At 71.7% G+C, this 50,316-nt stretch carries 41 protein-coding genes, 3 pseudogenes and 1 riboswitch; of the genes and pseudogenes, 20 read left to right on the forward strand and 24 right to left on the reverse strand.

The window, feature by feature from the left end; translation table 11 throughout:
• Positions 1-39 precede the first annotated feature (39 nt).
• The 8 genes from ACIRP7_RS24875 to ACIRP7_RS24910 form a co-directional block, all read right to left on the reverse strand.
• Positions 40-1,536 carry an oligosaccharide flippase family protein gene (locus ACIRP7_RS24875; protein ID WP_403663476.1) on the reverse strand — a complete coding sequence of 499 codons (1,497 nt, stop codon included), beginning with the start codon at positions 1,534-1,536 and terminating at the stop codon, positions 40-42.
• Positions 1,499-2,353, reverse strand: coding sequence for a Wzz/FepE/Etk N-terminal domain-containing protein (locus ACIRP7_RS24880; protein WP_403663478.1), 855 nt, complete (start codon positions 2,351-2,353; stop codon positions 1,499-1,501). Before ACIRP7_RS24880 ends, ACIRP7_RS24875 begins: the two co-directional genes overlap by 38 nt.
• A gap of 51 nt (positions 2,354-2,404) precedes the next feature.
• Positions 2,405-3,520, reverse strand: coding sequence for a non-hydrolyzing UDP-N-acetylglucosamine 2-epimerase (wecB, locus tag ACIRP7_RS24885; protein WP_403663480.1), 1,116 nt, complete (start codon positions 3,518-3,520; stop codon positions 2,405-2,407).
• A 3-nt stretch (positions 3,521-3,523) separates the two neighbouring features.
• On the reverse strand, positions 3,524-4,783 hold the full coding sequence (locus tag ACIRP7_RS24890) for a nucleotide sugar dehydrogenase (protein WP_403663482.1): 1,260 nt from the start codon (positions 4,781-4,783) through the stop codon (positions 3,524-3,526).
• Complete coding sequence (locus ACIRP7_RS24895; RefSeq protein ID WP_403663484.1) at positions 4,783-5,553, reverse strand: WecB/TagA/CpsF family glycosyltransferase; 771 nt, start codon at positions 5,551-5,553, stop codon at positions 4,783-4,785. Before ACIRP7_RS24895 ends, ACIRP7_RS24890 begins: the two co-directional genes overlap by 1 nt.
• Positions 5,550-6,710 (reverse strand): hypothetical protein, encoded by a 1,161-nt coding sequence (locus ACIRP7_RS24900; protein ID WP_403663486.1) that lies wholly within the window; start codon positions 6,708-6,710, stop codon positions 5,550-5,552. The genes ACIRP7_RS24895 and ACIRP7_RS24900 overlap by 4 nt, the downstream gene beginning before the upstream one ends.
• Before the next feature lie 254 nt (positions 6,711-6,964).
• A complete protein-coding gene (locus tag ACIRP7_RS24905) occupies positions 6,965-7,564 on the reverse strand; it encodes an acyltransferase (RefSeq protein WP_403663489.1) in 600 nt (199 codons plus the stop codon).
• A gap of 136 nt (positions 7,565-7,700) precedes the next feature.
• Positions 7,701-8,717, reverse strand: coding sequence for a zinc-binding dehydrogenase (locus tag ACIRP7_RS24910; RefSeq protein WP_403663604.1), 1,017 nt, complete (start codon positions 8,715-8,717; stop codon positions 7,701-7,703).
• A 244-nt stretch (positions 8,718-8,961) separates the two neighbouring features.
• Between ACIRP7_RS24910 and ACIRP7_RS24915 the strand changes: the two genes are divergently transcribed.
• The 8 genes from ACIRP7_RS24915 to ACIRP7_RS24950 all read left to right on the forward strand — a co-directional run bounded on the left by ACIRP7_RS24915 (position 8,962) and on the right by ACIRP7_RS24950 (position 18,274).
• Positions 8,962-10,674, forward strand: coding sequence for an IlvD/Edd family dehydratase (locus tag ACIRP7_RS24915; RefSeq protein WP_403663492.1), 1,713 nt, complete (start codon positions 8,962-8,964; stop codon positions 10,672-10,674).
• Between the two features lie 112 nt (positions 10,675-10,786).
• Positions 10,787-10,909: a putative leader peptide gene (locus ACIRP7_RS24920; protein ID WP_352380456.1), complete on the forward strand. Its 123-nt coding sequence runs from the start codon at positions 10,787-10,789 to the stop codon at positions 10,907-10,909.
• Between the two features lie 105 nt (positions 10,910-11,014).
• Positions 11,015-11,881, forward strand: coding sequence for a glutathione S-transferase C-terminal domain-containing protein (locus tag ACIRP7_RS24925; RefSeq protein ID WP_403663494.1), 867 nt, complete (start codon positions 11,015-11,017; stop codon positions 11,879-11,881).
• Between the two features lie 65 nt (positions 11,882-11,946).
• Positions 11,947-12,056: riboswitch (SAM riboswitch) on the forward strand.
• A gap of 338 nt (positions 12,057-12,394) precedes the next feature.
• Positions 12,395-13,378, forward strand: a complete 984-nt coding sequence (locus tag ACIRP7_RS24930; protein WP_403663497.1) for an amino acid ABC transporter permease — start codon at positions 12,395-12,397, stop codon at positions 13,376-13,378.
• Positions 13,375-14,154, forward strand: coding sequence for an amino acid ABC transporter ATP-binding protein (locus ACIRP7_RS24935; protein WP_403663500.1), 780 nt, complete (start codon positions 13,375-13,377; stop codon positions 14,152-14,154). The genes ACIRP7_RS24930 and ACIRP7_RS24935 overlap by 4 nt, the downstream gene beginning before the upstream one ends.
• Positions 14,155-14,208: 54 nt before the next feature.
• On the forward strand, positions 14,209-15,231 hold the full coding sequence (locus ACIRP7_RS24940) for a transporter substrate-binding domain-containing protein (RefSeq protein WP_403663503.1): 1,023 nt from the start codon (positions 14,209-14,211) through the stop codon (positions 15,229-15,231).
• Between the two features lie 437 nt (positions 15,232-15,668).
• Positions 15,669-16,874: an LLM class flavin-dependent oxidoreductase gene (locus ACIRP7_RS24945; RefSeq protein WP_403663507.1), complete on the forward strand. Its 1,206-nt coding sequence runs from the start codon at positions 15,669-15,671 to the stop codon at positions 16,872-16,874.
• Positions 16,875-16,897: 23 nt separating this feature from the next.
• Positions 16,898-18,274 carry an NtaA/DmoA family FMN-dependent monooxygenase gene (locus ACIRP7_RS24950; RefSeq protein WP_403663510.1) on the forward strand — a complete coding sequence of 459 codons (1,377 nt, stop codon included), beginning with the start codon at positions 16,898-16,900 and terminating at the stop codon, positions 18,272-18,274.
• A gap of 7 nt (positions 18,275-18,281) precedes the next feature.
• Here ACIRP7_RS24950 and ACIRP7_RS24955 read toward each other — a convergent pair whose 3' ends face one another.
• Positions 18,282-18,650 carry a hypothetical protein gene (locus tag ACIRP7_RS24955; protein WP_403663513.1) on the reverse strand — a complete coding sequence of 123 codons (369 nt, stop codon included), beginning with the start codon at positions 18,648-18,650 and terminating at the stop codon, positions 18,282-18,284.
• A gap of 111 nt (positions 18,651-18,761) precedes the next feature.
• On the opposite strand from ACIRP7_RS24955, the gene ACIRP7_RS24960 reads away from it, so the two are divergent.
• Complete coding sequence (locus tag ACIRP7_RS24960; protein ID WP_403663515.1) at positions 18,762-19,739, forward strand: helix-turn-helix transcriptional regulator; 978 nt, start codon at positions 18,762-18,764, stop codon at positions 19,737-19,739.
• Here ACIRP7_RS24960 and ACIRP7_RS24965 read toward each other — a convergent pair.
• Positions 19,709-19,846 carry a hypothetical protein gene (locus ACIRP7_RS24965; RefSeq protein WP_403663616.1) on the reverse strand — a complete coding sequence of 46 codons (138 nt, stop codon included), beginning with the start codon at positions 19,844-19,846 and terminating at the stop codon, positions 19,709-19,711. The two genes, ACIRP7_RS24960 and ACIRP7_RS24965, sit on opposite strands and share 31 nt — an antisense overlap.
• Between ACIRP7_RS24965 and ACIRP7_RS24970 the strand changes: the two are divergent.
• A pseudogene (locus ACIRP7_RS24970) lies at positions 19,796-20,088 on the forward strand (hypothetical protein). The gene ACIRP7_RS24965 and the pseudogene ACIRP7_RS24970 sit on opposite strands and share 51 nt — an antisense overlap.
• On the opposite strand, the pseudogene ACIRP7_RS24975 reads toward ACIRP7_RS24970, so the two are convergent.
• A pseudogene (locus ACIRP7_RS24975) lies at positions 20,069-20,582 on the reverse strand (AAA family ATPase). The pseudogenes ACIRP7_RS24970 and ACIRP7_RS24975 sit on opposite strands and share 20 nt — an antisense overlap.
• A gap of 140 nt (positions 20,583-20,722) precedes the next feature.
• Positions 20,723-21,808 (reverse strand): M12 family metallopeptidase, encoded by a 1,086-nt coding sequence (locus ACIRP7_RS24980; protein WP_403663518.1) that lies wholly within the window; start codon positions 21,806-21,808, stop codon positions 20,723-20,725.
• Positions 21,809-21,903: 95 nt separating this feature from the next.
• On the opposite strand from ACIRP7_RS24980, the gene ACIRP7_RS24985 reads away from it, so the two are divergent.
• A complete protein-coding gene (locus ACIRP7_RS24985) occupies positions 21,904-23,781 on the forward strand; it encodes a LuxR C-terminal-related transcriptional regulator (protein WP_403663521.1) in 1,878 nt (625 codons plus the stop codon).
• A 133-nt stretch (positions 23,782-23,914) separates the two neighbouring features.
• Here the strand turns inward: ACIRP7_RS24985 and ACIRP7_RS24990 are convergent, their stop codons facing one another.
• A complete protein-coding gene (locus ACIRP7_RS24990; RefSeq protein WP_403663607.1) occupies positions 23,915-26,482 on the reverse strand; it encodes a CHAT domain-containing protein in 2,568 nt (855 codons plus the stop codon).
• A gap of 148 nt (positions 26,483-26,630) precedes the next feature.
• On the opposite strand from ACIRP7_RS24990, the gene ACIRP7_RS24995 reads away from it, so the two are divergent.
• Genes ACIRP7_RS24995 through ACIRP7_RS25005 form a run of 3 tightly spaced genes read left to right on the forward strand, consistent with a single transcriptional unit; the run spans position 26,631 to position 29,193 of the window.
• The gene (locus tag ACIRP7_RS24995) at positions 26,631-28,058 is read left to right on the forward strand and encodes a S8/S53 family peptidase (RefSeq protein ID WP_403663524.1); all 1,428 of its coding nucleotides are present in this window, start codon (positions 26,631-26,633) and stop codon (positions 28,056-28,058) included.
• Positions 28,059-28,117: 59 nt separating this feature from the next.
• Positions 28,118-28,693: an RNA polymerase sigma factor gene (locus ACIRP7_RS25000; protein ID WP_403663527.1), complete on the forward strand. Its 576-nt coding sequence runs from the start codon at positions 28,118-28,120 to the stop codon at positions 28,691-28,693.
• Positions 28,690-29,193: a hypothetical protein gene (locus ACIRP7_RS25005; protein WP_403663529.1), complete on the forward strand. Its 504-nt coding sequence runs from the start codon at positions 28,690-28,692 to the stop codon at positions 29,191-29,193. Before ACIRP7_RS25000 ends, ACIRP7_RS25005 begins: the two co-directional genes overlap by 4 nt.
• Position 29,194: 1 nt before the next feature.
• Here the strand turns inward: ACIRP7_RS25005 and ACIRP7_RS25010 are convergent, their stop codons facing one another.
• Positions 29,195-29,980 (reverse strand): N-formylglutamate amidohydrolase, encoded by a 786-nt coding sequence (locus ACIRP7_RS25010; protein WP_403663532.1) that lies wholly within the window; start codon positions 29,978-29,980, stop codon positions 29,195-29,197.
• Positions 29,981-30,027: 47 nt separating this feature from the next.
• On the opposite strand from ACIRP7_RS25010, the gene ACIRP7_RS25015 reads away from it, so the two are divergent.
• Positions 30,028-30,357 (forward strand): DUF5713 family protein, encoded by a 330-nt coding sequence (locus tag ACIRP7_RS25015; RefSeq protein ID WP_403663535.1) that lies wholly within the window; start codon positions 30,028-30,030, stop codon positions 30,355-30,357.
• A gap of 343 nt (positions 30,358-30,700) precedes the next feature.
• Here the strand turns inward: ACIRP7_RS25015 and ACIRP7_RS25020 are convergent, their stop codons facing one another.
• Entirely contained in the window at positions 30,701-32,920 is a 2,220-nt protein-coding gene (locus ACIRP7_RS25020; RefSeq protein WP_403663538.1) for an NADP-dependent isocitrate dehydrogenase, read from the reverse strand.
• Between the two features lie 206 nt (positions 32,921-33,126).
• On the opposite strand from ACIRP7_RS25020, the gene ACIRP7_RS25025 reads away from it, so the two are divergent.
• A complete protein-coding gene (locus tag ACIRP7_RS25025) occupies positions 33,127-34,659 on the forward strand; it encodes a M1 family metallopeptidase (protein ID WP_403663541.1) in 1,533 nt (510 codons plus the stop codon).
• A gap of 181 nt (positions 34,660-34,840) precedes the next feature.
• Here ACIRP7_RS25025 and ACIRP7_RS25030 read toward each other — a convergent pair whose 3' ends face one another.
• From ACIRP7_RS25030 to ACIRP7_RS25040, 3 genes are all read right to left on the reverse strand, one after another.
• Positions 34,841-35,926, reverse strand: a complete 1,086-nt coding sequence (locus tag ACIRP7_RS25030) for a mechanosensitive ion channel family protein (protein WP_403663610.1) — start codon at positions 35,924-35,926, stop codon at positions 34,841-34,843.
• A gap of 161 nt (positions 35,927-36,087) precedes the next feature.
• Entirely contained in the window at positions 36,088-37,611 is a 1,524-nt protein-coding gene (locus tag ACIRP7_RS25035) for an amino acid permease (protein WP_403663544.1), read from the reverse strand.
• Positions 37,612-37,650: 39 nt separating this feature from the next.
• On the reverse strand, positions 37,651-38,640 hold the full coding sequence (locus ACIRP7_RS25040; RefSeq protein ID WP_403663546.1) for a hypothetical protein: 990 nt from the start codon (positions 38,638-38,640) through the stop codon (positions 37,651-37,653).
• Positions 38,641-38,941: 301 nt separating this feature from the next.
• Between ACIRP7_RS25040 and ACIRP7_RS25045 the strand changes: the two genes are divergently transcribed.
• The 3 genes from ACIRP7_RS25045 (at position 38,942) to ACIRP7_RS25055 (ending at position 43,150) form a co-directional block, all read left to right on the forward strand.
• Entirely contained in the window at positions 38,942-40,381 is a 1,440-nt protein-coding gene (locus tag ACIRP7_RS25045; protein WP_403663549.1) for an FGGY family carbohydrate kinase, read from the forward strand.
• 97 nt (positions 40,382-40,478) lie between these two features.
• Positions 40,479-41,927: an FAD-dependent oxidoreductase gene (locus ACIRP7_RS25050; RefSeq protein WP_403663552.1), complete on the forward strand. Its 1,449-nt coding sequence runs from the start codon at positions 40,479-40,481 to the stop codon at positions 41,925-41,927.
• Positions 41,924-43,150, forward strand: a complete 1,227-nt coding sequence (locus tag ACIRP7_RS25055) for an NAD(P)/FAD-dependent oxidoreductase (protein WP_403663555.1) — start codon at positions 41,924-41,926, stop codon at positions 43,148-43,150. The genes ACIRP7_RS25050 and ACIRP7_RS25055 overlap by 4 nt, the downstream gene beginning before the upstream one ends.
• Before the next feature lie 25 nt (positions 43,151-43,175).
• Here ACIRP7_RS25055 and ACIRP7_RS25060 read toward each other — a convergent pair whose 3' ends face one another.
• On the reverse strand, positions 43,176-44,150 hold the full coding sequence (locus tag ACIRP7_RS25060; protein WP_403663558.1) for a YbhN family protein: 975 nt from the start codon (positions 44,148-44,150) through the stop codon (positions 43,176-43,178).
• A gap of 150 nt (positions 44,151-44,300) precedes the next feature.
• Here ACIRP7_RS25060 and ACIRP7_RS25065 point away from each other — a divergent pair, with 150 nt between their 5' ends.
• On the forward strand, positions 44,301-46,187 hold the full coding sequence (locus tag ACIRP7_RS25065) for an ABC transporter ATP-binding protein (protein ID WP_403663613.1): 1,887 nt from the start codon (positions 44,301-44,303) through the stop codon (positions 46,185-46,187).
• Positions 46,188-46,280: 93 nt separating this feature from the next.
• On the opposite strand, the gene ACIRP7_RS25070 is transcribed toward ACIRP7_RS25065, so the two are convergent.
• From ACIRP7_RS25070 to ACIRP7_RS25090, 5 genes and pseudogenes are all read right to left on the reverse strand, one after another.
• Positions 46,281-46,850: a hemerythrin domain-containing protein gene (locus tag ACIRP7_RS25070; protein ID WP_403663561.1), complete on the reverse strand. Its 570-nt coding sequence runs from the start codon at positions 46,848-46,850 to the stop codon at positions 46,281-46,283.
• Between the two features lies 1 nt (position 46,851).
• Positions 46,852-48,054 carry a hypothetical protein gene (locus ACIRP7_RS25075; RefSeq protein ID WP_403663564.1) on the reverse strand — a complete coding sequence of 401 codons (1,203 nt, stop codon included), beginning with the start codon at positions 48,052-48,054 and terminating at the stop codon, positions 46,852-46,854.
• Positions 48,055-48,200: 146 nt separating this feature from the next.
• Entirely contained in the window at positions 48,201-49,646 is a 1,446-nt protein-coding gene (locus tag ACIRP7_RS25080; protein ID WP_403663568.1) for a cytochrome c oxidase assembly protein, read from the reverse strand.
• Complete coding sequence (locus tag ACIRP7_RS25085) at positions 49,643-50,146, reverse strand: DUF2243 domain-containing protein (protein WP_403663571.1); 504 nt, start codon at positions 50,144-50,146, stop codon at positions 49,643-49,645. The genes ACIRP7_RS25080 and ACIRP7_RS25085 overlap by 4 nt, the downstream gene beginning before the upstream one ends.
• A gap of 14 nt (positions 50,147-50,160) precedes the next feature.
• Positions 50,161-50,316 (reverse strand): annotated as a pseudogene (locus ACIRP7_RS25090) (cytochrome c oxidase subunit I); the annotation flags it as partial.

Raw genomic sequence — 50,316 nt, forward strand, 5'->3', positions numbered from 1 at the left:
GGAGAAGCGCCAGGCCGACGAGGAGTCGGCGGAGCGTCGTCATGCGGTCTCCGGGGTCCGGGGGCCGAGCAGGAAACGGCGGCTGGGCAGCACGCACACCACGTAGCAGGCCAGGGCGGTCGCGGCGATGGCGAACAGGGCCAGGGTGCCGTCGCCCAGCAGCCGCTTGGCGCCGAGGAGGACCAGGGTCATCGCCGCGCCCCCGAGGAACGGCCAGGCACAGGCCCGCGCGACGGGGCCGAGGCCGATCCCGGCGCGGGCGAGCGCGTAGAGGAACACGGGGACGACCAGACCGGCGCCGACCAGGACATGGCCCTGGGAGACACCGATGATGCCGTTCATCCGGGAGCCGACGATCAGGACCGGGATCAGGGCGGCCACCCACAGACCCTGGACGAGGATGAGCGAGCGGCGCTGACCGACCGCGACGAGACAGTCGTAGGCCAGTTCACAGACGATGCGGATCAGGCCCAGGGCCATCAGCCACGGCAGCGCCTCTGCGGCGGGCAGCCACTTGCCGCCGTAGACGAGGTGGATGACCGGGGCCGCGAGGCCGCCCAGCAGGACGCACAGCGGCACGGTGCCGGTGACCAGGACGGCCAGGGCGCGGCTGAAGCCCTGTGCCAGGGCCTGCGGGGAGTCGGCCAGGCGGGAGAAGCCCGCGAAGGAGACCCTGCGGGCCGCCTCGGAGATGACGCGGACCGGCCAGCCGGACATGTTGAACGCCAGGACGTAGAAACCGAGCGAGATCTGTCCGAGGGAGGAGCCCACGACCATCGTGTCCACGTTGACGACGGCCAGGGCGAGCAGGCTCGCGCCGGCCAGCGGAAGCCCGAACTTCAGCAGGGCGCGGGCCTGTTCGCGGTCCCAGCCGAACCGCAGGGTCCCGGGGACGGCGATCGCGCAGCCGACGAGCGCGGCCACGTTGCCCACGACCGCGCCGCAGGCGAAGCTCATCGCGCCCCAGCCGTGGAAGGCCAGCAGCAGGGTCACGGCGGTGCTGAGGACGAAGTTGAGCGCGTCGATGACCATCCGCCTGCCCTGCGCGAACTCCCGGGTCAGGATGCCGGCGGGCACGTGTGCCACCGCGTCGATCACCAGGCACAGGCACATCACCCTGAGGACACCCGAGGCGTCGGGTGAGCCGAGCAGCCCGGCCACCGCGGGCGCCGAGACGAACAGGGCGATGTACAGCAGGCCGCTGGACAGGACGCTCAGGGTCAGCACGGTCGGCGCGAAGCGGCGCGGGTCGCCCTCCCAGCGGATGATGGCGAGGCTCACGCCCAGTTCGTTCGCGGAGAGCAGGACCAGGAGCACGGTCTGTGCGATGCCGTAGACGCCCCACTCCGCGGGCCCGAGCGCGAACCGCGCCAGCAGAATGCCGGTGGCGAAGTTGCCGAGGCGCATGACCAAGGTGTTGATCAGGCTCCAGCGGGCCGCGGAACGGACCTTGCTGCCGAGGGAGGCAGGGGCGGGAGACGACGGGCTGTCGCCCGTCTCAGCTCTCTCGCTGTCCGGTGTGCGAACGCTGTCCATGTGTCGGCTCCTCGTCGAGCGCCTCGGCTGCGGGCGCCACGGTCATGACGGACCGCCCGGCCCGCGGCCCGTCGGCGCGCCTCTTCTCGGCGGACCGCGACCAACTGGGCGGCGTCCGCAGGGCCATGGTCTGCTCGGCGACCGATTCCGCCGCTTCGGGCGCCGGCTCCCGGTCGGCGACCGGCTGCGCGGGCTCCTCCTGCGGTGCCGCCGGCGGGCGGGGGCGTCGGCGCGCCTCCACGTAGAAGGTGGCGACCAGGCTCAGAACCAGCCCCAGACCGCCCGCCATGACCATGTACTCGAGCCGGGTCTTGGTCTGCGCGGCCGGATTCTGCGGGGCCACGATCGTCATCATGCGGATCCTGGCGTTCTCGCTGACCGACTGCTGCTTCTGGAACTCCACCAGCCGCTCGTTCGCGTACTCGGTCAGGAGGCGGTCCGACTTCAGGACGGCCTTCTTGTCCGTGCCGGTCACCGTGAGCCACATGAGCGGCCCCTGCGCGTTGTCGGCGAGCTTGGCCTCGAACGTGCCGGTGGCGCCCCGGGACTTGAGCTCCCGGAGAGAGACGTCGGAGTTGAGGTTGCGGGCCAGGCTGTCGGCCATGCCGGTCAGCGAGGTCTGGCTGCTGAGGAAGGGGTTGCCGTCGTAGGCCTTGGTGGCCTTCTCGGAGTTCAGCAGGACCACCGTGCTCTGCGACTGATAGGTGACAGGGACCGTGATGGCCACGGCGACGGTCAGGCCGATGGTCAGCAGCAGTCCTGGCAGCAGGACGTACCAGCGCCTGCGCATCACCCGGAAGATCTCAGCGAGATCCATGGTGGTCCCCCCTCGCGCCCAAACGTTCGACGAGCATATGTTGCAAGCGGATCATATGGGGAACGTTCGATCGGTGGGCCTCGGTCGGGTGTGCGCCGTGCCTCCCTCCAGCAGGACCTCGGCGATCCGGTCACTGGCGTGGCCGTCCCACAGTTCCGGCCGACGCGGTGCGGGAGGCGCGTCGAGCACCTGGTTCACGACGGACACGATCCGGGCCGGGTCCCGGCCGGCCAGCACATTGGTGCCCTGTTCGACGGTGATGGGCCGCTCGGTGTTGTCCCGCAGGGTCACGCAGGGCACGCCGAGAGCGGTGGTCTCCTCCTGGATGCCGCCCGAGTCGGTCAGGACGACACGCGCGGCGTCCTGGAGGGCGATGAAGTCCAGGTACCCGGCGGGCGGCACCAGTCGGATGCCGCCGGGTACGCCGAGCTCGGCCAGCCGGCCGGCCGCGCGCGGATGCACGGGCAGCAGCAACGGCAGCCGGCCGGCGATCTCGCCCAGTGCCTTCAGCAGCCCGGCGAGAACCTCGGGGTCGTCCACGTTGGCCGGGCGGTGCAGGGTGACCAGCCCGAACTCGCCCCTGGTCAGGCCGTGCCGGTCCAGGACGTCCGAGGCCCTGGCCCGCTCCAGGTTGGTGAGGAGCGTGTCGATCATGACGTTGCCGACCAGGTGGATCTGGTCGTCCCGGTACCCCTCGGCGCGCAGGTTGTCGGCGGCGTCGGGGGAGGGGGCCAGCAGATAGTCGCTGACCCGGTCGGTGGCGACCCGGTTGACCTCCTCCGGCATGCTCCAGTCCCGGCTGCGCAGCCCGGACTCGACATGGGCGAGCAGCGGCCCGGCCTTGGCGGTGACCAGGGCGCAGGCCAGGGTGGAGTTGATGTCGCCGACCACGACGACGATGTCCGGGGTGAGCTCGGTGAGCAGCGGCTCGAACGCGGTCATCACGCGTCCGGTCTGCTCGGCGTGACTGCCCGAACCGACCCCGAGGAAGCGGTCGGGCGGGCGGATGCCGAGATCGGCGAAGAACACGTCGTTCATGGCCGGGTCGTAGTGCTGCCCGGTGTGGACGAGGATCACCTCGGCGCCCCGGCTCTCCAGGGCGTCCATCACCGGTTTGATCTTCATGTAGTTGGGGCGGGCCCCGGCGACGCAGACGATGCGCGGCATGGTTCAGAGCACCTCGATCGTGGGTCCGGACGGCAGCCGACGCCTGCAGTCGAGGACGAAGGGGGCGTGCGCGGCGACGAGGTCGTAGTCGAAGGCGTCGTGGTCGGTGAGCAGGACCACCACGTCGGCGGACTCCAGCTCCTCGGGCGTCGGTTCGACCCGCACCAGCCGGGTGTCCACCGGCAGGCTCTCGACGACGTGCGGGTCCGCCGCCCTGACCTGGGCGCCCATGTCGAGCAGCAGCTGCGAGATGCGCAGGGCGGGCGACTCACGCGCGTCACCGGTGTTCTTCTTGTACGCCAGGCCGAGCAGCAGGATGCGCGACCCGTTGACCGAGCGGCGTCGCTCGTTGAACAGGTCGCTGATGCGGCGCGTCACGTACTCGGGCATGTGGTTGTTGATGTCGTTGGCCAGCTCCACGAACCGGAAGCTCTGGCCGAGTTCGCGCTGCACCCGCCAGGACAGGTACGAGGGGTCGATCGGCAGGCAGTGGCCGCCGACGCCGGGGCCGGGGGTGAACCGCATGAAGCCGAAGGGCTTGGTGGAGGCCGCGTCGATGGACTGCCAGACGTCGATGTCCAGGTGGTGGGCGAACATCGCGATCTCGTTGACCAGCGCGATGTTCACATGCCGGAAGGTGTTCTCCAGGAGCTTGGCGAGCTCGGCCTCCTTCGGTGAGCCCACCGGCACCGTGGTGTCGACGAGTTCGTCGTAGAAGTCCTGGACGGCCTTGAGCGAGGCCTCGTTGACACCCGACACGACCTTCGGGGTCTCCTTGAAACCCCACACCGTGTTCCCGGGGTCGATCCGCTCGGGGCTGTAGCCGAGCTGGAAGTCGGTGCCCGCGGTCAGCCCCGAGCCGTCCTCCAGGATCGGGGCGAACATCTCCTGGGTCGTACCGGGATAGGTGGTCGACTCCAGGATGACGGTCGCCCCGGGTCTCAGATAGCGGGCCAGGGTGATGGCCGACTCGCGGATGTACCGCAGGTCGGGCGTGCCCTCGTGCAGCGGGGTGGGCACGGTGACGACGGCGACGTCGAAACCGCCGCAGTCCTTGGCCGACTCGCTCGGCCGGTAGGCACCGCTGTCCAGCGCCGCGCGGATCCGTTCGGAGGTGACGTCCTCGACGAAGGACTCACCGGCGGCGAGGCTCTTGACCCGTCGGGAGTCGACGTCGTAGCCGATCACCTCGTGGCCGACCTCGGCGGCTCGGATGGCCAGCGGCAGGCCGACGTATCCCTGTCCAACCACGACGACACGCATCAATGACTCCTGTTCGCGGGAGCGGCCTGCGGGATGAGCCGGATGAACTCCCGCGCCGTCATGAGAAGGAAGGCGGTGTTGGTGGTGACGTAGCGCCTGCCCAGCCGGCGCGGCTCCTGGAGCGCGCGGTAGAGCCACTCGACACCGAACCGCTGCCAGGACGCGGGGGCCCGCTTGGTGACCCCGGCGAGGATGTCGAAGGAGCCGCCGACCCCGTGCACCACCCGGGCGCCGGTCTGTGCGCCGTACGCGGCGGTGAAGATCTCCTTCTTCGGCGAGGTCATGCCGAGGAAGAGCATCTGGGCGCCGCTCCGGGCGATGTCGCCCGCGACGGCTTCCTGCTGGGAGTCGTCGAAGTAGCCGTTGCGGCTGCCGGCGACCTTCAGCGCCGGGAAGCGGTCGGCCACCCGGCGCAGCATCTCCTCCAGCACCTCCTCCTTGGCGCCCAGGAAGTACACGGAGATGCCCGCCGACTCGGCCTCGGCCAACAGCCGCAGGAACAGGTCGATACCGGCCACCCGCTCGGGCAGCGGGGCGCGCAGGACCTTGCCGGCCCACACCACCGCCTGGCCGTCGGCGAGGACCAGATCGCAGCCGGAGACGGCCTCGGCGAGCCGGGGGTCGCGCCGCATGTTGACCAGCTTCGCGGCGTTGACCACGCCGATCTCCAGCTGTCTGCCGTCCCGCACCGCCCCGAGGCAGCGCTCGACGGTCTCGTCCATGGTCAGCGGGTCCAGTTCGACCCCGAACAGGGTCTGGCGCTCGCTCATATTCGTCCCCCGTGCCAGGCGTAGAGCATCCAGCCGAACTCGTACGGCCGGCATTCGCGGTCCACGGAGAGCGGGCGGTACACCCGGTCCAGGCTCTTCAGGCGCAGGCCCGGAGCGACGCGGGTGGACAGCCCCCGGGCGGCGCGTACGGCCTTCTTCGGGTCGCCCCGGTAGACCTTGCGCCAGGTCACGCCGAGCTCGTCGAGGATCATCGGCTCGGGGTGTCCGGCCAGTTCGGGCACCTCCGTCATCCAGCGCAGGCCCTTGCGGATCGCCGCGCCGAAGTCGCTGCCGCCGGCGTCGGTGAGGTCGAACAGCGCGGTCGGCGCCATCGCGTGCTGGTGGACGCTGTAGACCGGGTAGCCCTCGATGACCTGGCCGGTGCGCGCGTCGTAGTGCCACCACCACTGCCCGCCGTCGCCCTGGAGTTCGCAGATGCGCGTGGCGCACGCCTCGGAGGCGGCCAGCGCCTCGGGATCGCCGGCCCCGTCGCTCGCGTGGGCGCGGGCCAGGGCCTGGAGCGGGTACGTCTGGTCGGCGAAGCAGGCCACATGAGCCCGGTACCAGGGCACCAGGCCGGGCCCGGTGGCGTGCGGAAAGAGCGGGTTGTCGCCGATGCGGGCCCGCAGCAGACGGTCGCGAGCTGAGGAGAAACGTCTCTCCACGTCGACCGTGTCGCGAGCGGCCGCCAGGGCGGACAGCACCCAGGCCGCCTCGACGGTGTACTGCGGCCGGTCCTCCTCGTCCAGGGCGTCGACCCGGGCCAGCGCGTCGGACAGCTTGGGGTGTCCGGTCTCGGCGGCGGCCCAGGCGATGAGCGCCGCGTCACCGAGGTTGGTGACGCCGGGCAGCGACTCGATCAGCAGGCCCGTGAACTCCTCGGCAGTGCGCCCGCCGAGGACCGCGCGCTGGCGGTCCTCCGGGAGGAACCGGACACCCAGTGCGGTGATGGCCGCGTACCGGGTGCTGGTCCCGCGCCGCTCCAGGGTCCAGGAACCGGCGGCCGTCTGGCGCCCGGCCATGGTGAAGGCGAAGGCCTCGCCGCCGGGCAGCAGCATCGACGGCAGCCCCGACTCGGCGACCGCGAGGAGTCGCCGGGCGAGTGGGAGCAGCGTCGGATCCTCCTGGCCGAGCGCGGCCAGACGTGTGATGCTCATCGGTTGGTCACACCAACCCCCCTGTTTTTGCGCAGACTTGTGAGCGCCGCGGCGCGGACGGCCGGGCGGTGGAAGGCAGGCGGACGTCAGACGTCGGAGCTGGTGCCGATCCCGATTTCAGGCATAGGTGTTTCCACCCGGTAACCCCCCCTGGGCACTACTGGTTCGTGCGCCCATTGTGCTTGGTCTGCACAGATCGCACACATGTTATGCCGGTGAATGTTCGAAGATTTGCGATTTGGCGGAAACGGGAGTCATGCGCGCTCGACGAGTCCGCCGTCCTTCTCGTCGTACAGCGCCCCCGTCTCGGGGCACTCCCACAGGCCCGGTTCGCCCTCCCGCTCGACCAGTCGTACGCCGGCCCGCCCCACCCAGCCGATGCGGCGCGCCGGAACGCCGGCCACGAGCGCGTGGTCGGGCACGTCCCGGGTCACCACGGCGCCCGCCGCGACCAGTGCCCAGCGGCCGATGCGGACCGGTGCCACACATACCGAGCGGGCCCCGAGGGACGCTCCTTCGGCCACCTCCACCGCCACGGCCTGCCAGTCGCCGCCGCGCTTCAGCTTGCCCTCCGGGTCCACCGACCTGGGGAAGTAGTCGTTGGTGAGGACCGCGGCCGGGCCGACGAACACCCCGTCGCCGAGTACGGCGGGCTCGTAGACCAGCGCGTAGTTCTGGAGTTTCACGTTGTCGCCGATGCGCACCCCGGGGCCGACGTAGGCGCCCCGGCCCACGATGCATCCGCTGCCCAGCCGGGCGTCCTCGCGGATCTGGGCCAGATCCCAGACGGTCGTCCCCTCGCCGATCGCCGCCGTCTCGTCGACCTGGGCGGTGGGCTGCACCTTGAAGTTCACGGGGCTGAATCCTTCGTCTCGTCGAGCATGTCTGGTCGTCGAACATGTCGACGGTGTCCTTGTCGGACCGAGTCTGATCAGCGCGTCGGCGGAATGCCAGCCTCCGTTCGTGACCGCGTCCGCTGCGAAGACGGTCTCAGACGAGGCCGGGATCGACGTGGATCTTCGGGCCGGCCCTGGCACCGGGTGGGCGTTCGCCCGCGAGTACGGCGCCGATCGCGTCCAGTGCGACGGTGGCGGCCACCAGCGGCCTCGGGTCGATGACCTTGTCGGCGTACGCCCTGATGGTGGCGTCCAGCCCGGGGGAGGCCGACAGGACGCCCACCGCCGTCACGTCCTTCAGGACGAGCGTGCGGGTGTCGATCCGGCTGGGCTCGCCGGCCAGCCCGATGTACACGAGCCGCCCGCCCGGTTCGACCAGTTCCTGGGCCAGGGCGGGCAGACGGACCGCGTTGGTGGCGTCGACGACCGCGTCGAACGGCAGGTCCGGCAGCGTGTCCTCGCGCCAGGCGTGCGGGAAGCCCAGTGAGCGCGCGAAGGCGAGGGAGCCCTCGGTGGCGCCCATCAGGTGCACCTCCGCCCCGGCAGCCCGGACGAACAGCGCGACCAACAGCCCGATGGTGCCCGGCCCCAGTACCAGGACCCGGTCGCCGGGCCCCGAACCGGTGGCCCGCGCGGCCCGCAGGGCGTTGCCGCCGGGCTCGACGAGCGCACCGAGCTGCGGGTCCACGGAGTCCGGCAGGACGTGCAACGAGTGTGCGGGTACCGCGAGTTGCTCGGCCAGGGCGCCCGCTCGGCCGCCCCGGATGCCCACCTCCTCCCGCTTCTCGCACACATGCCGGCGTCCCCGCCGGCAGCGGCGGCAGGTCCCGCAGCCGAGCATGGTGTCGCCCATGACCCGGCGCCCGACCCAGCCCGGATCGACCCCGGCGCCCACCGCACGCACCCGGCCGGCCCACTCGTGGCCCAGCCGCATCGGATAGCCGGCGTGCCCTTGGTGGAGGTAGGCCATGGCACCGGTGAAGAACTCCAGATCGGTACCGCACACGCCGACCCGCTCGACGTCGACGACGACCTCACCGGGAGCGGCGACGGGCGCGGGCACCTCCTGGACCGCGAACTCGCCGGGGGCCGTGAGGACGAAGGCCCGCATCGGCCGGCCCGCCGCGGAGGGGACGTTCAACGCAGAGGCTCCTTCAGGGGACCGTGGACGAGGTGCCGTACGGGGCCGGGAACGCCGTCTCGCCGCACCGGGCGGACAGCGTCGTCGCGTACCACGGGACGGTCGCCCTCGGCGCGGTCCGTGGCGGGGGCTGTCGAAGCGGAGAACGGCTGCGTATGCTGCATCGCGTTCCGGATGGTAGACCGCCGCACCGATCACCCGAAAGAGCCGAGCGATGGGCCTTCGCAGCGCGCAGTGGTACGCGGGACAGGACCGCAACGCCTACATCCACCGGGCCTGGATGCGCCGGGGCGTCCCGGCCGACGCGTTCACCGGCCGGCCCCAGATCGCCATCGCCAACACCGCCTCCGACCTCACGCCCTGCAATGCGCACCTGGACGAGGTGGCCAGATCCGTGCGCGACGGTGTGTACGAGGCGGGCGGCATCCCCCTCGACCTGCCCGTGGTGTCGCTGGGCGAGACCAACGTGCGGCCGACCGCGATGCTCTGGCGCAACATGGCGGCGATGGCCACGGAGGAGATGCTGCGGGCCAACCCCCTCGACGGAGTGGTCCTGCTGGGCGGCTGCGACAAGACGATCCCCTCCCTGCTGATGGCCGCCGCCTCGGTGGACCTGCCCGCCGTGGTCGTGCCCGGCGGCCCCATGCTCACCGGCACCTTCCGCGGCACCCCGCTGGGCTGCGGCACGGACGTGTGGCGGCTGTCGGAGGAGGTCCGCGCCGGGACCCTGTCCCAGGAGCAGTTCACCCGCTCCGAGTCGTCGATGATCCGCAGCCGCGGGCACTGCAACACCATGGGTACGGCCTCGACGATGGCGCTGGTCGCCGAGGCGCTGGGCACGGTCGTCCCCGGGGTGGCCGGAACGCCCGCGCCGGACAGCCGGCTGCTGGAGGCCGCGCACGGCACCGGACGCCTCGCGGTGGAGCTCGTGACGGCCGAGCGCCGCCCGAGCACCTTCCTGACCAAGGGGTCCTTCCACAACGCGATCGTGGCGCTGGCCGCGATCGGCGGCTCCACCAACGCCGTCGTCCATCTCCTCGCCATCGCGGGCCGACTGGGCATCGAGCTGACCCTGGACGACTTCGACCGCATCGGCTCCCGGGTCCCGGTCCTGGTGGACCTCCAGCCCGCCGGGCGCTTCCTCATGGAGGACTTCCACCGGGCCGGCGGACTGCTCGCCGTGCTGCGCGAGGTCGCCGACCTCCTGGACCCCGACGCGCTGACGGTGACCGGAAGGTCCCTGGTGGACCACCTCACCGACGCCCCGATCTGGGACCCCGAGGTGATCAGGACCCGGGCCCGGCCGCTCGTCGAGGAGGGCGGCATCGCTGTCCTGCGCGGCAGCCTCGCACCCGACGGGGCACTGATCAAACCTGCGGCGGCCTCGGCGCATCTGCTGCGCCACCGGGGCCGGGCGGTCGTCTTCGACAGCATCGAGGACTTCCACGCCCGCGTCGACGACCCGGACCTGGACGTCGACGCCGACTCCGTCCTGGTCCTGCGCGGCTGCGGCCCCAAGGGCTACCCGGGCATGCCCGAGGTGGCCAACATGCCGCTGCCCACCAAGCTGCTGGAGCAGGGGGTGCGGGACATGGTCCGCGTCTGCGACGGCCGGATGAGCGGCACCGCGTACGGCACCGTCGTGCTGCATGTCGCCCCGGAGGCGGCGGCGGGTGGCCCGCTCGCCCTCGTACGGACCGGCGACGTCATCAGCCTCGACGTCGCCGCCCGCCGCATCGACCTGGAGGTGCCCGCCGGCGAACTCGCCGCCCGCACCCCGAACACGGCCACCGTGGAGGGCTTCGCGAACCCGAGGCGCGGCTGGGAGCGGCTGTACGTCGACCACGTGCAACAGGCAGACCAGGGCGCCGACCTCGACTTCCTCGTCGGCTCCAGCGGCTCGGAGGTCAGCCGCGAGTCGCATTGACCAGGAGCGCTCCGCCCGCTCCGCGTTCGGCCACCTCGTGGACGCCCCCTTGACGTGCGCCCCGGCCCGATCGACACTCCCCATGGGAATCCTAGTGAACAGGTAGGGAAACATGGGGCGCCTTGAACCGGCCATCGGCCGAGTGAGCCGTACACCTCGGCCTTCGCCTCTCCTGACCTCCCGCCGGCACATCGACCTGCTGCGTGTCTGCAGCGCGATCAGGGCCCTGGGCTGAGCCCGGCCGTAGCCGCCCCGCCCCCTCCCTGTCCCGACCCCCACTTCCGGCCCGACGACGCTTCCGCCGCGCGTACGTCTGCGCACCGACACCCTGGGGAGACCTATGTCCGTCACACCGCTCGCCCATGTCCCTGCCACCCACCCGGCCCCCGCGTTCCGGGGCAGGATCGGACGGGACGCGCGCAGTGGGCACTACGCCGTGCCGCGCCGCTACCGGCTCCACCTGGCCGCCGCCTGTGCCGACGGCCTGCGCATCGCCGTCGTGCACAGCCTGCTCGGCCTCGACGACGTCTGTCCCGTGACCTTCCTGGACCCGGTCCCCGACTGTCCGGACGGGGGGCATTCCGCGCTGCGCCCGTTGTACGAGGCCAGCGCGCACCGGTACACCGGCGCGGCCGTCGCGCCGGTGCTCAGCGACGACTGGTCGGGGCGGATCGTCAGCACCCACGCCGCCGACATCACCCGTGACCTCGCCCGGCACTTCGGCGGCGGCCGTCCGGCGCTGTACCCGTGCGGAGCAGAGTCGGAGACCGACGCCGTCGAGCGGATGGGCAGGGCCATCGAGCAGGCCGCACAGCAGGCCGGGTCGGCGGGCGGCGACGACGCGGACCGCGCCGCCGCGCTGGAGCGACTGCTGGGCACCTTGGGCTCGTTGGAGCGCTGGCTGGAAGGCCGCGCGTATCTGATTCGGGATCACATCACGGCGGCCGACGTCGAGTTGTGGGTCACGCTGGTGCAACTCGACACCGTGCACCGCGACCACCTCGACGCCGCCGCGGTCCAGCGCATCGCCGACCACCCCACCGTGTGGGCCTACGCCCGCCGGCTGACCGCCCACCCGGCCTTCGGCACCCACCTCGACCTCGACGGCATCGCCCGCCGGCACCACGCCCATTGCCGGGGCCTGGAGGCCGCCGGGGCCGCCGTACAGATTCTGGACTGGGCCTCGCACACCGCCCGCACGTCCTGACCGTTCCAATTGCTGGACCAGGATTGACATTCGTTCGGGCATTTGTCTTAACTACGGCCCAGAACGGTCATGAGTGTCAGCGACAAGCCCTGGCTTGCTGACCGGCAACCCTCGCTCGGCGGTGGGGTGCCCCAGGTGACGACCGGACCGGACGACGTTTCGGTAAGCGCGAGGGCCCCAGGGGCCGGAAGAGCACGGTGACGGACATGTACGCAGTCTCCAGGACGGCCACGCGCCGCTCCCCGGGCTGCGTACAGCCGTACACAAACGTGCTCGTGGCCGACCGGAGCGTCGATCTGCTCCGCGTGAGCAGCGCACTGTGTACCGCACCGGGCCGCGCCCGCTGTCGGGGCTGACGTTCCGCCTCCGCAGCCCCCGCGTTCCTGACGAGCACCGCCTTCGCGGTGTGCCGTCGTCCGCCCAACCCCCGGTGCCCGAGCATCCCGTACTGCCGTCGAAGTACGCCGTGTTCGCCGTGCCCCAGGGGGAACCCGACTCCGCCGGAGCCCCCTCATGAGTGAACCCCCAGGCGCCGCAGTGTCCGTCACCGAGGCACCGCCGCAGCCCGACACCCCGTCAAAGCCGCTCGCGGCGCAGCGAGTTCTGCCCCTGCGGCGACCGGGTCGCTGGATCGCCACCGCCGTCGTCCTGGTCCTGACGGCCCAGTTCGTCCACGGCCTGGTGACCAACCCGTTCTACCAGTGGGACCGGTTCGCCTACTGGTTCCTGCGGCCGACCGTCCTCGACGGGCTGGTCATCACCCTGGAAGTCGCCGCCTACAGTGCGGTGCTGGGCCTGCTCGGCGGCATTCTGCTCGCCCTGGCCCGGCTCTCGAAGAGCCCGGTGCTGCGGGCGGTGAGCTGGACCTATGTGTGGGCTCTGCGCTCCATTCCCCTGATCGTCCTCCTGCTGTTCCTCTACAACTTCAGCGCCCTGTACAAGACGCTGAGCGTGGGCGTCCCCTTCGGGCCGGCCTTCTTCTCCTTCGACGAGTCCCGGCTCGCCACCGACATGGTCATCGCGGTGATCGGCCTCAGCCTCAACGAGGCCGCCTACGCCGCGGAAGTGGTCCGTGGCGGCATCCTCTCCGTCGACCAGGGACAGCACGAAGCGGCCTCGGCCCTCGGTCTGCCGAAGGGCTACCAGTTCCGCAGGATCGTCTTCCCGCAGGCGTTGCGCTCGATCACCCCGAACTACGTCAACCAGCTCATCGGCCTCATCAAGAGCACCTCGCTGGTCTTCTACGTCTCCCTGCTCGACCTGTTCGGCACCGTGCAGTCCATGGGCTCCACCTACCCCGGAGACATCGTGCCGCTGCTGCTGGTCGCCACCGTCTGGTACCTGATCCTCACCAGTGCCGTCTCCGTCGTGCAGTTCTATGTCGAGCGGTACTACGCCCGCGGCGCCACCCGCTCCCTGCCGCCGACACCGCTCCAGAAACTGCGCGCCGGTCTCACCGACCTCACGGCGCGTGTCCGCAGGGAGACCGCGATATGACCGTCACCGACATCACCCCCGTCGCGCTCGAAGTGCACGGCGTGCACAAGTGGTACGGCACCCACCGGGTCCTGGACGGGGTCGACCTGACCGTGCGGCCCGGCGAGGTCACCGTGATCCTCGGCCCGTCCGGCTCCGGGAAGTCCACTCTGCTGCGGGTCGTCAACCACCTGGAGAAGCCGGAGATCGGCTATGTCAGCGTCAACGACGAGCTGATCGGCGTCCGCCGGCAGGGCGACCGGCTGAAGGAGCTCAGCGAGCGCGCCATCCTGGCCCAGCGCAGCCGCATCGGGTTCGTCTTCCAGAACTTCAACCTCTTCCCGCACCTGACCGTCCTCGACAACGTGGCCGCCGCGCCGGTGGCGACCGGCAAGCTCGGCAGGGCGCAGGCGCGGGAACTGGCCCGCGAACTCCTCGGCCGGGTCGGGCTCGGCGACCGGACCGGCGCCTACCCCCGGCAGTTGTCGGGAGGCCAGCAACAGCGCGTGGCCATCGCCCGCGCCCTCGCCCTGCGACCGGGAGTGATCCTCTTCGACGAGCCGACCTCCGCCCTCGATCCCGAACTCGTCGGTGAGGTCCTGGCCGTCATCAAGGACCTGGCGACCAGCGGCACCACGCTCGTCATCGTCACCCATGAGATCGGTTTCGCCCGCGAGATCGCCGACCGGGTCGTCTTCATCGACGGTGGACGCATCGTCGAGCAGGGCCCGCCCTCCGAGGTCCTCGACCGGCCGCGCAACGAGCGGACCCGGGACTTCCTGAGCAAGGTCCTCTGAATCCCCTTCCCCACCTCCTGTTTCTCTCGACTCTCTCAACTCCTAAGGACAGCCATGCCCGTTCACCCCTCCCGACGCAGCCTGATACGCGGCATCACCGCGGCGACCACCGTCGCCACCCTTGCGGGCGGGCTCGCCGCCTGCGGCGGTGACAGCGACGCCGCCACCAGGACGACCGACAGCGCGGGCACGGTCACCGTGGGCCGCCTGTCCAACGGCGCCGCCAAGGAGACCACTCTCAAGGTCGCCGAAGTGAAGTCCATCAGCGCCGAACTGCCCGCCGCCGTGAAGAAGAGCGGCAAGCTGGTCATCGGTTCCGGCACCCTGCCCTCCGGTTCCCCGCCGCTGGGCTTCGTGGGCAGCGACCAGAAGACCCTCACCGGCTCCGAGAGCGACCTGGCCCGCCTGGTCGCCGCCGTCCTCGGCCTGAAGCCCGAGGTCAAGCGATTCACCTGGGAGAACCTCTTCGTCGGCATCGACAGCGGCAAGGTGAACGTCGGCTTCTCCAACATCACCGACACCGAGGAGCGCAAGCAGAAGTACGAGTTCGCCTCCTACCGCAAGGACGACCTCGCCTTCGAGACGCTCAAGACCTCGAAGTGGACCTTCGACGGCGACTACGAGGCCCTCGCGAGCAAGACGGTCTCGGTCGGCGCCGGCACCAACCAGGAGCGGATCCTGCTGGAGTGGCAGGCCAAGCTGAAGAAGGAGGGCAAGAAGCTCACCATCAAGTACTTCCAGGACAGCCCGAGCATCTACCTGGCCCTCGCCAGCGGCAAGATCGACGCCTACCTGGGTCCCAGCCCCAACTCCTCCTACCACGTCACCCAGACCGCGAGCACACCCAACGCGACCCGCATCGCGGGCCAGTACTCCGGTGCCGGCGAGACGCTCCAGGGCCTGATCGCCGCGACCGCCAAGAAGGGCAGTGGCCTCGCCAAGCCCCTCGCCGACGCGATCAACTACCTGATCGACAACGGTCAGTACGCCAAGTGGCTCGCCGCGTGGAACCTCTCCCACGACGCCGTCTCCAAGTCGGAGGTCAACCCGCCCGGGCTGCCGCTCGACAACTCCTGACCCACCGTCAGGAAGCCGCGCAGGACATCTTCCCGCCCGGCTCCCTCGCACGGGGACGCAGCACGGTCCGGCCCGGCCCCGGCCCACCGGGGCCGGGCCCGGCCACCCGGCTGGACCACTGCCCACCGCGCATGCGATGCCTCATTCCCGCATGCCGCCGCCTACCACACCCCCACGCTTGGGAACATCCCGCGAGCCCGGGGTGTTGTGACTCATGACGAGATCTGCCGGGCGCCGCCGCGCCGCCCAGAAGGAGGAGGTGACGGGCGTGACCAGCGCACTCCGCTCCGTCCACCTCCACTCCCGGGCTCATGTCGATCTCCTGCGCGTGTCCGCCGCGCTCTGTTGTTCCTGACCCGTTCAGCTGCCCCAGCCGCCGCGTCCCGCCCGCCCGTGGGCCGGCTTTCTCGTACGGATCTCCAGGAAGGCACCCACCCGTGTCCCCTTCTTCCCCCTTGCTGCATCTGGCCGTCGCTCTGGACGGCACCGGCTGGCACCCGGCTTCCTGGCGTGAGCCGGTGGCCCGGCCCCGTGAGCTGTTCACCGCCGGATACTGGGCCGACCTGGTCGCCGAGGCGGAGCGTGGCCTGCTCGACTTCGTCACCATCGAGGACGGACTGGGCCCGCAGTCCTCCCACTTCCTCGACCCGGACGAGCGCACCGACCAGGTCCGTGGCCGCCTCGACGCCGTGCTCGTCGCCTCCCGCATCGCCCCGCTGACCCGGCACATAGGTCTGGTGCCGACCGCGGTGGTCACCCATACCGAGCCGTTCCACCTTTCCAAGGCGATCGCGACCCTGGATTACGTCAGCAGCGGCCGGGCGGGCGTGCGCGTCCAGATCACCGCGCGCCCCAACGAGGCCGCGCACTTCGGGCGCCGCACCATCCCTTCGATCGAGGCCTACGACAGTCCCGGGGACCGGGAACTGGTCACCGATCTCTTCGACGAGGCCGCCGACTACGTGGAGGTGGTGCGCCGGCTGTGGGACAGCTGGGAGGACGACGCCGAGATCCGGGATGCGGCCACCGGCCGTTTCATCGACCGGGACAAGCTGCACTACATCGACTTCCAGGGGAAGCATTTCAGCGTCAAGGGCCCCTCCATCACACCGCGCCCGCCGCAGGGCCAGCCCCTGGTCACCGCCCTGGGTCACCAGACCGTCCCCTACCGGCTCATCGCCCGCCAGGCCGACGTCGGCTACGTCACTGCGCACGACAGCGGCCAGGCCCGCGCGATCGTCGCCGAGATCCGCGCCGAGCAGGAGAAGGCCGGGCGAGCGGGCGAACTCCTGCATGTCTTCGGCGACTTGGTGGCCTTCCTCGACGACGACCCGGCCGAGGCCGCCGCCCGCCGGGAGCGTCTCGATGGGCTCGCGGGAGAGCCGTATCAGAGCGATGCCCGTATCTTCACCGGCACCCCAGCCCAACTCGCCGACCTGTTGCAGGAGTTCGCTGAGCAGGGGCTCAGCGGTTTCAGGCTGCGGCCGGGCGTCCTGGGCCACGACCTGCCGGCCATCACCGGTGGCCTGGTTCCCGAGCTCCAGCGCCGGGGCGCCTTCCGCACCGCCTATGAGGCCGACACCCTGCGCGGCCTGCTGGGCCTGGCCCGCCCCGCCAACCGCTACGCCGCAGCGACCGCCTGACCTCGGAAGGAACCCCAGGACCGATGACCAAGCCCCTGAAGCAGATCCATCTGGCCGCGCATTTCCCGGGCGTCAACAACACCACCGTGTGGAGCGACCCGAAGGCCGGCAGCCATATCGAGTTCAGTTCCTTCGCCCACTTCGCGAAGACCGCCGAACGCGCCAAGTTCGACTTCCTGTTCCTGGCCGAGGGCCTGCGCCTGCGCGAACAGGGCGGGAAGATCTACGACTTGGACGTCGTCGGCCGCCCCGACACCTTCACGATCCTCGCCGCGCTGGCCGCCGTCACCGACCACCTCGGCCTGACCGGCACCATCAACTCCACCTTCAACGAGCCGTACGAGGTGGCCCGCCAGTTCGCCAGCCTCGACCACCTCTCCGGGGGCCGCTCGGCGTGGAACGTGGTCACCTCCTGGGACGCCTTCACCGGCGAGAACTTCCGCCGCGGCGGCTTCCTGCCGCAGGAAGAGCGCTACTCCCGCGCCAAGGAGTTCCTGGCCACCACCCAGGAGCTGTTCGATTCCTGGCACGGCGACGAGATCCTCGCCGACCAGGAGGCGGGCGCGTTCCTGCGCGAGGCGAAGGCCGGCTCCTTCGAGCACACCGGGCAGCACTTCGACATCCACGGGCAGTTCAACGTGCCGCGCTCCCCGCAGGGCCGCCCGGTCGTCTTCCAGGCCGGTGACTCCGAGGAGGGCCGCGAGTTCGCCGCCTCGTCCGCTGATGCGATCTTCAGCCGGTACGCCACCCTCACCGAGGGCCAGGCCTTCTACACCGACGTCAAGAACCGCCTGGCCAGGTACGGCCGCCGCCACGAACAGCTGCTGATCCTGCCCGCCGCCTCCTTCGCGCTCGCCGACACCGACGCCGAGGCCGAGGAACTCGCACGGACCGTGCGGCGCCAGCAGGTCAGCGGGGCCACAGCGCTCAGGCACCTGGAGTTCGTGTGGAACCGGGACCTGTCCGCCTACGACCCCGAAGGCCCGCTGCCCGACATCGACCCGGACGTCAGCGGCGAGCACATCTCCAAGGGGCGGGCCCAGGTGCGTATGTACCGGGACCCGCTGGCCACCGCCCGCGAATGGCGCGAACTGGCCGCCGCGAACAAGTGGTCCATCCGCGACCTGGTCATCAACACCGGCAACCGGCAGAACTTCATCGGCTCACCGCAGACCATCGCCCGCACCATCAACGAGTATGTGCAGGCCGACGCGAGCGACGGCTTCATCCTCGTCCCGCACATCACCCCGACGGGCCTGGACGACTTCGCCGACAAGGTCGTCCCGCTCCTGCAGGAACAGGGCGTCTTCCGCACCGACTACCAGGGCCCGACCCTGCGCCACCACCTCGGCCTCGCCCACCCCGACGACACCCACGACGAGCAGCGGGCGGCGTCGTGAAGCGAGGTCACTCCTCCCAGTCGAGCTGATGTCCGGGCGTACCCACCGACCGCCCGTACTCCACTGCTTCGGCGCGGCCCGCCTCGTCGCCGCGCCGATAGCGGAACACCTTCCCCGCGAAGACGACCACGCGCTCTTCCCCGGCGGTGAAGTCGGCGTACCAGCCGAGCTCCGGCTCCAGCGCCGCGGCCAAGGCGTCCGCGAGGGCACCCACGTCCTCGCTGTCGGTCTCCCACTCGACGAGCGTCCACACGGGCGGCTGCGCGTCGTCCGCCCCACCGATCTCGACCCTGCTGATCTTCCGCAACCGCAGTCCGCGAGGCTCGAACACCGCCCCGGACCGAAGGCTCTCGCCGATGACATATCCGTTGATCACGTGCTGTCTCCCTGCTGGTCGGGGGCTTCACGGACGACGCTACGGCCGTATGGCTGACACCCTTTGTCAGTCATACGGCCGTCAGTCATACGTCGAAGAGGTGATCGCCCGATGCGAGCGGACCGGCTGCTGTCCCTGCTGCTCAGACTCCAGTCCCGGGGGCAGGTGACGGCCCGTCAACTGGCTTCGGAGCTCGAGGTGTCCGTCCGTACCGTGTACCGGGACCTCCAGGCGCTGAGCGCGGCGGGCGTACCGGTGGTGGCGAGCGGTGGCCCTGGCGGCGGCTGCCGTCTCATGGAGGGCTGGCGCAGCCCGCTGCTCGGTATCAGCGCGGAGGAGGCGACCGGGCTGCTGGCGGTCGCCTCCGGGGGCGGTCCGCTGGAACGGATCGCGCTGGGCGACGTGCTGGCCCAGGCGCGCCTGAAGCTGCTGTCCGCCCTGCCGGCGGCGGGCCGCGAGCAGGTGAGCCTGGCGGCGAGCCGTTTCCACATCGACACCCAGGCCTGGTTCAAGCCACCGGAACCGGTCGCGCACCTCACGGTGCTGGTCGATGCCGTACGACGGGGCAGGCGCCTGCGGGTGCGGCACGTGCAGCGTGACGCCTGGTCCGACGTGGACCCCCTGGGGCTCGTCGTGAAGGCGGGCGTCTGGTACCTGGTCGTCCGGTCCGACACGGGCATCCGCGCACACCGGGCGTCGAGAATCACGGAGGCGGAACTCCTGCCGGAGACCTTCGCCCGCCCCGCCGACTTCGACCTGCCGGCGTACTGGGCCCGCTGGACCGCCGAGTTCGAGACGAGCCTGGACCAACTTCCGGTCACCGTACGCCTGTCGACGGCGGGGCTCGCCGCCCTTCCACAGGTGCTCGGCGACACGGAGGCGGCGGCACGGGCGATCCCCGATCCCGAGGAACCCGGCAGGCATCGACTGGTCCTCCACTTCGACGACCGGCACGCCGCCTGCCGCCGTCTGCTCGGCTTCGGCCCCGACGCCGAGGTCCTCGAACCGGCGGACGTCCGCGGGGAGGTGGCGGAGACCGCGCGCCGTACGGCCGCCCGCTACGGGATCGCGTCCGATCCCATGCCATGATCGATGCCGTGGCCGTCCGAATCGACCTCGCCGATGTCGGCGACCTCCACCAGATCCTGGCGGACCACGCCCGGCACTGGGGCGAGCGCGATCTCCGCGCACTCCATCTCACGGCAATGGTGCGGGAGTTCGGCTTCACCTGTCTGGTCGCCGTACTCTCTACGAGGCCTTCACCGAGACTGCCCGCCGTCAGGGAGCGGTCCGCCTCAAGGCGGTCACCGCGGTCACCGCGGTCAGCAACGAGGGTTCCATCGCCTTCCATCGCAGCCTCGGCTTCGACGACCGCGTGGTGGAGGACTACGCTGGCCCCGGCCGCGCCCGCGTCGTCCTCACCCGCGAGCTGCGGTGAGGATCGCCTCGAGAAGCGGGCCCAGCGACTCCTCGGGCTCCTGTCCCGCGGTGTCGATCACGACGCGGTCCCGGTGCCACGGCTCGTACTCCCCGTCGACGATCTGCTGCCGGCCGGGCAGCGGCAGGTCGGGGAGGTCCACCGTGCGGGAGTCCGCGCGGCGCCGGTGCTCCTCCGGATCGGAGCAGACGAACCTCCACCTCGACCACGGGCACCCCGGCCCTCGTCGCGGCGCCGTGCCAGGCATCGCGCGTGATCATCAGCGGGTTGACGGACTCCGCGATCACCGTGAGCCCCTGTCGCAACTGCTCCTCGACGAGGGCGTACCCCACGACATAGCCCACCGGGCCCACAGGGTGCCGGGCCAGTCCGGAGCGGACGATCGCCTGCTCGATGGTGTCGATCCGCAGATGGACCGCGCCCGTCCTGGTCGCCAGGAGCCGCGCGAGGGTGGTCTTGCCGGTGGCGGGCAGACCGCCGATGACGATCAGCATGCCCGCACTGTGTCACGGGGGACTCCCGCTGAACGCCGTGTGGCCGGCGCACGTCTCCCTCCCCCGAAGGTGACGTGCGCCGGCCATTCCCCCGGCGCCGGACAGCGGTCCAGCCTCGCCCGTGCGGCCTGTCTGTGCTGTCACCAGCACATGACCGCGGTTTCCCCCGAACCCCACGCGGAGTACAGGCGCACACGGACGAAGTAGCGGCGGCCCTTCACGAGACGGGCCCTGATCGTGGCGTTGTGCGGAGTGCCTCCGTCGTCCCGGCCGAAGAGGTAACGGGGTTCCCCGTCCCGCTCCTCGAAGACCACGACGACGGTGTCGCTGTCGCCGAAGGTGCCCACGGTGTACTCGCGGGTCTCCGGCGGTTCCACGGTGAAGTCGGCCTGCTCACCCGGGCCGAGCCCGAGCGGCGCGGACCGGAAGGGCACCAGCGCCGGCGCCCCCGTCGGCGCGGCCGGCGGGTACCAGCGCAGGACGTACTCCTTGTCGGCGGCCGACAGGGTGCCGGGCGGGTTCAGGCCCGCGCGGAACTGCTCCGGTTCCAGGACCAGCCCCGCCTCGAAGGGATACTCCATGATCGACTGCGGGTCCCAGACCGAGCCGTTGACCTCGTCCGGGTCCAGCTTGCGCACGATGTTGAAGAACGTCCGGTCCCGGCTCCAGAAGTTTGGCGGGCCCGCCAGATCGGCGTAGACGGCCTCGTCGTCCCAGTGGATCCCGGCGAACGGACTCTGGTGCTCGTGCAGCATGCCGAGCGCGTGCCCGATCTCGTGCAGGGCCGTTGCGCGCTCCCCGGGCGTGGTCAGGTCCCAGCCGAAGTTCATGGTGCGTTCGTTCTGACCGACGAGGAGCGCGTCCTTGCCCACGGTGGACCAGGAGCCGTCGCCGATCTGGAACCCGATCCGCAGTTCGGCCTCCGAACGGTCGCCGACCTCGGCGAAGCGCACCCCGATCCCGAGGTCCTGCCACTCCTGGAAGCACTCGCGCACCACGTCCCGCTGCTCCTTGGCGCCGACCCACGACACTCGACGGGACTGGCCCGTCCCCGGAACCGCGATGACCGAACCGTCGGTGTCGCCGTCGAAGAAGCAGTAGTGCAGGACCGTGCCGTTGACCCACATCCGGCTGCCGCCGATGAGCGCACTCAGCCGCTCGGCGGCCAGCCCCGGGACGAACGCCGGAGCCGACTGCTGCGCGAGGGAGCAGTAGCGTGCGGTCATGGGGTTCAGCGTGCCGTCGGGCGCCCCGGGGCGCCTGAGTCGGGGGCTACTCAAGTCCCCCTGTATCAGGACTGAGTAGCGGTGCTCTAGCTTCCGTGACGATATTCGAACGGGACGCGAAGACCCTGGAGCTGCCCTGGCCGTTCACCGGGCGGGAGGACGAACTCGAGCTGGTCCGCAGGTCCGTCGCCGGAGGGCGGCAGGGCATCGTGGTGACCGGTCCCGCGGGCCGCGGCAAGACCCGGCTCGTCACGGAGGCCGTGCGCGGCACGGACTGCGTCAGGGTGGCGGGCACCCCCGGGACCCGAGGTCTTCCGTTCGCCGCCTTCGCGCACCTCCTGCCGGAGTCGGTGTCCCTGCAGCGGGCGGTCCAACTCCTTTTGTCCGTAAGGCTGTTGCTCGTCGACGACGCCCATCTGCTGGACGACGCCTCGGCGGCCCTGGTCCACCAGCTCGCCGTGCACGGCCGGACCCGACTCCTGGTCGTCGCCACCGAGGGCACGCGGGCGCCGGACGCGATCTCCCGTCTGTGGACCGGAGAGCTCCTGCCGCGCCTCGCCCTGGAACCGCTGCCCCGCGAGGAGACCGCACACCTGCTCGCGGTCGGCGCCGGCGGCCCGGAAATCCTCACCGTCAACCGGCTGTACCGCCTGTGCCGGGGCGATCTGCGACTGCTGCGCGAGCTGGCGGACGCGGTGCGCGAACGGGGGCTGCCGCACCGGGTCCCGGACTCGGCCGAGTGGGAGTGGCGCGGCCCGGTTCCGGTCACCGCGGCCGTACGCGAGCGCACCACGCACCTCCTCGGCCGCACCGGCCCCGGCGAGCGGGAGACCCTGGACCGCCTGGCCTTCGGCGAGCCGCTCCCGATGGACACCGACACGCTCGACCTGGACGCCCTCGAAGCCCTGGAGGCCGACGGGCTGGTCCAGGTCGACGAGCAGGGCGCCGCCCGTCTCGCCCACCCCCTGCACGGCCCGGTGCTGCGAGCCGCCGCCGGACGCCTGAAGACGCGGCGCCTGGCCCGCACCCCGGTCGGCCGCGCGGCCGCCCTGGAGACCGAGACGACCGCACTGGTCCGGGCGATCGCCCTGGGGGACGTACGGGCCGTCTCCACGTCGGTGGGGGAGTGGCTGCTGGACGAGGGCACCGGCATACCGGCCCGGCACGCCGCGGTGCGCGCGCGGTTCGCACGCCTGCGGGGGGAACTGCGGGAGGCCGCGGCCTGGGCGAGGGAGGGACTGCGGGCCGCTTCCGACGACCCGGCCTGCCGTCTCGAACTCGCCCTGGCCGCGGCACAGTCGGGGCACCATGAGCTCGTGGCACCTCCGGGCGGCTCGGGCGGCCGGTTCACCGTGGCCTCGGGCCCGGCCTCGGCTCGTCCCGGCGACGCGGCCGACCCGTCGGAGATCGCGGGCGGTTCGGCGGCCACCTGGTGGGCCGCCGCCCACGGTGATCTCGACACGGCTCTCGGCACCGTCGGGGAGGAGCCGTACGACGCCGTCCGCCTCGGTGCGCCCGATCGGGCCGTAGGCCGGCTGACCGGTGTCTTCGCCGAGCACGCCGACGCGCTCGCCCGCGGTGACGGGCCCGCCCTCGACCGTGCCGCACAGGCCCTGGAGGACCGCGGCTTCCTGCTCTTCGCGGCGGAGGCGTACGCCCAGGCCGTACGAGCGCACCGCGACCCGAGCGCCGCCCGCACCTCCCGCACCCGAGCCGTCGCCCTGGCCCGGCGCTGCCAGGGTGCTCGCACCCCGGCCCTGTCCGGACTGGTCCTCGGCGAACTCACCGCCCGGCAGCGGCAGATCGTCACCCTCGCGGCCGCCGGCCTGAGCAACCGCCAGATCGCGGAGAAGCTCACCCTGTCCATCCGTACGGTCGGCAACCACCTCTACAGCGCGTACGCCCGCCTCGGCGCGAGCGACCGCGACGCCCTGCCGTGCCTGGTGGAGCTGGAGCAGGCACAGCCGGCCTGAGCCGTACACCGGACCGGGGCGGTCTGACCCCCAGTATTCGGGGGAGGGGTCAGGCCGCCCCGCACTTCGCGCACCCTCGCCCTCGCGCACCCTCGCCCTCGCGCACCCTCGCCCTTCGCGCACCCCTCGGCCGTCACGCCGCCCCGAACGCCGAGAACGCCCACCCCGTCGCCTGATGCACCGAGTCCCCCGGCAGCGAGGACCGTGCGTCCCGCAGCGCCTCCGCCATGGACGCGCCCGCACTCAGTCCCTTGTGCAGCGTCAGCATCAACGGCACCACCGCCTCGTCGTTGACCGGCGCACTGCACGCGGCCACCCCCGCCGTACCCAGCGGCAGCAGCGCGGTGACCAGGCCGAGCAGTTCGTCCGCGCCGACCGAGGCGAACCGGGCGGTGTCGCAGCAGGACAGGATGATCCGGTACGGGCTGCGGTCCAGGCGCTCGAAGTCGTGCACGATGAGCGGCCCGTCGGCCATCCGCAACGCCGAGAACAGCGGGCTGTCCGCACGGAACGTGCCGTGCGCGGCGATGTGCGCCAGCGCCGCCCCGTCCAGTTCCTCCAACACCCGCGGCACGCGCGCGTCGTCGTACTCCAGGACGGTGGCGGAGCCGTAGCGCCCGGCCAGTTCGGGCACCTCGGCGCCCTCGGTCGCGAGCCCGGGCCCGCGTACCAGCACCTGACGCCCGCCCGGCGGCGGCACGGTGTCCCGCGCCCGCAGCCAGCTGCTCGCCGACGGCGACACGCTGAACACCCGCTCCCGCAGCGAGGGCAGCAGCGCCCACGGCACCCGGTGCAGCCGCCCCGGCGGTACCACCACGACGGGTCCGGAGCCGAGCTGCGCCGCGGCCGGTCCGAGCAGCAGCTCCTCCAGCCGCCGCCCGGCCGCCTCCACCACCGGAAGCCGGGCCTCCGCGCCCGGGTGGGCCAGCCGTCGGAGCCCCGCCTGGACATGCTCGGCCTCGCGCTCGGCGTCGGCCAGCAGTCCGCCCTCGAACCGCCGCACCCGCCCCTGCGCGCACAACAGCACCTGAACACGGCCGTCGAGCACGGCGAGTTCGACCAGCCGTACGTCGTCACCGAGCCGTTCCAGCAGTCTGCCGGGGTCGAACCGGTAACCGTCACCGGGAGCGTCACCGCGCATGTGGAGAGTGCGGGAGCGGATCTCCCGTTCCAGGCGCCGTTGTTCGCGCTCCAGCGTCGGCACCGGCCGGCCCTCCATCCGGGCCTCCTCCGCGCGTGCCGCGATCTCCCGGAACGCGGTCAGGTCGCTGAGCAGCGCGGGGTCGGCCGGCGGACGGGTCGGTGGCGCGGACAGCACCGTGGCCCGCCAGCGCTCGCTCCACACCAGCAGCCGCCGCGGCCCGCCCGACGTGAGCGAGGCCCGCGCCGCGAGCCCGGCGAGCTCCGCGCCCTGCGCAGTGGCCCGGGCCCGCAGCTCCGAGGCGCCCAGGGTCGTACGGTGGTCGTCGAGCACGTCCAGGCCCCGGCGGCAGGCCTCCAGGACTCCCCGGTCGGAGCCCACGGCCCGCGCCCACAGCGCCCGCGCCGCCCACCCCGTCATCCGCGCCAGCGGCGGCCCGCCGTGCCGGCTGCGGGCGGCCACTTCCAGATGCCGTCGGGCATCCTCCCGCCACCCCAGGCCGAGCGCGATCCGGCCCGCGAGCAGCGAGGCCTCCGGGGCGGCCGGCGCACCGAAGGAGGCCAGCCGGTCCGCGACCGCCGCCGCGTCCGCGACCAGCCGGCCCGAGCCGCGCCCGGCGGCGACCCGCGCCTCGATCAGCACCAGCCGGGCATGCGTCTCCCACCAGGTGCGCCGCTGCCCCGCGAACAGTCGTACGGCCATGTCGGCGCGCGCGATCGCGGTGTGGGCGTCACCCGCGACCCGGGCCGCCCGCGCCGCGGCGAGCAACAGCTCCGCCTTGCGGGTGGACTGCCCGCCGATCCCGTCGAGCACCCCGATCGCCGCGTCCGCCTCCGCGAGCGCCTCCGGGGCGAGCCCCGCGGCCATCAGGACCTCGCAGCGCCGGATGGTGAGCATGAACGTCGGCGTGCCGAGCTTGGCGTACCGCTCCTGCGCCTCGTCGAGCAGCCGCAGCGCGGCGGGAATGTCCCCGGACCGGTACGCGGCAAGGCCCCGGCTCTCCACGACGTCGGCCTTGTCGTGCTCTTGGCCGGTCGTGTCCCACAGGGCCTCCGCCGCCGTGAAGTCGGCGTCCGCCCGCTCCACCGCCCCGAGCGCCAGATGCACGGTGGCCCGCAGGGTCAGCGCCCGCGCCGTCCAGATCACGTCGTCGGCCTGCCGCAGCACCGGAACCGCCCGCCGTACGTCCTCCAGCGCCGCCCGGTGATGCCCGAGGACCCAGGACGCGTAGGCCCGCCGGAACAGGACACGCGCGCGTGTGTGGCCGCTGCCGACCTCCACACCCCGCTCCAGCGCCGCGAGACCCTGCCGGGTGCGCCCCGCGTGCACCAGCGCCACCCCGAGCGCGGCCAGCACGTCCGCCTCCCGGTCGGCCGACTCCGCGCGCGCCGCGAGATCGCGGGCCCGGCGCAGATGGTCCAGGGCGATCCGCATGTCGCCCCAGTCCCGCTGCCAGATGCCGATGACCTGGTGGGCGACGGAGGCGTGCAGCGGTGAGGGATCCGAGCCGAGTACTTCCTCTGCCCTCGCCAGCGCCTGGTTGGGCGCGGCGAACACCATCGGCAGCAATTCGAGAACCGAGTCGCTTCCCGCTGTCACTCCATGGATGGTAGTGGCCCAGGTGGCAGGCCACACCGGTTTGGCGCTGTATCAATCACCGGCCCCGCGGCTCTGACTGACGACCGCCGCCTCAGTGGGAGGAAACGCCATGGCACCTCAGCGATTCCACGAGCAGTTCGACCAGATCCAGCGTTCCATGCCCGACGTCCCGCTGGCACTGGGGCCCGACGACGCCTCCGAGTTCATCTACGAGAAGGGCGTGGTCCTCGCCCGGGACGGCCGCGACGCGGCGCTGGTCGAGGAGACCGTGCGCACCCACTTCACCGAGGCGACCGGTCTGACCGGCGATCATGTGCGCCGGGACAGCCCCGAGACCAACCGCTCGGGCATCACCCGGATCAAGGTCGGCGACCCGGGCCACGGCGACCGGCGCGGCGACCGTGCCGTCACCCACGCCCTGCGCGCGATGAGCGAACGCGAGGGACGCGCCGGACACCGCCTGGTCAGCCGCAACCACGTCGTGTCGATCGCGGTCAACTCCTGCCCCGGCGACGAACCGGTTCCCGCCGCGCTCAGCCAGGGCACCAACCCGGCCCCCGCGGAGGCGGGTTACGACGCCGATACCGCCGTGGGCGTCCTGGTCGTCGACAACGGCCTCACCCACGACCACGCGCTCGTCCCGCTGCTCGCCCATGTCGAGGGCGACCTGCACGGCACCGAGACCGACGGCACCGGGAACCTCCTCCAGTACGTCGGCCACGGCACGTTCATCGCCGGTGTCCTCGCGGCCGTCGCGCCCAACACCGACATCACCGTCCGCAACACCCTCAACGACGCGGGTGCCATCCTGGAGTCCGAGCTAGGCGACAGGCTCTTCGAGGCGGTCGCCGACGGCTGGCCCGACATCATCAGCCTCTCCGCGGGCACCTCCAACGGCCGCACCGACGGCCTGCTCGGCATGGACGCCTTCATGCAGGAACTGCGCGCCCACGACACCCTGTTGGTCGCCGCGGCCGGCAACAACGCCAGCGCCAGCCCCTTCTGGCCCGCCGCCTACGCCGACCTGCCCGAGTACCAGGGAGTCGTCCTGTCGGTCGGGGCGCTGCGCGGCGACGGCGAGTTCGGCGCCTGCTTCAGCAACCACGGCCCCTGGGTGCAGGTCTACGCCCCCGGCGAGCGCCTCACCAGCACCCTCACCGGCTTCGACGCGCCGGTGCCGTACCTCTACCAGCACTCCACGTACGAGGCCTGCCGGTACGGCTTCACCTACGTGTGCACCTGCCAGTCCCCGTCCCACACGGGCGTGTTGAGCGAGGACGGCACCACGGCGAAGCCGGACCAGGTGATGTTCGAGGGGTACGCACACTGGAGCGGCACCTCCTTCGCGACGCCGGTCGTGGCAGGTCTGGTCGCCGCCCACATGACCGCGAACAAGGAGACCGACCCGCGCGCCGCCCGGCAACAACTCCTTGCCACCAACACGCAGTTCGCCGAAGTGCGCGGGGCGCACGTGCCGGCGCTGAGGCCGGCCGGGTGGCGTCCGGTGCCGGTCGTGCAGCGCCCGCTCGGCACATGACGGCCGGAGTGGTCCCTTCCACGGCGTACGATGACTTGCCGTACACGAGGGGTGGGACCGTGGACCGAGCTGATGTCGGTGCGCTGGTCCAGTCCGCCGTCGACGGTGACGCGGCGGCCTGGAAGGCGCTCGTGGAAGGGCTGAGCCCACTGGTGTGGGCCGTGGTGCGCGCGCACCGGCTCTCCGACGCGGACGCGCACGAGGTGTACCAGACCGTGTGGTTCCGCTTCGCCCAGCACCTCGGGCGGATCCGCGAACCCGACAAGGCCAAGTCCTGGCTCGCGAGCACCGCACGCCACGAGTGCCTGAAGGTGCTCAAGAGCATAAGGCGGCTGACCGTCACGGACGATCCGCAGCTCCTGGACCGGATCAGCGAGGACCGTACGCCCGAGCAGTCGTTCCTCGACTCCGAGGAGGCCGCCGCACAGAGCGAGCGCGTCCGGTACCTGTGGCAGGAGTTCGAGGAACTCGGCGAGCGCTGCCGGCAGTTGCTGCGCATCCTGATGGCCTCGCCGAAGCCCGGCTACCAGGAGGTGTCCGCCGCTCTGGGGATCGCGGTGGGCAGCATCGGACCACTGCGCCAGCGCTGCCTGCGGCGGTTGCGGGCGCGGCTCGAAGCCCGGGGGGCGGTATGAGCGACATGCACGACGATCTCGACGATCAGGACGCAGTCTTCGACGAAGAGGCGTCGCCGGACGAGGAGTTAGCCCTCGAACTGCTGGAGGAGGAGCTCCGGCAGGCGGCGGCCATCATGGACCCCGTGCCGCCCGCCCTGCGGCAGCTCGCCGTGGAGGCGTTCGCGCTGCACGACCTGGACAGCCGCATCGCCGAACTCTCCTTCGACTCGGTGGTGGACGCGCTCCCGGTGCGGGGAGCGACGGGCGCGCCGCGGATGCTGACCTTCCACGCGGGCGAAGTGACGGTGGACGTCGAACTCACCCCGCAGGGCCTGATGGGGCAGGTGCTGCCGCCCCGGTCGGCCCGGATCGAGGTCCTCAGCGGCCCGCAGGCAGGCGTACCGCTCACGACCGACGACATGGGCCGCTTCACCTGTGAGGCGTCCCCCGCCGGCCCCTTCGCGCTCCGGCTGCGGACCGACGAGGGAGTGATCGTCACCGACTGGCTGACGGTCTGAACTACGCGTCAGGAGGCTCCAGAGCATCCACGAGAGCGGCGAGTGCCTGTGCGAGCCGGTGGAGTCCCGGCCCAGCGGGTCCGCCCGGTTCCGTCATGTACGTGTCCCGCCGAATCTCCACCATCAGGGCACTCACCCGGGGATCGCGGCCGTAGAACTCCAGCGGCACGTACGTCCCACTGAACGGACTGTCCAGCCCGACCTCCCCGAACGCCTCCCGGGCCGCGGCGAGCAGCTCGGGCGGCGTGTGGAAGGGATCGGTGCCGAGACAGACCGGCGGCCGGGGGCCCTCGCCGTGCAGTTCGTAGGGCAGCGGCGCGCTGGGATAGGAGTGCACGTCGATGATGACGGCCCGCCCCGTGACGTCCAGCCGCCGCGCCACCGCTTCGGTCATGGCCCGGGCGTAGGGCCGGAAATAGCGCGCGACGAGCGGCTCGGGGTCGGTGTTCGCGGGCCGCAGTTCCTCCCGGTGCGTGGTCCGCGTGTACACGGCCCCCATCCCCACGGCGAGCATCTCCTCCCGCTCGTCCGGAAACCGCTCTGGATCGACGACCAGCCGCGACAGCCGGTTCACGAACCGCCAGGGAACCACCCGGGACCACCGCGCCGCATCCTCGGCGAGCTCCGCCGTGTGCGCGTCGACGATGTGATCGAGCTCCCGCTCCAACGCGAGGTCGTCCAGCACGATCCCGGCCCGCACCTCGGCCGGGATCTCCCGCGCGGAGTGCGGCACATGGAGGATCACCGGCGACCGCTCGGCGCCGGGCAACAGGTCGAACGAGTGCATAGGGCTGCTCCGGGGGCGTTGTCAGTGGCGTGGTGCACCATCTCAGCATGAACATCGGCGACCAGCGGGTGACCGCCCACTCGTTCCTCGATGCGCTCTACCGGGACGGCTACTACGCCGACCGCGCGGTGGACCGGGGCAAGGAGATCCTGCTGCGCCTGTGCGAGCGGATCGAGGCGGACCGGCCCGCCGACCTGGCCGCGCTGTACGTGCTGACCCAGGCGGCCACCGAGGAGTTCAACGACCTGCAGGACGACGACTTCGACATCGAGACCGTGGCCCGCGAGGAGGTAGCCGAGGAGTTCTGGTTCATCGCACGGACCTACGGCTTCGAGGACGCGGACGTGGAAGAACTGATCGGCACGCGAGACTGGTGAGCCGCCGCGCGCGGCCGCCCCTCCCGGTCCGCCGCGTACGGCCGGTTCCCCCGGTGTCCTGCGCGCACGGCCGGCCGCTCCGGGTCCGCCGCTCGCACGTCCGGCCCCCCCTCCTCCCCCCCCCCCCCGGGCAGACCCCTGCGGATCGACCGGCGGACCCCCGGCCGCAGGCCCGCCGCCTCAGCACCCGGCGGCCTCCAGCGGCCCACGCCGTCCCACTTCAGGCCGGCCGCCGCGCCCCTCGGCATTCCTCACGACGCGCCCCCGCGATACACCCCCCGGACACAACCCCGCCCCGGCCGGGCAGAAGCCGGCCGGGGCGGGGGCACCGAGAGAGCGGGTGTCAGCTCAGGGACGCCAGCGTCTCGTTCCACGTCGTGGACGGGCGCATGATCTTCGCGGCCTTGGCCGGGTCGGGCTGGTAGTAGCCGCCGATGTCGGCCGGCTTGCCCTGGACGGCGTTCAGCTCCTCGACGATCTTCTGCTCGTTCGCGGCGAGCGTCTCGGCGAGCGAGGCGAAGGCCTTGGCCAGGTCCGCGTCGTCGGTCTGCGCGGCCAGCTCCTGGGCCCAGTACAGGGACAGGTAGAAGTGGCTGCCGCGGTTGTCGATGCCGCCGACGCGACGGGTCGGGGACTTGTCCTCGTTGAGGAAGGTCGCCGTGGCGCGGTCGAGGGTGTCGGCGAGGACCTTCGCGCGGGCGTTGCCCGTGAAGTCGGCGTACTGCTCCAGGGAGGGGACCAGCGCGAAGAACTCACCGAGGGAGTCCCAGCGCAGGTAGTTCTCCTTGACCAGCTGCTGGACGTGCTTCGGGGCGGAACCGCCGGCGCCCGTCTCGAACAGACCGCCGCCCGCCATCAGCGGGACCACCGACAGCATCTTGGCGCTGGTGCCCAGCTCCAGGATGGGGAAGAGGTCGGTCAGGTAGTCACGCAGGACGTTGCCGGTCACCGAGATGGTGTCCTCGCCACGGCGGATGCGCTCCACCGACAGCTTGGTCGCCTCGACCGGGTTCAGGATGCGGATGTCCAGGCCCTCGGTGTCGTGCTCCGCCAGGTAGGCGGTGACCTTGGCGATCAGGTTGGCGTCGTGCGCGCGGGTTTCGTCCAGCCAGAACACGGCCGGGCTGCCGGTGGCGCGGGCGCGGGTGACGGCCAGCTTGACCCAGTCCCGGATCGGCGCGTCCTTGGTCTGGCAGGCGCGGAAGATGTCGCCGGCGGAGACCGTCTGCTCGATCACCACGTTGCCGGCCTGGTCGACGAGGCGGACCGTCCCGGTGGTCGGGATCTCGAAGGTCTTGTCGTGGGAGCCGTACTCCTCGGCCTTCTGCGCCATGAGGCCGACGTTCGGCACCGAGCCCATGGTCGACGGGTCGTAGGCGCCGTTGGCCCGGCAGTCGTCGATCACGGCCTGGTAGACACCGGCGTACGACGAGTCCGGCAGCACGGCGAGAGTGTCGGCCTCCTGGCCGTCCGGGCCCCACATGTGACCGGAGGTGCGGATCATGGCCGGCATCGAGGCGTCCACGATCACGTCGGACGGCACGTGCAGGTTGGTGATGCCCTTGTCGGAGTCGACCATCGCGAGGGCCGGGCCCTCGGCGAGCTCGGCGTCGAAGGACGCCTTGATCTCGGCGCCCTCGGGCAGGGACTCCAGGCCCTTGTAGATGCCGCCCAGACCGTCGTTCGGGGTCAGGCCGGCCGCGGCGAGCGTCTGGCCGTACTGCGCGAAGGTCTTCGGGAAGAACGCGCGCACCACGTGACCGAAGATGATCGGGTCGGAGACCTTCATCATCGTGGCCTTCAGGTGCACGGAGAACAGCACGTCCTCAGCCTTGGCGCGGGCGATCTGCGCGGTGAGGAACTCCCGCAGCTGGGCCACGTGCAGCACCGAGGCGTCGACGACCTCACCCTCGAGGACCGGTACGGACTCGCGCAGCACCGTGGTGGAGCCGTCGTCGCCGACCAGTTCGATCTTCAGCGAGCCGGCCTCGGAGATCACGACGGACTTCTCGGTGGAGCGGAAGTCGTCCACGCCCATGGTCGCCACGTTGGTCTTGGAGTCCGAGGACCAGGCGCCCATGCGGTGCGGGTGGTTCTTGGCGTAGTTCTTGACCGAGGCGGGGGCGCGGCGGTCGGAGTTGCCCTCACGCAGGACCGGGTTCACGGCGGAGCCCTTGATCTTGTCGTAGCGGGCCTGGATGTCCCGCTCCTCGTCGGTCTTCGGGTCGTCCGGGTAGTCCGGCAGCGCGTAGCCCTGCGCCTGCAGCTCGGCGACGGCGGCCTTGAGCTGCGGGATCGACGCCGAGATGTTCGGCAGCTTGATGATGTTGGCCTCGGGCGTCTTGGCCAGTTCGCCCAGCTCCTGCAGGGCGTCCGGGATCCGCTGGTCCTCGGTCAGGTACTCCGGGAACACGGCGATGATGCGCCCGGCCAGCGAGATGTCCCGCGTCTCCACGGAGACACCCGCCTGCGAGGCGTACGCCTGGACCACCGGCAGGAAGGAATACGTCGCCAGGGCCGGGGCCTCGTCAGTGTGCGTATAGATGATGGTCGAGTCAGTCACCGGGTGCTCCGCTCCACGTCTGCAACATTGCTCGACATCAAGATATCTCGTGACCGACCCGGGCTCGACAGCGGTCCTCGCCCAGTTCCGAAGATCTCGTGTCTCCTCCGGTGCAACCAAGGCGTCTGATCTTGTGGTCATGCACGGTGATCACACTCATCCGACGGCCGGACCCGACCAGCCGGCCGCCCGAGGGAAAGCAGACCATGAGATATCGCACCAGAGTGACGGCCCCGGCAGCGCTGTTCGGCACCGTGGCGGCCCTGTCCGTCGCCGCCCCGGCGTACGCCGACCCGGAGACCGCCACCCCTGGCCCGGAGACCCTCGGGGACCCGGTCTTCCCGAGCCTCGGCAACGACGGCTACCGCGTCTCGTCGTACCACCTCGACCTCGCGTACGACGCCACGACCCGGCTCGTCGACGCGACGGCGACCCTGACGCTCACCACCACCCAGGAGCTGAGCCGCCTCTCCCTGGACGCGCTCGGCCTCGACGTGCACGAGGTGCTGCTCGACGGTGTCCGGGCCGACCGGGAGCAGGCCGGCGAGAAGCTGCGGATCACCCCGGCCGCCCCGCTGGCCGCGCGCACCACGGCGACCGTCACCGTGACCTACACGGTGGACCCGCGCGCCGTCCTCGCCCCCACCGCCTGGGTGCCCACCCCGGACGGCTTCGCGATCTGCCCCCAGCCCAACGCGGCGCACACCGTCTTCCCGTGCAACGACCACCCCTCGGACAAGGCGGACTTCACCTTCCGCGTCACTGTCCCGGCCGGTCTCAGGGGCGTCGCCGGCGGCCGGCTGGTGAGCACCGAGGACCTCGGCGACGGCCGGACCGCGTACTGCTACCGCTCCCGGGAGCCGATGGCCACGGAGCTCGTGCAGATCACGGTCGGCGACTACGTGGTCAAGGAACGGCAGGGCCCGCACGGACTTCCGCTCAGGGACATAGTCCCGACGGCCCGGGCCAACGCCCTGGAGCCCGCGCTCGCCCTCACCCCGAACCTGGTGAGCTGGATCGAGCAGCGGCTCGGTGCCTTCCCGTTCGAGACGTACGGCCTGCTGCCGTGCAACAACGACGCCTCCAACGCCTTCGACTTCACCGGCCTGGAGACCCAGACCCTCACCCTGTACAAGCCGAACTTCCTGCTCCAGGCGGAGAAGAGCATCGGCTCGCACATGATGCACGAGCTGGTCCACTCCTACTTCGGCAACAGCGTGAGCCCCGCCACCTGGGCCGACCTGTGGCTCAACGAGGGCCACGCCGACTTCTACGGGCTGCTGTACCGCTACGAGCGCGGCTGGACCGACTCCCTCGGCCTGACCACCATGGAAGCCCGCATGAAGGACACGTACGCGCGAGGCGACCAGTGGCGCAAGTCCTCGGGCCCCGTCGCCGCCCCGAACGAGGCCAACCTCTTCGACAGCCAGCGCTACCTCGGCGGCGTCCTCGTCCTGTACGCGCTGCGCCAGCAGGTCGGCGAGGGCGTCTTCAGAGCGATCGAGTCGACGTTCCTGGAGCGCTTCCGCAACGCCTCGGCGTCGACCGAGGACTACATCGCCGTCGCCTCGGAGGTCTCCGGCGCCGACCAGTCCGGCTTCCTGCGGGACTGGCTGTACGGCACCAGGACCCCGAGGATGCCCGGTCACCCGGACTGGACGGTGACGCCGGTCAGCTCCGCGCTGCGGCAGCCGCAGAACCGGCCGAGCGCCCCGCACGACAACTCGGCCACCCTCTAGCCGGCCACGGCGGGGCCGGTGCTCCCGATCAGCCCGGAAAACGGGCCGCGCAGCCACGGCTGCGCGGTGCCGCGGTCGCGAGCCCGGCCCCGGCCGTGCGGGGGCACCCGATCGTCGCCCCGCACGAGCCGGGCCCGGGTGCGCCGTTCCTCAACGCCGGTCCGGTACGACGGGCATCGACCTAGTCGAGCCGCGCGGAGGACACCTCGCCCGGCTCGATCACGGTCTGTCCGCCCCTCTGGTGCGGAATCGACACCGAGCCCTGCTGGAGGGCCACGGTCCGCGTCGGCGCCGGGATCCGGATGCCCTCGGCGCGGTAGCGCTTGTGCAGCTGCTTGATGAACTCGTGCTTGATGCGGAACTGGTCGCTGAACTCGCCGACACCCAGGATGACCGTGAAGCCGATCCGGGAGTCGCCGAAGGTGTGGAAGCGGACCAGCGGTTCGTGCTCGGGGAGCGCGCCCTCGACCCGTGTCATGACCTCGGTGACGACCTCGCAGGTGACCCGCTCGACGTGGTCCAGATCGCTGTCGTACGCCACCCCGACCTGGACCAGGATCGTCAACTGCTGCTCGGGACGCATGAAGTTGGTCATGTTCGTCTTGGCGAGCTCGCCGTTGGGAACGACGATCAGGTTGTTGGAGAGCGCGCGGACCGTCGTCTGGCGCCAGTTGATGTCCTCGACATAGCCCTCCTCGCCGCTGGCCAGCCGGATGTAGTCGCCGGGCTGGACCGTCTTGGAGGCGAGGATGTGGATGCCCGCGAAGAGGTTGGCGAGGGTGTCCTGGAGGGCGAGCGCGACCGCGAGACCGCCGACGCCGAGGGCGGTGAGCATCGGCGCTATGGAGATGCCGAGGGTCTGCAGCACGACCAGGAAGCCGATCGCCAGGACCAGCACCCTGGTGATGTTGACGAAGATCGTGGCCGAACCGGCGACCCCGGAGCGGGACGTGGTGACCGTGCGCACGAGCCCCGCGACCAGCCGGGCCGCCGCCACCGTGACGACGAAGATCAGCAGCACGGTCAGCACCTGGTTGACCGTGCGCTGGACGCCCTTGGTCAGCGGCAGCGCCGCCGCGGCGACGGCGATGCCGCCCGCGATCGCCGCCGAGGGCACCACGGTCCGCAGCGCGGCCACGAGAACGTCGTCGCCGCCCCACTTGGTGCGGTCCGCGTGCTTGCCCAGCCACTTGAGCAGCATGCGCAGCAGGAAAGCCGCCACCAGGCCCGCGACCACGGCGATGCCGGCGCCGAGCATGTCGTCCATGGTGAGATCCCGTTGAAATGCCGTCACGTTGCCACCTGTTCGAAAATTGCGGGAAGTGCGATCGCGTCGGCCGTGTGAAGGTTCCGTGGCCGACGCGACCGCTCATCCTGCCGTATCCGGCACGGCAGTTCGTACCTGGCCCGACGCTGGATCGCCGGGTTTCAGACGATCCCCTCGGAGAGCTCGGCCTGCTCGCGGTCCGAGTACGCGGCCGTCGTGGGCGTTCCGTACGACCGCCGGGCCACGAACCACCACACCGTGGCGAGAAGCAGGACGACCGCCAGGGCCACGGAGGCGTAGTTCATCGTGTCCACCGTCACCGGCGAGGACTGCGGCAGGCAGAACAGCACCGTCACACAGGCCACCCACACCACGGCCGTCCATCCGATGGGCTTGCTCCACCTGCCCAGGCTCCACGGACCCGGCTGAAAACGGCTCCCCGCGCGCAGCCGCAGGAACACCGGGATGGCGTACGCGGGTGTGATGCCGATGACGTTGATCGCGGTCACCGCGCCGTACGCGGTCGCCGAGTACAGCGAGGGCAGCGCGAGCACCCCGGCGACCACGACCGACAGCCACACGGCCGCGACCGGCGTCTGGGTGCGGGCGCTCACCTTGCGCCAGAGCGCCGAGCCCGGCAGGGCCTTGTCGCGGCTGAACGCGAACACCATCCGGCTGGCCGCGGCCACCTCGGCGTTTCCGCAGAACAACTGCGCCACGACCACCACGACGAGCAGCGCGCTCGCCCCGTCCGTGCCGAGACCGTCGAGCAGGATCTGGGCCGGCGGCACGCCGGTCGCGCTGGTCCGCGTGGCGTCGTAGTCCTGGATCGCGAAGGTGAGCCCCGCGAGCAGCACGAACCCGGCGATCCACGACACCCAGATCGCCCGCACGATGCCCTTGGCCGCCGACACCGAGGCGTTGGAGGTTTCCTCGGACAGATGGGCCGAGGCGTCGTAGCCGGAGAACGTGTACTGCGCGAGCAGCAGGCCGATCGCGGCCACGTAGACGGGGTTGTGCCAGCCGGTGTCGTTGACGAACTCCGTGAACACGAAGGACGGCGACCGGTGGCTGTCCGGGACGATCCACAGGGCGCCGACGATCACCGCCACACCCGCCAGGTGCCACCACACGCTGATCGAGTTGAGCACGGAGACCAGGCGCACGCCGAACAGGTTCAGTACGGCGTGCAGTAAGAGGATCGCCGTGAAGATCAGCATGGTCCTGCCCGGCGTCGGCTCGAAACCCCACTGGAGGTTGGCGAACGCGCCCGCGAACAGGGCGGCGCCGTAGTCGATCCCGGCGATCGCGCCGAGCAGCCCGAGCAGGTTCAGCCAGCCCGTGTACCAGCCCCAGCGGCGTCCGCCGAGCCGGTCCGCCATGTAGTACAGGGCGCCGGACGTCGGATACGCGCTGGTGACCTCGGCCAGTGCGAGTCCCACGCACAGCACGAACAGCCCGACGCCCGCCCAGCCCCACAGCATCACCGCGGGCCCGCCCGCTCCCATGCCGAAGCCGTACAGGGTCATGCAGCCGGACAGGATCGAGATCACCGAGAAGCTGATCGCGAAATTGCCGAAGCCGCCCATGCGCCGGGCCAGCACGGGCCGGTAGCCGAGGTCCCGCAGCCGCTGTTCCTCGTCGGGCTGCGGGACGTGCGGGGATATCGATGGTTCGTACGCCATACGGGGACCTCCGATGAAGGGGCGGGAGCGGTACGGGTGTCAGGGGCCGTGCGTCGCGGACCGGCTGCGCGCCCGCGCCCGGAGGAAGACCTGTCCGCCCTGCTCCCGCTCGCCTCCCGCGTCGGCGCGGTAGGACCACGGCAGGGGCGTGTAGTACGGGCCGACCGCGTCGAACACCTCGGTCGCCTCCTCGAACCGCAGCGCCCCCCACAGGGCGTGGGCGAGATGGTTGAGGTCGAGCGGGGTGCGCTCCTCGGCGGGAGCCCGGGCGAACCAGGCCTCGTAGGCCCGGCCCGCCTCCCGGACGGCGTCCTCGGCCACCCAGTGCAGGTCGAGCGCGGCACTGTGGCCGGCGTCGCGCCGGTACCGCTCGACCCGCACGTACAGCGGGAGTACGTGCAGCGCGGACCCGGGCGGGGCGGACTCGGCGGCCCAGTCGGCATAGCCGACCGCCTCCGCCAGCCGCTCCGAGGACGCCTGCGCATACAGGAACTGGAGCATGCGGTGGTGGGCCTCGCGGTTGTACGGGTCCCGCCTGTCGGCCTCGGCCAGCAGTCCCCACGGCCCCGGCGGCAGCATCGGCGCCGGCGGCTTCGCCCGGTGCTCCTCCCACAGCCGCCGGTGGTCCAGTTGCGCCAGGGCCAGCAGACACACCCAGGGCACCGGGTCGTGGGCCGCGACCCGGGCGGCGGTCCGGCTGACGTCCCAGGCCTCGATCCACAGTTCGTGCGTACGGCGGTGCCGCTCGCGCCGGGCCCGCAGCGCGCGCTCCACGGCGACCCGGGCCCGCATCACCGTGGCCGGCACGCTGCCGGGCTCCTCCGCGAGCCAGGTCCGCACCACGTCGGTGCCCGCGGCCGCAGCGGCCAGCACCTGGGTGCGCTGGGTCCACTGCCACCAGGCGGTGGTCCGCTCCAGCAGGGTGCGCATCGACATCCAGCGCCCGGCGCGGACCTCCTGGAGGGCGGCGCGCAGTTCCGGGTCGTGGCCGGCGGGGTCGAAGACGGGGCGTGCTCCTGCTCTGGCCATCACCTGCCCGCCCCGGGCGCGGGACCGGGCAGGACGGCAGGGTGGAGTAACAACAGCCCTCCTCGGGGCGGCGGTTGAGGAGATCGCGGGTGGTCGGCGGTCACTATAGAGGCGGACAATCGCAGGCACACCACCTTCCCGATCATTGAGAACTTCTTTTCACGAAAGGGAAGTCGACTGGTGATCAGCCAGTGAAAGCGGCCGAGTAACCGCTGGTGGGAGGCCGCTTGACGCGGCACGGACGACGACGGCAGGCTGTCGGACCGTGATCACTCGGGGAGGGAAGTTCGGGGGGGACGTGATGACCGGTCCGGTGTTTGCCGTCGACCAGGGCACCTCCGGCACCAAGGCCCTGGTGATCTGCCCCGAACGCGGTGTCATCGGCAGCGGATTCGCCGAGGTGCGGCCCCGCCACCGGCCCGGCGGACTGGTCGAGGTCGACCCCGCGCGGCTGTACGACTCGGTCATCGAGGCGGGCACGCGGGCGCTGGCCGAGGCGGGTGAGTCCGTGGTCGCGCTGGGCCTCGCCAACCAGGGCGAGACCGTGCTCGCCTGGGACCCGGTGACGGGCCGGCCGCTCACCGACGCGCTCGTGTGGCAGGACCGCCGGGCACAGAGCGTGTGCACCGAACTCCGCCCACACGCGCAGGAGTTGCGGGCCCTGACGGGCCTCCCGCTGGACCCGTACTTCGCCGCGCCCAAGATGGCCTGGATACGACGGCACCGCACCCGCGAGGGAGTCGTCACCACCAGTGACGCCTGGCTGGTCCACCGGCTCACCGGCGCCTTCGTCACGGACGCCGCCACCGCCGGGCGCACCCAGCTCCTCGACCTCGACCGTGTGCGGTGGTCGCCGCGCGCCCTCGACCTGTACGGCCTCGCGGACGAACGGCTCCCCGAGGTCGTCGGCAACGCCCAACTGGTCGGTGAGACCAGGGCGTTCGGCCCGCAGATTCCGCTCACCGGGCTGGCCGTCGACCAGCAGGCCGCCCTGCTCGCCCAGCGCGTCACGGCCCCCGGCGGCGCCAAGTGCACCTACGGGACGGGTGCGTTCCTGCTCGCGCACACCGGGTCCGTGCCCCGGCGCGGTGACACGGGACTGGTCAGTTGTGTGGCCTGGCAGCTCGGCGGGCGGACCAGCTACTGCCTCGACGGCCAGGTGTACACGGCCGCGTCCGCGGTCCGCTGGCTCACCGACCTGGGGGTCATCGAGGGCGCCGCCGACCTCGACGCGGTGGGCGGCACGGTGCCCGACAGCGGCGGGGTCACCTTCGTCCCGGCCCTCGCCGGGCTCGCGGCCCCCTGGTGGCGGGGTGACCTGCGGGGCTCCCTCACGGGCCTGGGCCTCGACACCGGCCCCGGGCATCTGGTGCGAGCACTCTGCGACGGCCTGGCCGCACAGGTCGTCCTGCTCGCCGAAGCAGCCGCCACGGACCTCGGCTCGCCCCTGGACGTCCTGCGCGTCGACGGCGGCCTCACCCGCTCCGCCCTCCTCATGCAGACCCAGGCCGACCTGCTGCAACGCCCCGTGGAGGTGTCGGCACTGCCGGACGCGACCGCGCTGGGCGTGGGCACGCTGGCGCGGCTCGGTGCGGAACCCGGTCTCGAGGTGGCCGACGCGCTGCCGCACTGGAAGCCGGCCGCCGTGTACGAGCCGCGGATCTCGGCCCAGGAGGCGGGGGAGCGCATGAGCGGATTCCGGGCCGCGGTCGACATGCTGCTCCGGGAGGCGGACGGATGAGAGGGCGGCCGTCGGGCACGGGTGGTCCGTGGCGCCGTCGTGGCGGGTCGTGCAGTTCCCCGGCGTTGCTGTGCCCCTTCCCGGCCGGCGGACGCGCATGACGGGCCGTGCGCACGGCGCCGTCACCCGCCGGGGTCCCCTGCCCACACCGCCGTACGACGTCACCGTCGTCGGCGCCGGAGTGGTCGGCACAGCGATCGCCCGCTGCCTCGCCCGCCACCCCCACCTCCACATCGCCCTCGTGGAAGCGCAGGACGACGTCGGCCAGGGCACCTCGAAGGCCAACACCGCGATCCTGCACACCGGTTTCGACGCCACCCCCGGCACCCTGGAGGCACGCCTGGTCCGGGAGGGTTCACGACTGCTCGCCGCCTACGCGGCAGCGTCCGGCATCCCCGTCGAACCCGTCGGCGCCCTCCTCGTCGCCTGGGACGAACAGCAACTCGCCGCTCTGCCCCGCCTCGCGGAGAAGGCCGAGCGCAACGACTGCCACGACACCCGTCTGATCGGCTCCGAGGAGCTCTACGACCGTGAGCCGCACCTCGGCGTCGGTGCGCTCGGCGCTCTGCACGTCCCCGGCGAGAGCATCGTCTGCCCCTGGACGACGACCCTGGCGTACGCCACCCAGGCCGTCCGGCACGGAGTCGACCTCCACCTCAACACCCGTGTGGAACAGGTGAGTCGCCCGGACGGCACGCACCACCTGACGACGTCCCGGGGCACCCTGCGCACCCGTTGGCTCGTCAACGCCGCCGGACTGCACGCCGACACCCTCGACCGGGCCCTCGGCCACCACGACTTCACCGTCACCCCGCGCCGCGGCCAGCTCCTCGTCTTCGACAAGTTCGCCCGCGACCTCGTGCGGCACATCCTCCTGCCCGTCCCCACCGCCCTCGGCAAGGGCGTCCTGGTCGCCCCCACCGTGTACGGCAACGTCCTGCTCGGCCCCACCGCCGAGGACCTGGACGACAAGCGGGCCACCGGCTCCACCGCCGACGGCCTGGAAGGGCTCCGCGACAAGGGCCGCCGGATCCTCCCCGGCCTGCTCGACGAGGAGGTCACCGCCGTCTACGCCGGCCTGCGCGCGGCCACCGAACACGAGGACTACCGCATCTCGGCCCACCCCGAGCAGGCGTACGTCACCGTCGGCGGCATCCGCTCGACCGGACTGACCGCCTCGCTCGCCATCGCCGCGCACGTGAGGGACCTGCTCGCCGACACCGGCCTCGACCTCGGCCCCGCCGAGGAACTGGAACCGGTGCACATGCCCCACCTCGGCGGGATGTTCCCGCGCCCCTACCAGCGGCCCGAACTCATCGCCGCGGACCCGGAGTACGCCACCCTCGTCTGCCACTGCGAACGCGTGACCCGCGGCGAGATCCGCGACGCCCTCACCACCACGATCCCCCCGACCACTCTCGACGGCCTGCGCCGCCGAACCCGGGCCCGAGCGGGGCGCTGCCAGGGCTTCTACTGCGGGGCGGCGGTACGGGAGTTGTTCGAGAAGGTCCAACCCCCGGCGCCGCCCGACAAGGCCCGCTCATGACCGCCGTACGGCAGGTCGACGTCCTGATCGTCGGTGCCGGCCCCGCCGGGCTCGCGGCCGCCGCCCGCCTGGCCGCCGCCCAAGTGGGGCGGGTCGAGGTCCTGGAGCGTGAACAACAGGCCGGGGGAGTGCCGCGGCACTGTGTCCACGGCGGCTACGGCAGCCGGCTTCGCCCCCTGACCGGTCCCGCCTATGCCCGGCTCCTCGTCACCGCCGCCGAGGCCGCCGGAGCCGTCGTACGTACCGGCGTCACCGCCCTCGACTGGGCCGGCCCGGTGGCGCTGCGCACCGTCGGACCGCGCGGCCACGCGACGATCCGGGCACGGGCAGTCGTCCTGGCCACCGGCGCCCGGGAACGCCCCCGCTCCGCACGGCTGGTCCCCGGCACCCGCCCGGCCGGCGTCCTCACCACGGGCGAGCTCCAGCAGGCCGTGCACCTCCACGGGCAGCACATCGGCGAGCGCGCGGTCGTGGTGGGCGCCGAGGACGTCTCCTACGCGGCCGCCGCCACCGTACGGGCCGCCGGAACGGTGGTCGTCGCCATGGTCACTGAAGGGTCGCGCGCACAGACCGTGCCCCTGCGCGCCGCCGACGCCCGTCTCCGGCAAGGCATCCCGCTCCTGACCGGCACCACGGTCACCGAACTCCTCGGACACGGAAGGCTGTCGGGCGTCCGCGTACGGAACCGGGACGGCAGGACGGCAGTACTGCCCTGTGACACGGTCGTGTTCACCGGCGACTTCGTGCCCGAACACGAACTCGCCCGGCGCGGCGGTCTGACCCTGGACACCGGCACCCGGGGCCCGGCCGTCGACGGTTCGCTGCGCACCTCACGGCCCGGCGTGTTCGCGGTCGGCAGTGTGCTGCACCCGGTGGAGAGCGCGGCGACCGCGGCCCGGGAGGGGGCACACGTGGCCGGCGCCGTTCTGCAGGCCCTTGCCGGAGCCGAAGCCTCCGACGGTGTCCCCCTGCTGGTGGACCCACCCCTGCGCTGGATCGCCCCGAACCGCGTCACCCCGGCCGACCGCGGACTGCCGTACCTCCTGCGCACGACGGCCCCGCTGTACCGCCCGCTGCTCCACGTCACCCAGGACGGCCGCACGCTGTACCGCCAAGGCCTTCTCAGGGCGCTTCCGCATCGGACCCTCACCCTCGGCGCACGCTGGACACACCGCGTCGACCCCGGGGGCGGCCCCGTACGGGTACGGCTCACGGACCGGTGAACGACCCCGTGGCCGAGCCAGAAGGTCAGATCACCTTCAGCCGCACCAGCGCACCCAGCGTCACCGCCCCCGGTACCAGCGGGACCCAGACCGTGATGATCCGGTACGCGAGCACCGCCGCCGTGGCCACGGATGCCGGGCCGCCGGCCGCCACCAGCGCCACCACCAGGGCCGCCTCCACCGAGCCGACCCCGCCCGGCGTGGGTACCAGGGCCACCGCGCAGGTCGCCGCGAGGTACGCGAGGGCCACGTGCGCGGGCGGCACCGACAGCCCCAGCGCCTGCCCCACCGCGGCAAGGCCCGCCGCCTGGAGTGCCGGGAAGGCGAGCGAACCGCCCCACAGGGCCAGCGCCCGGGACGGCCGGGTGTGCACCGAGCGCGCCTCGCACAGCGCGGTCCGCAGGAAGGAGCCCACCGCCGTCCGCACCCGGCGGACACCGGCGAGGACGCCCACGGCCGCCACCAGCACCGCGCCCAGACCCAGCAGCAGCGGACCCACCGCGGTGTCGGGCAGCAGCGCGCCGAGCCGCAGCGCGTCCGGGAAGGCGATGAACAGCACGGTCAGCAGAGTGAGCCGGCCGATCGACTCCGCCAGCAGATACAGGGCCAGCGCGGCCGAGGCGCGGGTGAGCGGAACCCCGCACACGGTCATGAACCGCAGGTTGACCGCGCTCGCGCCGAGGCCCGTCGGCAGCAGATGGTTGGCCGCCCCGGCCGCGAACTGCGTGGCCAGCAGCCGCCGCCGGGGCAGCCGCTCCACGACGGCACCCTGCCGGGTGAAGGAGGCGGCCACCCACGTCAGACCGGTGGTGCCGACCGCGGCCACGAGCCACGGCCACTCGGCGTGGCGCAGCTGACCGAAGCCCTCCGCGAGCACGGAACGGTGCTGCACCGCCACGACGGTGACCAGCAGGAGCGGGACCAGACACAGGATCTGGCGGATACGGCGGACGGGGAGGCGCTGGAGAGGGCGTCCCTGGGGGAGTTCTACCGCTGTCACACCGGGAGAGGCTTTCCTCGCCCCGCCAACGGCGGGTTGCGGAAGCGGGGCCAGGGTCTTACGTACGGTCATCGAGTCCTTCCGGCGGAGGGAAAAGGGTCGGTCATTGACCTCAAGAACGCTTGAGGTCGTACGTTCTCTCCCATGAGCATGGAGACCACAGCCTGGACACAGCTGCACAGTGTCATGAACGCCGAGCAGGAACGCCGCCCGTTCGCCCGCGCGACGCTGCGCCGCATCGGCGCGTTCGCCCGACCGCACCGTACCCGTATCGCCCGCTTCGTCGTGCTCGGCGTGGCCACCGCGCTGCTCGCCGTGGCCACGCCCGTGCTGGCCGGCAAGGTCGTGGACGCGATCGTGTCGGGCGACGACGAGGGCAAGGTCGTACATCTGGCCCTGCTCATCGCCCTCATCGCGCTCGCGGAGGCGGCGCTCGGGATCCTCGCCAGGCGCCTGTCGGCCTCGCTCGGTGAGGGACTCATCCTCGATCTGCGCACGGCTGTGTTCGATCATGTGCAGCGCATGCCGGTCGCGTTCTTCACACGCACTCGTACGGGAGCGCTGGTCTCCCGTCTCAACAACGACGTCATCGGCGCCCAGCGCGCCTTCAGCAACACCCTGTCGGGCGTGGTCAGCAACCTGGTCACCCTGCTGCTGACCCTTGTGGTGATGCTCACCCTGTCCTGGCAGATCACCCTGCTCGCGCTCGCGCTGCTCCCGGTGTTCGTGATCCCCGCCCGGCGCATGGGCAGCAGGATGGCCCGGATGCAGCGGGAGGCGGCCACCCTGAACGCGGCCATGGGCACCAGGATGACCGAGCGCTTCTCCGCGCCCGGCGCCACCCTGGTCAAGCTCTTCGGCCGCCCGGAGCAGGAGTCCGTGGAATTCGCGGCCCGGGCCCGCCAGGTGGCGGACATCGGCGTCCGCACGGCCACGGCCCAGTCGGTGTTCATCACCGCCCTGACCCTGGTCTCCGCCCTGGCCCTCGCCCTGGTCTACGGCCTCGGCGGCTGGTTCGCCCTGCGTGGCAGCCTGGAACCGGGCGCCGTGGTCTCCCTCGCGCTGCTCCTGACCCGCATGTACGCCCCGCTCACCGCCCTGGCCGGCGCCCGTGTCGAGGTGATGAGCGCGCTGGTGAGCTTCGAGCGGGTCTTCGAGGTACTGGACCTGAAGCCGCTGATCGCGGAGAAGCCGGACGCCCGTGAGGTACCCGAGGGACCGGTGGCCGTGGAGTTCTCGGACGTCCGCTTCGGCTATCCGTCCGCCGACAAGGTCTCCCTGGCCTCCCTGGAGGAGGTCGCCTCACTCGACACCCGCGGCGGCGCCGAGGTCCTGCACGGCGTCTCCTTCCGCGCCGAACCCGGCCAGACCGTCGCACTCGTCGGCTCGTCCGGCGCCGGCAAGTCGACCGTCGCACAGCTGCTGCCGCGGCTCTACGACGTCGACGAGGGCGCCGTCCGCATCGGCGGTGTGGATGTCCGCGACCTGACCGCCGGTTCCCTCCGGGCCACCCTCGGCATGGTCACCCAGGACGGACACCTCTTCCACGACACCGTCCGCGCGAACCTGCTGCTGGCCCGCCCGGAGGCGACCGAGACGGAGCTGTGGGACGCCCTGAGCCGCTCCCGCCTGGAGGCGCTCGTACGGTCCCTGCCGGACGGACTCGACACCGTGGTCGGCGAACGCGGCTACCGGCTCTCCGGCGGCGAACGCCAGCGCATGACCATCGCCCGCCTCCTGCTGGCCCGCCAGCGCGTCGTCATCCTCGACGAGGCCACCGCGCATCTGGACAACACCTCGGAGGCGGCCGTCCAGGAGGCGCTCACGGAGGCGCTGGAGGGCAGGACGGCGATCGTGATCGCCCACCGCCTGTCCACCATCCGCACGGCCGACCTGATCCTGGTGGTCGAGGACGGGCGGATCGCGGAGCGGGGCACGCACGAGGAGCTCCTCGCCCTCGACGGCCGGTACTCCGAGCTCTACCGGACCCAGTTCACCTCGCACGGTGAAGGGGCGACGCAGACCAGCGCGGCGTAGCCGCGGGAAACGTCGAGCACCTGACTCCTGAGCCGCGGCCGTCACTGCCGAAGCCACAGCCCAGGGTCGTTCTGCCGGACAGGGCGGAGCCGGTCAGCCGTCCTTGCCCATGGCCTTGCGTACGGCGTCCCGGGTGCGGTCGACCAGGGCGGCGACCGGCCCCAGGGCCATGTTCTTGACCGCCGACTCGGTCCCGGGGTGCGGGTGGGTCGGGGCCACGGCCTCGGCCGCCTTCAGGGCGGTGGACATGGAGGCCAGGCGTGCCTTGTCCGCGTGGCGGCGGATGTGGTTGAACTCGTACCGCTCCTCGGCGCGGGCGTGTTTCATCACGTCCAGGCGCAGCGTCTGGAGCTCGGGCAGGAACTTGGGGTCGTCGGTGTCCATCCCGTCGAGCCGCGACAGCAGTTCCTTCGCCTCCCGCTCCTCGGCCAGCCGCTCGTCCGCCACCTTCGCGCCGTCCGGCACGGAGGAGCGGGTGAAGGGACGGATGACCTCCTCCTCGGCCGTCTCGTGCACGGCGAGAAGCTGGACCAGGTTCCGGAAGGCCGCCCGGCGCTCGTCCCCGGCCGTCCGCTCCACCTCGTCGAAGAGGTTGCGGATGTCACCGTGCTGACGCATCAGCAGGGCCACGACATCGGCGTCGCTCGCCGCGATCCCGGCCATGTCAGCTCCTCTCCCGGGAGGCGAAGTCGGGGTGCTCACCCTCCGTCTCGATGCGGTACTCGCGGCCGAACAGCTCCCGGTGCTGGGCCATCACCCGCTCGCTGGGCGGCTCCTCGCCCCCGTGAATCTGCTCCTGCATCTTCTCGAACCGCTCGTGGGCGTCCCGGACATAGCCGGTGCCCAGGGTCGTCAGATCCATCTGGGTGTCCAGCAGACCCCGTACGAACTGCTTGTTCTCCTCGAAGGTCAGCATGTTCGGCAGCTCCGGAGCGAGGATCTCCTGGGGCTCACGGCCGTCGTGACGGCGCATCAGATCGCAGGCGATCCGCAGGTGTTCGAGCTCCATGTTCAGGTGCAGCTCCCAGATCGCCTTCACCTTGGGATCGGGCTCCTGCTCCATGAAGGAGTGGTAGAGGTAGCACTCGTTGTACTCGTGGGTGACGAGCTGCTCCCACCACGACTCTCCCGGGTCGACCAGGGACTCGTAGTGGGTGACGTGCTCCTCCTCGATCAGCCCGATCTCCTGGTACAGCTGGCGGGCGATCGGCTCCATGTACTGGGGGCCGACGTTCATGTAGAAGTTCATGGTCTGCTGCTCGGCCGCCATGATGGTCAGCGCGTGCAGCCGGGAGAGCGGGTTGACCGTCGTACGGTCGTAGGGCTCGCGCACGTTGTCGGCCGGGTTGCGGTGGTGGAACTTGGTCGGCCGGCCCGGCATCACCTCCGTGAGCCCCTCGACGATCGACTCCGCCTTGCGGTGCTCGATCATCTCGTAGAGGTTGGCGTAGCGGTACAGGTGGTCGAAGTCCTCCAGGACGCCGAACTCGTACGCCTGCCTCAGATACGGGTCGGGCTCGTGGCGGGCGATCCAGCCGGTGAGGTCGACCGCCACCTGCTCGTAGGAGATGGTCGTCTCCAGAACCGAGGCGAGGCCGGGCAGCAGCCAGTTGACCACCTTCTGCTGCTGTTGCTCGATGTACCGGACCTCCGCCAGCTGCCGCTTGACGTCGAGGTCGGGACAGTGACGGGCGAACTGGTGGCTGAACAGGATCGCCTCGACCTCGATGCCGTTCATCGCGATGATGCGGCACTTGGTGTACGGGTCACCGTGGTCGGGGTCGACGGGCTCGACGTCGAGCTCACGCCAGTTGCGCAACTGGCGGTCCAGAGGGATTCCTTGGTGTTCCAGGGGGTTGAAGCCCATGAGGGTCTCCTAGGCTGTTGGCCGGAACAGAGCCGCGCGAGTACCCGTGCCGCTGCGGTGTAACCAAACGGTGAAGGCCGTGGTGGAACGGAATCAGCCAGACGGACGAGGGCGTGGACCGACGAGGGCGGTCCGCGCCGACGACGTCAGGTCGACGAACTCGTCTCCGCCGTGCGCGTCGACGCCGGTTCCCGCCGGGTCGTGGGAAACAACAGCGTCGTCGCGACCCTCGCATGCAGCGAGTCCAACGTCTTGATCTGCCCCACCGCCCTGCGCAGCAACTCCTCCAGCCGGTCGGCGTCCAGACGCGAGTCCTGTGCCGACGCGGCGAGCAGCCCGCGCCACAGCGAGGCCTTGCCCTGCGCTCCCAGCCGCAGCGCTTCGAGCTCGACCAGCAGGGCGAGGCCGGAGCGGCGCAGCAGGCGGCCGTTGGGCTTCAGCCGCGCGGCCTTCTCGCCCAGCCACGCCCCGTACGTCTTGTAGCGCCTGACGGGGACGTCGAGATCGGCGAGAAGGCGTACCAGGGCCTGCCGGTCCTGGGAGATCTCCTTCCGCAGGCTCTCCAGGGTCTCCCCATGGGGCGAGCCGTGGTGCTCCTGTGCCATGCGACGGGCCAGTTCGACGCCCGCCGTCGCGCCGGCCAGATGGTCGTTGAGGTAGATCACCAGCCGCTTCTGCCGCGTCGGACCGTCGAGCGGGGGCCGTGCCGTCGTGTTCATGATTCCCCTCCGGTTGCGGGAGTCCTGTGACGGCCTCCGAGTGCCCCGGCTGGGCCGGTCCACCACCTCGTCCTCGCATCCCCGGCGCCGACGGCGGGCCCGGGCCCGCCCGGCACCGGCGTACCAGGCCACCCCCATCAGAACGGCCAGCCCCGCTTCCGCGAGGTCGCCGCCGTAGTACATCCACTGGGCACCGAGACGCAGGTCGGCGGTGGTGAAGGCGGTGCCGGGCGGCGGCCGGGAGTAGAGAGTGCGGGCCAGCACCGCGTGCGCGGTACCGGCGGCCAGAACGGTCGCGCCGCGCACGCAGAGACTCCAGCGGCGGCGTACCGGATCGAGCCCGCACACCGCGAAGGTGAACAGCAGTCCCGCCGCCGCCATGTGCACCTGTACCGCGCTGTGCAGCAGCGGCCGGTGCGCCGTCGCCGCGAACAACTCCGTGCGGTACAGCAGCCACAGCCCGCCGACGTCCAGTACGGCCGCCAGGGGAGGGAAGAGCACCAGAGCGACGGCACCGGAGTGCGCGACGGCCACCAGGCGTCGCCGTACCCCGCCAGGGGCGAGGGCGCGCAGGGCGAGGGTGAGGGGATGTGCCGCGACGAACAGCAGGGGGGCCACCATGGCGACGACAAGGTGCCGTACCACGTGCTGGGTGAACGGCCCGCCCCACGGGTCGCCCACTGTCGCCCAGGCCATGCCCAGGCCTCCCGCCGCGAACGAGCCGTCCCGGGCCAGGGGCCAGGAGTCCCCACGCCGCCGCAGCCGTCCCGCCGCCGCCAGATAGCCGACGGTCACCAGCAGCACGGCCGCGCCGACGACCAGTTCGGCCGGTCCCGGACCCGCCGGCCCCGGGTGCACGTGCGCGGGAGTCATCCCGGTGGTTCGCCCTGGCCGTGCCGCCGCGCCGCTCGCACGGCGAGGCCCGCGCCGATGAGCAGCAGGACCAGACCGGCGAGGTTCCAGGCCAGGTCATAGGGGGTGACGTCCACGCCGTAGCGGATCTGGTGCAGGCGCAGCAGCTTGTGGTCCACGATGCCGTCGAACAGCTGGAAGGCGCCCATGCCGAGGAAGAGGCCCGCCCAGGCGTGGGGCGCGGCGAGGGAGCCGCGGCGGCGCAGATCGGCGTAGAGGAAGAACCCGGCGCACAGGGCGAGCAGTTCGGCGGTGTGCAGGAGTCCGTCGGAGAGCAGGCCCGCACTCGTGGTGGCGCGGTCGTAGAAGTGGTGCCAGCCCAGGAGCTGGTGGAAGACGATCTCGTCGACGGCCGCTGTCACCGCCGCCCCGATCAGCGCGCACACCGCCATCGACCTGCGCGGATCGACGCGGGAGACGGGGGCGCTGTCCGGCCGGTCGGAGGTCCTCGTGGGTCTCATGGGCTCCGCCCTCCTCAGGGCCGTTGACCCTCGTGTCCCGGGGCGTCGATGGCGTCGCGCCTGCCGGAGTGCTGTTTCTGGTCGTGTCGGGCGATCTCGGGGTGGTGCAGGTCGAAGGCGGGGGATTCGGAGCGGATGCGGGGCAGGGCGGTGAAGTTGTGGCGTGGCGG

Origin of the sequence: Streptomyces sp. NPDC102270 (genome assembly GCF_044766405.1) — a bacterium.
GTDB lineage: Bacteria > Actinomycetota > Actinomycetes > Streptomycetales > Streptomycetaceae > Streptomyces.

Coding starts and splice junctions, on each gene's coding strand:
- ACIRP7_RS24875 (WP_403663476.1), bottom strand. CDS start 1,536: ATGGACAGCGTTCGCACACCGGACAGCGAGAGAGCTGAGACGGGCGAC.
- ACIRP7_RS24880 (WP_403663478.1), bottom strand. CDS start 2,353: ATGGATCTCGCTGAGATCTTCCGGGTGATGCGCAGGCGCTGGTACGTC.
- wecB (WP_403663480.1), bottom strand. CDS start 3,520: ATGCCGCGCATCGTCTGCGTCGCCGGGGCCCGCCCCAACTACATGAAG.
- ACIRP7_RS24890 (WP_403663482.1), bottom strand. CDS start 4,783: ATGCGTGTCGTCGTGGTTGGACAGGGATACGTCGGCCTGCCGCTGGCC.
- ACIRP7_RS24895 (WP_403663484.1), bottom strand. CDS start 5,553: ATGAGCGAGCGCCAGACCCTGTTCGGGGTCGAACTGGACCCGCTGACC.
- ACIRP7_RS24900 (WP_403663486.1), bottom strand. CDS start 6,710: ATGAGCATCACACGTCTGGCCGCGCTCGGCCAGGAGGATCCGACGCTG.
- ACIRP7_RS24910 (WP_403663604.1), bottom strand. CDS start 8,717: ATGCGGGCCTTCGTCCTCACGGCCCCCGGCGAGTTCGCGGTCCAGGAG.
- ACIRP7_RS24915 (WP_403663492.1), top strand. CDS start 8,962: ATGGGCCTTCGCAGCGCGCAGTGGTACGCGGGACAGGACCGCAACGCC.
- ACIRP7_RS24920 (WP_352380456.1), top strand. CDS start 10,787: ATGGGGCGCCTTGAACCGGCCATCGGCCGAGTGAGCCGTACACCTCGG.
- ACIRP7_RS24925 (WP_403663494.1), top strand. CDS start 11,015: ATGTCCGTCACACCGCTCGCCCATGTCCCTGCCACCCACCCGGCCCCC.
- ACIRP7_RS24930 (WP_403663497.1), top strand. CDS start 12,395: ATGAGTGAACCCCCAGGCGCCGCAGTGTCCGTCACCGAGGCACCGCCG.
- ACIRP7_RS24935 (WP_403663500.1), top strand. CDS start 13,375: ATGACCGTCACCGACATCACCCCCGTCGCGCTCGAAGTGCACGGCGTG.
- ACIRP7_RS24940 (WP_403663503.1), top strand. CDS start 14,209: ATGCCCGTTCACCCCTCCCGACGCAGCCTGATACGCGGCATCACCGCG.
- ACIRP7_RS24950 (WP_403663510.1), top strand. CDS start 16,898: ATGACCAAGCCCCTGAAGCAGATCCATCTGGCCGCGCATTTCCCGGGC.
- ACIRP7_RS24960 (WP_403663515.1), top strand. CDS start 18,762: ATGCGAGCGGACCGGCTGCTGTCCCTGCTGCTCAGACTCCAGTCCCGG.
- ACIRP7_RS24965 (WP_403663616.1), bottom strand. CDS start 19,846: ATGGAGTGCGCGGAGATCGCGCTCGCCCCAGTGCCGGGCGTGGTCCGC.
- ACIRP7_RS24980 (WP_403663518.1), bottom strand. CDS start 21,808: ATGACCGCACGCTACTGCTCCCTCGCGCAGCAGTCGGCTCCGGCGTTC.
- ACIRP7_RS24990 (WP_403663607.1), bottom strand. CDS start 26,482: ATGGTGTTCGCCGCGCCCAACCAGGCGCTGGCGAGGGCAGAGGAAGTA.
- ACIRP7_RS24995 (WP_403663524.1), top strand. CDS start 26,631: ATGGCACCTCAGCGATTCCACGAGCAGTTCGACCAGATCCAGCGTTCC.
- ACIRP7_RS25005 (WP_403663529.1), top strand. CDS start 28,690: ATGAGCGACATGCACGACGATCTCGACGATCAGGACGCAGTCTTCGAC.
- ACIRP7_RS25010 (WP_403663532.1), bottom strand. CDS start 29,980: ATGCACTCGTTCGACCTGTTGCCCGGCGCCGAGCGGTCGCCGGTGATC.
- ACIRP7_RS25015 (WP_403663535.1), top strand. CDS start 30,028: ATGAACATCGGCGACCAGCGGGTGACCGCCCACTCGTTCCTCGATGCG.
- ACIRP7_RS25025 (WP_403663541.1), top strand. CDS start 33,127: ATGAGATATCGCACCAGAGTGACGGCCCCGGCAGCGCTGTTCGGCACC.
- ACIRP7_RS25030 (WP_403663610.1), bottom strand. CDS start 35,926: ATGGACGACATGCTCGGCGCCGGCATCGCCGTGGTCGCGGGCCTGGTG.
- ACIRP7_RS25035 (WP_403663544.1), bottom strand. CDS start 37,611: ATGGCGTACGAACCATCGATATCCCCGCACGTCCCGCAGCCCGACGAG.
- ACIRP7_RS25040 (WP_403663546.1), bottom strand. CDS start 38,640: ATGGCCAGAGCAGGAGCACGCCCCGTCTTCGACCCCGCCGGCCACGAC.
- ACIRP7_RS25045 (WP_403663549.1), top strand. CDS start 38,942: ATGACCGGTCCGGTGTTTGCCGTCGACCAGGGCACCTCCGGCACCAAG.
- ACIRP7_RS25050 (WP_403663552.1), top strand. CDS start 40,479: ATGACGGGCCGTGCGCACGGCGCCGTCACCCGCCGGGGTCCCCTGCCC.
- ACIRP7_RS25055 (WP_403663555.1), top strand. CDS start 41,924: ATGACCGCCGTACGGCAGGTCGACGTCCTGATCGTCGGTGCCGGCCCC.
- ACIRP7_RS25065 (WP_403663613.1), top strand. CDS start 44,301: ATGGAGACCACAGCCTGGACACAGCTGCACAGTGTCATGAACGCCGAG.
- ACIRP7_RS25070 (WP_403663561.1), bottom strand. CDS start 46,850: ATGGCCGGGATCGCGGCGAGCGACGCCGATGTCGTGGCCCTGCTGATG.
- ACIRP7_RS25075 (WP_403663564.1), bottom strand. CDS start 48,054: ATGGGCTTCAACCCCCTGGAACACCAAGGAATCCCTCTGGACCGCCAG.
- ACIRP7_RS25080 (WP_403663568.1), bottom strand. CDS start 49,646: ATGACTCCCGCGCACGTGCACCCGGGGCCGGCGGGTCCGGGACCGGCC.
- ACIRP7_RS25085 (WP_403663571.1), bottom strand. CDS start 50,146: ATGAGACCCACGAGGACCTCCGACCGGCCGGACAGCGCCCCCGTCTCC.